Here is a 57,671-nt window from a genome sequence, read left to right as displayed (position 1 = left end):
ATAATGGATCGGCAAATACAGGTTCTACAAACAACGCAGCTACAAACGCTCCAGCTGACGAAACGGTAAAACTAGCAGGCGAAGTTAAAGTTGACGGATCAAGCACAGTGTTCCCACTTACGGAAGCTGCTGCTGAAGAATTCAACAAAGAGCACCCTGACGTACGTGTTCCTGTCGGCGTATCTGGCACAGGCGGCGGCTTCAAGCAATTTTGCGCAGGCGAGATCGCAATCGCAGATGCTTCCCGTCCGATCAAAGAAGAAGAAGCAGCAGCTTGTAAAACAGCTGGCATCGAATACACAGAGCTTTCTGTAGCATTTGACGGTTTGTCTGTAGTCGTTAGCAAAGACAATGACTTTATCGATCACTTGACGGTTGAAGAGCTTAACAAAATTTTCGTAACAGGCAGCACAGTGAAAACATGGAAAGATGTTCGCGACACATTCCCTGCAGAACCAATCGTTATGTTCTCGCCAGGCGCTGATTCCGGCACTTATGACTACTTTAACGAAGCTATTCTTGAAAAAGCGGGCATCCGCAACGATAAAGCAATCAGCTTCTCCGAAGATGACAACGCGCTTGTTCAAGGCGTAGCAGGCAGCAAATACGGCATTGGCTACTTCGGTTTTGCATACTTTGAAGAAAACCAAGACAAGTTGAAAGTCGTTCCGGTTGATGGCGGCAGCGGCGCTATCACTCCAACACATGACACGATCAAAGATGGCACTTACGCTCCATTGTCCCGTCCGCTCTTCATCTATGCGAACAACAAAGAGCTTGAGCGTCCAGAAGTAAAAGAATTCGTTAAATTTTACATCAACAATATCGGAACATTTGCTAATGAAGTTGGATATGTAGCTCTTCCAGACGAGCAATACGCTACGGAAGCTGCAAAAATTCAATAAACAGTAAATTTGGTAGATGATAAAATGTGGTGTCTTGCGGGACATCACATTTTTCACGAAACATATGTAAACGAATTGTAAAGGCAAGAAGGAGGACGCCGCAATGCCAAGGCAAGGGCTGCAAACGGCCACTAAAGCTCAAATAGCAAGCAAGGAATTATATAATTTCAAAAATAACCGCGTTAGCATCATGAATAAATTGATGCCGATCCTATTGTTTCTATGCGCATCCGTATCCGTTCTTACAACAATCGGGATTGTCGTCACACTCATCTCAGAAACCTATCAGTTCTTTCAAAAAATACCGATTTTTGATTTCTTGTTTGGGACAAAATGGTCACCGTTAATCCCTCCCAAAAGCTTTGGCGTTCTACCTCTCTTGTCAGGTACGCTTATGATTACGCTTATTGCCTGCTTAGTTGCAATACCACTAGGCTTGGCAAGCGCCATTTATTTGTCGGAATATGCGCCGAAGCGGGTCCGCAAAATCATTAAACCGATTCTTGAGGTTCTCGCAGGAGTACCAACAATCGTTTATGGTTATTTTGCACTAAGCCTTGTAACACCGCTTATTCAGAGTATTTTCCACAGCGCCGGCGTGTTCAACGCGCTGAGTGCCGGTATCGTAGTCGGCATTATGATTATTCCGATGGTTTGCTCGCTAAGTGAGGATGCGATGTCATCCGTGCCGCGCACCTTGCGCGACGGCGCTTATGCGCTGGGCGCTACAAGATTTGAGGTTGCGCTAAAAATCGTAGTGCCTGCTGCCTTCTCCGGTATCGTGGCATCGGCCGTGCTCGCTTTCTCGCGCGCGATCGGTGAGACGATGATCGTTACGGTTGCGGCAGGTTCCACGCCAAATATGACCGCTAATCCGCTCGAGAGTATCCAGACAATGACCGCCTATATCGTTCAGGTCAGCCTCGGAGATACGCCGCACGGGACGGTTGAGTATGGATCGATCTTCGCGGTCGGCATGACGCTGTTCGTCATTACGTTCCTGCTCAATATTCTTGCCCAGTATATCGCAAGAAAATTCAGAGAGGAGTACTAAGATGAACATATTTCAAGACGCGAACCGTAAGCAAATCGCTAATCGGCGGAAGACGGATTGGATGCTGCATATCCTGTTTGTCGTAGCCACTTCAATCGGCGTTCTCGCGCTTTGCGCGTTAATCGTAGATATTTTAATCGATGGCATTTCCCGGCTCCAGCCAGACCTATTCACGAACTTTCCGTCTCGTAAAGCGGATGGTTCCGGCATGAAGTCTGCGCTCGTCGGCACGATTTACATGCTGCTTCTTATGGCGCCGATTTCCTTTATCTTCGGCGTTGGAGCAGCGATTTATCTAGAGGAATATGCGAAGAAGGGCAAGATTACCCGGATGATTCAGCTAAATATCAGTACGCTAGCAGGTGTTCCTTCTATTGTATACGGTATTTTGGGGTTAACCTTGTTCGTCCGTCTTCTAGCGCTTGATCGCAGTCTCATTGCCGGCGCGCTAACAATGACGCTGCTTGTTCTTCCGATTATTATCGTTTCCGCCCAGGAAGCCATTCGCGCCGTTCCCAAATCGCGCCGTGACGCTTCGTTCGCGCTTGGAGCTACCAAATGGCAAACAGTTTCACGTTCCGTTATGCCATCTGCGCTTCCTGGCGTATTAACAGGCGTCATTCTAGCGATGTCGCGGGCAATCGGAGAGACGGCACCGCTCGTTATGATCGGAGCATTGACTTACGTCGCATTTTTACCAAATGGCCTTAAGGATTCGTTTACCGTTATTCCGATTCAAGTGTACAACTGGTTGTCCAAGCCTCAGCTAGAATTCAAGGAGCTTGCGGCCAGCGGTATTATCGTTTTACTCGTATTACTGTTGCTAATGAACTTCTCAGCTATTTTGCTTCGCAACAAGTATCAGAAAAACGTTTAAAGAGTTTAGAAAGCTGTGAACACAATTAGGAGGAGAACGATATGGAAGCACTTATTAATATTAACAAACTGAATTTGTTTTACGGCGCTTTCCACGCTTTGAAGGATGTAACGCTAACGATACCGGAGAAAGCGATCACTGCTTTTATCGGGCCATCGGGCTGCGGCAAGTCAACGCTGCTTCGTACGTTAAACCGGATGAACGATATGATTCCCGGCACTCGGATCGAGGGCGGCATCGCAATCGGCGGTACGGAAATTTACTCCAATGAAGTAGACGTCGAGACGCTTCGCAAAAAAGTGGGCATGGTGTTCCAACAGCCGAACCCGTTCCCGAAATCAATCTATGACAATGTTGCATACGGACCGCGCCTGCACGGCATTACTAGCAAGCGCGAGCTTGATGAAATCGTAGAAACAAGCTTGAAATCCGCTGTGCTTTGGGATGAGGTTAAGGATCATTTGAAGCGCTCCGCTTTCGGTTTATCCGGCGGTCAACAGCAGCGTCTTTGTATTGCTCGCGCACTTGCTGTGAATCCAAACATTTTGCTCATGGATGAAGCGACTTCAGCACTAGACCCGATCTCCACGCTTAAGATTGAAGAGCTGGCACAAGAGCTTAAGGACAAATACACGATTGTAATGGTTACTCACAACATGCATCAGGCAGCACGCGTATCCAACCAAACCGTGTTTTTCTTAAATGGCGAAGTCATTGAGTATTCGGACACAGAGAAGCTTTTCTCCAATCCGACGGATCAGCGCACGGAAGATTATATTAGCGGACGCTTCGGCTAAGCGAAACGATCTAATGAATGGAGCCTGTATACCACAGGCTGGAGCGTGCTTCACCTTACTTAAAGCCTTGACCTTCGAGGCAGGCTTGTTTCATGAACCTTTAGGAGGAATGCCGTTGTGATGACTACGCGTAAAGAGTTTGACCAAGGACTTGAGCATCTTCATAACCTGCTTATCGATATGGGTACTTTCGTAGAAAAAGCGCTCGCAGAATCGATAGAAGCGCTGAAGCTGGTTGATGTTAACCGTGCGAAGCAAGTGATTGCCAACGATCCTGTCTTGAATCAGATGGAAGAAAAAATTACGGAAATCGGATCGAAGCTGATTGCGACGCAGCAGCCGGTTGCTAAGGATTTGCGCCGCATTTTGTCCGCATTCAAAATCGCGAGCGACTTGGAGCGCATGGGCGATAATTCCGTCGATATCGCTAAAGTTGTTTTGCGCATGGAAGGGCAAGAGCTAATTAAGCCTTTGATCGATTTGCCGCGGATGGCAGAGATCGTTCAATTGATGACTTATGAGGCGATTCAATCCTTTATTCAAGAAAATGTAGACTTGGCTTACAAAATGGCGAAGGACGATGATCAGGTCGATGCGCTTTATGGCCAGATCTCGCGTGAGCTTTACTCGCTAATGATGGAAAATCCTCGCAACATTACGCAAGCGTCACTGCTTAGCTTCGTAGGCCGTTATTTGGAAAGATTCGGCGATCATGCGACAAACATCGGTGAGAGCGTCGTTTACCTCGTTACGGGCAACAGGCCGGATTTGAACGTTTAGAATGAATTAAATGATACGAAAGACCGTCTAAGCCATAACGCTTGGACGGTTTTTTTTGCGTATACAGGTCTAAAGCGCTAATCTTTTGTCGAATTTTACCTGAAGTTAATTCTTTTATGCATCTCCAATCACAATTGGCTGTTAAAGTCAGTTATATCATACAACTGAAATAGACAATGATCGATCGAGGGGATACGGATGGATGAGGTTGGGGTTGGTTTATTCAATCGAGATATGATCCGCAGCATTAAAGAGCGCTGGCATGACGGTGGTATCGGCGTGATTTATGTCCGCTTCCGAATTGGGAACGCGGCTTCTGAATCGGCATTGCAGCACTTTGAAAGCGGGGAGCCGAGACTTTTTTGGCGTCAGCGGCTGGAATGGGATTATTATTATTTATTTTATCGCAAGCCCCAGGACGAGCCGATTGATAAGCTAACGGGTAAACTGGCGGAGCGTCTAATTGAGGGACTTCGGAAGGCATGGGCCAAAGGCGGAGATGAGTATGAGGGAGGCAAAGGGTTCGATGCAAGCATCGGCGTGGCGACTGCTTTTCCGCCGGCGACAGGCAGATCCTCCGAAGCGGTCATTTATCGGATGCTGCTGGATGCAATGGAGCAAACCACGCTATTGGATTCAGAGAATACGGCGCGAGATAAAGAAATTGACGAGAGCAGTCATGATAGCGTAGTCAAGCCTCAGCTCGCTGCAGCGAGCGAGACGGAAAGGAAGCGCTCACCGCTATGGCTCCAAAGCAAAACCGTCCGAATTGGCGAATTGGCAGTCCCCTTTCCGAGTGTCTCTGCCCGTGCCAGAGTATCGGAGGTTGCGTATTTATTCGATACGAATGCAAAAGCGCAAGGAGCGGTAATCATTGATCAAGGCCGGCCAATCGGCATCTTGATGAAAGAGAAGCTTCATCAAATGCTCGCCGGACAATTTGGTCTTCCGCTTTATTGGAATAGACCGGTGGAGCGAATCATGAACAATCAACCGCTTATCGTAGACGAACAGCTGCCTGTAGAGCAGGTTTCCCAGTTGGCGATGGCCAGAGATTTTTCGCAGCTCTATGATGTAGTGCTCATCACAAAGGACGGAAGGATGGCTGGAGCAGCCTCGATCCGGTCAATTCTGGAGTGCATCACGACGCTTCGGACGGAAGCTGCACGAGGTGCTAATCCACTTACGGGGCTACCGGGAAACGAGGAGATTCAGCTCGAGCTGCGCCGCCGCATTGGACAAGGTGCGCCCTTTGCGGTCATCTATGCGGATCTGGACTATTTTAAGTGGTATAACGATTGTTTTGGCTTTGGCTTGGGGGATGACCTTATCCGGTATTTGGCTGAGATCCTGCGCGAGAAGCAGAGCCTGCTCGGCAGTGAAGGAGATTTTATCGGACATATAGGCGGAGATGACTTTATCGCGGTTACGAACGCAAATGTTGCAGAACGGCTATGCCAAGCGTTGATCAAGCGTTTCGATGACGGAATCAAGCCGTTTTATGGCGGTATCGAGGTGACAACGGTGGAGGACCGACATGGCAATCTCATCGAGCAGAAGGGTGTAACGCTCTCATTATCGCTCATGATATGGGACGGCATGGTGCCGCTGACGAGCGAGGAAATTCCGAGGCTGGCTGCAAAGCTGAAGAAGCAGGCAAAGGCAATGAAGGGCAGCGTCTATGTAAAGGATCAAATAAAAGGAATGCAACATGGAGAGGATCGACAGTGAAATTGAGACAACTTCGAGAGCTAGGGCAGCTAAGCAGCGTGGAAAACGAGAGCTCAGACTATCTCGGAATCATTTATTTATCATGGCAGATTGGGTCTGACGAACCATGCTGCAGCGCATCTTCCTTGCAGGAGAGATGGCGTGTTTTCGCTAATCGCGAGGTGGAAGCCGTGTTTAAAGGTTTTTTGCTTTACGAGGGCATGCAATGGATGAGGGAGGATTTGTTTATACAATTGCGAATCCCTGTCGGACAGCAATCTATTTTAGAGGGATGGCTGCTTGAGCTGGCACATAAGTATACGACGGAATGGGAGCAGCAATTCGCAGAAGAGCTCAGCGATTCACTTATCAGCTGTTTAGACGGAAAGCTGCTAGGCGGAATCGCGGTTGTTGCATCCGATTCGTTAACGGATGGCTTGACTTGGTATGAGGCTATGAAAAAAGCGATTTTGCATGGTCAATCGGCCGGTGCAATGGAGCATAGCCTGAAACGGAGAGCCATCGAACGTTTAATACGGGAGCGTCTTATTCATACGGTTTATCAGCCCATCGTTTCGTTGAAGCGGGAGGGGGAGATTTTTGGGTACGAGGCGCTTACGCGTACCGATGAGCGAGCTTGGTTCCCGGGACCGATGGAGCTGTTTCTTTTTGCCGATCAGGAGGGGCTGAGCTACCCGCTCGATCGACTTGCGAGGGAGAAGGCAATCGAAGGCTGCAAGCCGCTTAAGCAGGAGCAGAAGCTATTCATTAACATGATGGCGCAAATTATGGAGGACCCTAGCTTCTCTCCCGGAAAGACGCTGAACCTGCTGGAGCAGCACCGGATATCGCCGCATAATGTTGTTTTCGAAATTACGGAGCGAAGCTCGATCGCTGATTTTGGCTCCGTGAAGAAGGCTTTGGAGCATTACCGCAGCCAAGGCTACCAAATTGCAATCGATGACGTGGGAGCAGGCTACTCGTCGCTGCAATCGATTGTAGAGCTGAGGCCGGACTATTTGAAGATAGATCGGTCCATTATCCAAAATATCCATCTGGATGAGATGAAGGAGCATATTTTGTATACGCTCATTCAGCTGGCTGACAAAATGGGCATTTCGATCATCGCCGAAGGCATCGAGCTTGGAGAGGAGCTGGAGAAGGTGCGCGAAATGGGCATCGCGTACGCCCAGGGGTATTTGCTTGGAAGGCCAGCCGCCTTCGTAAGCAGCATGCAATAACAAGTAGAAAGGGCTTTCCTCTGGCAGCGATGCTTGGGAAATGCCCTTTTTGTGGTATACTTAGGGGTATGAATGATACATAAAGAAGGTGTTGATCCCATATGGAAAAATGGATGCTAATTGACGGCAATAGTATAGCTTACCGCGCGTTCTTCGCGATGCCGCCGCTCACGAATTCGGCTGGTCAGCATACGAATGCGATATTTGGTTTTACGACGATGCTGCTAAAGCTGCTTGAACAAGAAAATCCGACACATGTGCTGGTTGCTTTTGATGCCGGCAAAATAACGTTCCGCCACGAAGGCTATACCGAATATAAAGGCGGAAGGCAGAAGACGCCGCCTGAGCTGTCCGAGCAATTCCCTGTGCTTAAGGAGCTGTTGCATGCGTTCAGCATCGCGCAGTTCGAGCTTTCAGGCTACGAAGCTGATGATATAATTGGCACGCTTACGAAAGCGGCTGACGAGAAGGGCGTGCCTACCGTCGTTGTTACGGGCGATAAGGATATGCTGCAGCTTGCTTCGGACAAGGTCACGATCGCAGTTACGCGTAAAGGGGTCAGCGAGGTTGATCTGTATACGCCGGAAGCGATTCAAGAGAAATACGGTCTCGTACCGATGCAAATTATCGATCTAAAAGGGCTAATGGGCGATACCTCCGATAACATTCCGGGCGTGCCGGGCGTTGGCGAGAAGACGGCGCTGAAGCTTCTGCATGAGCATGGCTCGGTCGAGAGCGTGCTGGAAAACCTGGACAAGCTCAAAGGCAAGCTGAAGGAAAATATCGAGAACCACAAGGACGATGCCACAATGAGCAAAAGGCTGGCAACGATTTTCCGCGAGGTACCTATTGAGCAGGGCATTGATGAAATTCGTTATGCAGGTTATGACGGCTTGAAGCTGGCAGAGGCATTCCGCAAGCTCGAATTCAAGTCGCTTATCGAGCGTCTGGGGTTGGGCGCGAATGCGGGCGATATGGAAGAGGAAGCTCAGGCTGCTGCCGCTGACTTAACTATTTTTGTGATTGAGTCGGAAAAGGATGCGGATGCGCTGGATAAACTGGTTCAGCTGCTGGGCCAAACCGATAAAAATGGGCTGTATGTAGAAGCAATTGGCGAAAACCCTCATCATGCGGAGCTGATCGGCCTGGCCATTGCTACGGAGGAGGCGGTGTTTTCCCTTCCGTTCTCCGCTTTGAAGGCTCCTTTCGCAGGCAAGCTGCGCGAGTGGCTCGAGCAGGCGGACAAGCCAAAATACGGCTTCGATCTGCATAAGGTAGAGCTTGCTCTCAAATGGAGCGGGATCAACTTTGAAGGTGCGGCATTCGATGTGCAGTTAGCCGCTTATTTGCTTGATCCTACCGAGGCTAGTCAGACGCTAAGCGGGATCAATGAAAAGCAGGGACTTTCCGTCTTGCCATCCGACGAGTCCGTTTATGGGAAAGGCGCGAAGTTCAAAGTGCCGGACGCGGAGACGCTCTATCGGCATTTGGCGCTGAAGGCTGAAGCTATCCGCCAGCTGGTGCCGCTGCTGACCGAAGAGCTTGCCCGCACGGGGATGAGCAAGCTTTATTTTGACATTGAGCAGCCGTTGTCCCGCATTCTTGCAGGCATGGAGCATCTCGGCATAAAGGTGGAGAAGGAAGAGCTTGAAGCGCTTGGACGCGATCTGGAACGCCAGCTGACTACGATTATTAGCAGCGTTTATAAGCTTGCCGGAACTGAATTTAATATCGGTTCGCCGAAGCAGCTTGGCGAGATTTTGTTCGAAAAGCTGGGACTTCCTGCTAAGAAAAAAACGAAAACCGGCTATTCGACTGATGCTGAGGTGCTGGAGGAATTAGCTCCGTACCATGAGATCATTCCGCTGATTCTGCATTACCGCCAGCTCTCGAAGCTGCAGTCCACTTACGTGGAGGGCTTGCTGAAGGAGGTTCGCAAGGACACGGGCAAGGTGCATACTTACTATCGGCAGACGATTGCGGCAACCGGCCGTCTTAGCAGCCAGTTCCCTAACTTGCAGAACATTCCGATCAGGCTGGAGGAAGGCCGCCAAATCCGAAAAGCTTTCGTTCCATCACAGCCGGGCTGGTTCATTGTCGCAGCCGACTACTCGCAGATCGAGCTGCGCGTGCTCGCCCATATTTCGGGTGACGAGAATCTGAAGGAAGCGTTCATTAATGATATGGACATCCATACAAAAACGGCGATGGACGTATTCGGCGTTTCGGCCGATCAAGTCGATTCCAATATGCGGCGCTCCGCGAAGGCGGTTAACTTCGGCATCGTGTACGGCATCAGCGATTTTGGATTATCGCAAAACCTTGGCATTACCCGTAAAGAAGCGGCCCATTTTATCGAGCAATATTTTGAGGTGTTCAAAGGCGTGCGCAAGTTCATGGACGATGTTGTGAAGGATGCCCGCCGTGACGGTTTCGTGACAACGCTGCTTGAACGCAGACGTTATTTGAATGATATCAAGGCATCCAACTTCAATCTTCGCTCCTTCGCTGAGCGGACCGCGATGAATACGCCGATTCAAGGTACGGCGGCAGATATTATTAAGCTGGCAATGGTGCATATGGATGCTACGCTGCGTGAGCGCAAGCTAAAAAGCCGTATGCTGCTGCAAGTACATGATGAGCTCGTATTCGAGGTGCCGCAGGATGAGCTTGAGCTAATGAAGACGCTTGTGCCTGAGGTCATGGCTGGCGCGCTTAAGCTTGATGTTCCGCTTAAGGCGGACATGAGTTTCGGTGACAATTGGTATGAAGCAAAGTAGCCCATTGGCGGGCAGTTTCGGGTATAATGGTTGTTGAGGTGAGGAGAAATGCCTGAATTGCCAGAGGTAGAAACCGTAAGACGAACATTAATTGAACTTGTAGCGGGAAAACGAATCCAATCCGTAACCGTAAGACTCCCGCGTATTATACAACGCCCTGCCGAGCCTGAACAGTTCGCGGATGCGCTTGCCGGGCATACGATCGAGACGGTCGAGCGGCGCGGTAAGTTTTTAAGAATTATTTTGGACGGGCTGGTGCTGGTGTCGCATCTTCGCATGGAAGGACGTTACGGCGTATTTCCTTCCGGGGAGCCTATTGAGCTTCATACGCATGTGATTTTTCATTTTGACGATGGAACGGATCTGCGTTATAAGGATGTGCGCCAGTTCGGCACGATGCATCTGTTCCAAGCGGGCTCTGAGCTCGAGCTGCCGCCGCTTAATAAGCTTGGCATCGAACCGCTTGAGCCGTCCTTCACGCTTGAAGCGCTGCGCGGGAAGCTGGAGAAACGTGCGACGAAAATCAAGCCGCTGCTTCTCAATCAAGAGCATATCGTTGGCCTAGGCAATATTTATGTAGATGAAGCGTTGTTCCAAGCGAGAATTCATCCGGAGCGAACGCCAAATACGCTGAAGCCAGCCGAATGGAAAAGGTTATACGAAGCGATTCGCTCGACGCTTGCGCATGCGGTTGAAGCAGGCGGATCATCGATCAAATCTTATGTGAACGGACAGGGCGAGATGGGCATGTTCCAGCACCAGCTCCTTGTCTACGGCAAGAAAGACGAGCCATGCCCGACCTGTGCAAGACCTATCGAGAAATTCACCGTAGGTGGCAGAGGCACGCATATTTGCAGCAAATGCCAGCAGCTGAACATGCCTTCCAAAGTAAAGGCATAGCAGCAATTCCTAATCGACAAGCACAGACAAATACTCCCCGCATATGATAGATGTGTTACGAACAATGGGCGGATGACTACTCACAGCCATTAAGGTGAGCTGGCAGCCGCTGTGCGGGGAGGGACTAAAGTATTGTTCGCGCATGTTGTTTCACTATTAGTGCTTGCTTTTGCCGTTAGTTTGGACGGATTTGGTGTTGGTGTGACGTATGGATTGCGGAGAATTCGCATCCCGTTACTGTCGGTGTTGATAATAGCTTGCTGCTCTGGCATCATCATTTTTTTGTCGATGCAGGTCGGAGGCTGGCTTACCGGATTTTTGTCAGAGTTTGTCGCGCGCCTGATCGGTGCTTGCGTGCTCATTCTAATTGGGGGCTGGGCGCTGTTTCAGCTAAAGCGCGGCAGGCAAAACGATGAAGCGGGCGAATCCGCTGAGGCTGCAAGCCAGAGCAGTGCGGAAGCTGCTGGAGGCGGAGTAAAGACGCATGCAGGAGAAATTGCAAGTGCCGCACTTGTTGTCATGGTGGAGCTGAAACGGCTTGGCCTTGTGATCCAAATCTTGCGGACGCCGCAAGCGGCCGACGTAGATAAATCGGGTACGATCTCCGCATCGGAAGCGATCATGCTTGGCTTTGCGTTATCGCTTGATGCATTTGGGGCAGGCTTAGGAGCCGCAATGATCGGATTGCCATCCTTGATTACGGCACTCACGATAGCTGCTGCAAGCGCGATTTTTCTAGTAAGCGGCATCCGCTTCGGCTTTCGTTTCTCCGCGTGGAAAGGCATGCAAACATTATCTTTGCTGCCAGGCTTATTATTAATCATGATTGGAATCATGAAGCTGTTATAATCTGAGGTGAAATGGATGAAAATCGGATTAACCGGCGGTATTGCCAGCGGCAAAAGCACCATCGCTAAAATGCTCGTTGAGCGCGGTGCGCTGCTGGTCGATGCCGATCAAGTTGCAAGGGAGGTTGTCCTTCCCGGTGAGTCAGCATTAGAGGCAATCGCCTCTACGTTCGGACAAGCCGTGCTTGCAGCAGACGGCTCGCTTGACCGCAAAGCGCTCGGCGAGATCGTATTTCAAGATAAAGCCTCGCTGGCGAAGCTCGAAGCGATTACACACCCTGCTATACGCTCGAGAATGCAGCAGCGCATACATACGTATGAGGAGCAATTTCCTGAGCGGTTGGTCGTAGCGGATATCCCGCTCTTGTATGAAACGAAGCAGGAGCATTTGTACGACGGCATTATGGTTGTATATGTCCCGGCTGAAATGCAGAAATTGCGCTTAATGGAAAGGAATCATTTGCCTGAGGAAGAAGCCAGCCGCCGCGTAGCGCTGCAAATGGACATCGAGCAGAAGCGGGAAAAAGCGGATTGGGTTATCGACAACAGCGGAACGCTTGCGGAGACGGAGCGTCAGCTAGAACAATTTTGGAAAAGTAAGTGTCTGCCATGAGAGTACTACTGAAGAAAAGAGTGATATTGGTTTTGCTGCTCGGGCTGATTACGATTTTGTTTCTTAAGTCGGATTGGCTGGCCGCTATGATGTATCCGGTTCATTTTAAGGATGACATTCGTGCAAGTGCTTCAAATTACGGGGTTGAGCCACATTTGGTAGCTGCGATTATTCGCAGTGAAACCAATTATCGGACAGGCCAGGAATCCAGGAAGGGCGCTTTGGGCTTGATGCAAATTATGCCGGATACGGCTAACTGGGTTATTCAAAAGGCGGGTTTTGAAGAGGTTACCGAAGATATGCTCAGGCATCGAGCGGATGTCAGCATCGAGGTTGGCGCGTGGTATTTAAAATCATTGGATCAGCAATTTAATCACAATAAGATCGCCGCTATAGCCGCATACAACGCAGGGCCTGGAAATGTAAGGAAATGGCTTGACTCTGGCGTATGGGACGGTAAAATAGACTCGGTGAAGGAAATCCCTTTTGGCGAAACTAGGCACTATGTACAGAGGGTTGTATACTATTATAATAAATACAAGGATTTATATCCGACCTTCTGATGAACGATTATACCGAATATGCAAATACAACGAAGCCTTGGAGGCCCGTCACTTCTTGGACGGGCCCTGCCAAAGCATCCTTTATTCATACAACATGTAATGAATCATTATTTGTATTGGCCAGCAAGGGATTGCTCGGCAATTTGCACTAGGCGACGGGTAATGTAACCCCCGATGGAGCCAGCGTCTTTTGTAGCCATGTTGCCGTAGTATCCGTCTTGCGGAATAGCGATGCCTAGCTCTTGAGCAACTTCATATTTCATTTGGTCAAGTGCAGCTGTCGCTTGTGGTACTACTAGTTGGTTACTGCTGCGGGATGCGCTCATGTATGTTCACCTCCTTGCGGTTGGTAAAAGTATTATGTGCAAAAATCAAAACTTCATTACAGGAATTACATGGAAATTAAATTAATTTGAGAAGAGCCCATTTCAAAGGCTCTTGCTGACTAAGAAAGGAGGCAATACGCAGCATGAAATGTCCATATTGCGACTATGCCGGAACAAAAGTATTGGACTCGAGGCCGGCTAACGAAAACAAATCTATTCGTCGCCGCCGTGAATGCGAAAAGTGCAGCCGCCGCTTCACGACCTTCGAAATGATTGAAGAAACGCCTCTAATCGTCATCAAAAAAGACGGAAGCCGCGAAGAGTTCAGCCGAGACAAAATACTACGAGGTCTTATCCGCGCCTGCGAGAAGCGTCCCGTACCGGTAGAACGCCTCGAAGTTATTGTATCCGAGGTTGAGAAGGAGCTTCGCACAACGGCACATGCCGAAGTTGACAGCAGCGATATCGGCGGCATTGTCATGAACGAGCTTTACCCCGTTGACGAGGTAGCCTATGTCCGCTTCGCGTCTGTTTACCGCCAATTCAAGGACATCGATATGTTCATGAAGGAGCTCAACAACCTGCTGTCCAAACATCCGCTCAACGGCATGATAGATAAAGATTGACAATTTTGGCGACGCTGTGCTAAGATCAATCTTGTCGTCATTTGGGGCCTTAGCTCAGCTGGGAGAGCAACTCGTAATGCAGCGATAATTAACAATTCTATCTAAAGTAGCATTTTTATCCCAGTTTCGTAGTTGTGGGGCTTTAGCTCAGTCTGGGAGAGCGCTTCGCTGGCAGCGAAGAGGTCAGGGGTTCGAGCCCCCTAAGCTCCACCATAACCATAAATAATACCTGCCTTTGGCAGGTTTTTTTATTTGACCGCCATAGATATTTTGATTTTTTACATTATAATTATTTTATTGAGCATGAGCAGATTCGAAAGGGTTGTGGGAAGTTGTGGCATTCAAGACCGAAAACGAGCTTGTCATGAAGTTGATACAACATTTCAGTAATCGATTACTTTTTCAGGAAGTCGGTGCAGGATACGGTATCTCGGATATAGTTATGATTAGAAATCAATCAGAATTTCAAAAATTCATTAATGAAAGATCAGGTGTGTACCTAAAAACATTAGATGAAGTTAAGGTACTTCATTATTTGAAAAAGAAAAAAAGTGCCAGCTTTAAAGTCATCGAAGCTGAACACTTTTTTTCAAAATCCAAATTAAAAAATATCCTAAAAAATTTAATGTCTTGTGGAGCAATTATAGAAAACGACTTGAAATATTTTTATACTAACAATGTTTCTTTATTTTCACCTAGAGTGTATGCTTTCGAAGCAAAGTTAGAGGACTGGCAAAAAGGCCTTGCACAAGCTTTAAGGTACCAACGATTCGCCTCCAAAACTTACTTGGTATTAGACGAAGACTTTGTGCATAGAGTGGACCATAATGAGCTCATTAAACATAGTGTTGGTTTAATATCTGTTGGAAATAAAGTAAGGGAAATTATTAAGCCAACCATTTCAAAACCTACTGATTTAATAATGAATTACAAAATTGCAGAAGAGTTATTGAAAAAATTAGAGTTGAGTAGCCTTTAACATATCAATTTTATTAATTTCTATAATTACTTCTTTCCAAACTTCTAAATGGGAATGAGTAAAATTCTTAATTCTTTTTTCACGATTGATATCTTTAATTAATTGTACAGCTGTTCCAACATCATCCAAGAACTTTCCAACTCTTTCATTTTTATTAAGTTTGGTATATTGAAGGAATTGATTATTTTTAATAGTAATATGATGATTGATTGTATTATAAAACTCTGTCAAATAGTCTGTGTTTATTGAATTATTGCAAAACATGCAATTGCAAATGCATTGACTTCCTATTTCAGTTGATAGTATATCTTGAAGAATGTTTTGGTTGTATAGTCCCATGATTTTTTCTATATAGTATCTTCGTGCTGCTGATCCACTCTCTTCACGATTAAGAAAATCCTTTTTAAAAGTATCACTTTGTCCAAGACCAGAGGCAATGGTGTTTGCGCCTACTGATAACAATCCTAATGAGAAGTCATTAATTCTTGAAAGTATTATTTCCCGTTTTGTTTCAGATAGAAGTTTTACTAAGTATGCATATGAGTAATAATGATTTCGGTTTGTGGAATCAAAACTACCAGCGATTTGAAGGTAATAGCCGTCCGGATTAGCTGAAGTCACAAAATTCACTAGATCAGTTATTGACTCTATATCTTCGAACTGCTCAATATCAAGTGATATCCCATAATAAAGAGGAATGCTAATTTGTTTAGCTATTAGATAGGACTTTGCTTCTTTGTATGTATTATAATCTACATTTAACCACCCGCTCGAATCATTCTCTAAAAAATGATACGGAGATAACAATATTCGAGGGTTATAATTAAGTTGGAATTCCATAGTACCAATAACTCTTTCTTGTATAGCCTTAACACTTTGGAAATCCTTGGGGGTTTCCTTTTTCATATCAGAAATTAAATACGGGAGTTTCTTATAAGTTGCTTTAGTTGTGAATGCAGAATAGGCTAAAGTTTGTGTAAAAGGGTCGATTATCAGCTTTAGATTATGATTTTCGCGTGAAAGTTCCATGTAGTTCTTATCTGAAAAAATTAGTTGTGGAGCATTGAATACTGCACCGTTAATTTTAAAGGAGTCATTGTACGCCACTACTGCCTTGGAATCATTATTAATTGGCATCGGCAAAAACTGTAATTCATTACTAAAATAAACTGGTGTTATTTTTGTTGAGTTTTTTGCATTTATATTTGAATGTTTTTCTAAACGAGAAATAATTTCTTCGAAGTGTATTGCTCGTTCGAATGGTTGCTTCTTTAAAAGTGTTTCAACAAGTTCTGAGATGTCAATTGGTACAGTAGAGATTTTTGAAGCAAGCGGGACTGGTGTCTCCCCAAGAATTTTGCGGATTGCCTCAAGTTGATTACTCATGGTAAATGGTCTTTCTCCTGAAATAAGTTCATATAAAATTACAGCTGCAGAGTAGAAGTCTGCCCTGTAATCAATATCCTTAGCATTAAGCTGTTCAGGAGGCATATAAGCAAATGTGCCCATAGCTTGTCCTGTAGTTGTTAAAGTACTGGCATCTACCAGTTTAGAGATACCAAAGTCGAGTAATTTAATTTGCAATTGATCATTAACCATAATATTCGCAGGTTTTAAATCTCGGTGTATCACACTTTGATTATGGATTGCATTTATTCCTTGGAATATATTTTTAGTAATAGAGCATGCTGTTGCAAGCGAAACCTTATTATTTATGAGGTAATTTTCGAGAGTTATTCCTTGAATATACTCCATAACGATGTAACGATATCGTTGGTTCCCGTCGCTTATAAAACCATCGTCATAATACTTTACAACATATGGGTTATTAACAGTTCTTAGTATTCTGATTTCTCTTTCTATACGACGATTATCAGTCACGTCTTTGTGCAGAATATTTTCACGAATTAATTTTAATGCATAATCCTGCCCATCTTTTTGTACCTGGTAGGTTGTCCCAAAACTACCTTCTCCAAGGTTTCTAATTATGTTATATCCATTGATACTTTCCAAGAAGACCCCTCCAAAATAGGTTTATTTTACTAATCTCTATACTTCCATTGAACCATAAATCATAAAGAATATGAATACCTTTTTGTACTGAATTCAATTTCCAGAAAAGAGACCTCATCGAGTATGCTGAGCTAGTTCAATCGAACGGGAATTCGTATCCATTGGACGCTTTGAGAAATACAGATATTTTCGCGTACCTTTACATTCAGGAAAATATTTCAATTTGGCGAATGTATATGAGGAGGTGATATTATGCTTAATGAGGAGAAAGTGCCTCTCTAACGAGGGAATTCATAAACAGATTACATAAAATAGATGATCCCGCGGCTATTGTTGTAACAATCCATTTATTTTGCGAAAATGCTTTAAATCAATTGATGAAACAAAAAAAGAAAACACCTGACGAATACATAACAGAGCAATCTGCATTTTTAGTTAAACTTGATTTATACTATAGTATTGGCTTGGTGGATGAACCAATGTTCAATAACTTGGTAAAACTCAAAGCACTCAGAAATAAATGTGCTCATAAGGTAGATGTTGATTTTGACAAAATCGATCATAACTATTGGATGGGAAATGTTGAAGATTAGATTCGCAGTAATGAAAAGTCCATTAAAGATAATTTAGTCCTTATTGGTGTTAGCTGGTATAGGAATCAAATTGTAATATGAAGTGACCGTTCACTTACTAGAAAAAGTCGCGAGACTTGGTAGTGCAAGTAGCTCAGCTGGGAGAGCGCATCGCTGGCAGCGATGAGGTCAGGGTTCGATCCCCCTAGGCTCCACCAAACACAAATTTTAACACGCCAAATTTTGGCGTGTTTTTTTGTGTTTGGTGGAGCCCTTACAGGGGGCGAACCCAGGGGTTCAGTCCGCGCGGACGAAATGGGCGAGTAAGCTTCGTCAGCCATTTGATCAAGATTCGGGCATCCCATGATGGAAAGACGAGTAGCCGAGTCGTATCCCCCAGGCTCCACCAAATAAACAATTCACACCACGTCCTCTGGACGTGATTTTCTGTTTACTATGGTGGATGCGCTAAATGGGGCAGACGGCGCGTACGAAGCGTGAACGTAGTAGCATGGCATCGAAATTTACCGCTTTGCTTTGCTTCATTTGGATAAGAGCAGGGGAAGGTTATAAACAGATATTTCACCATCTGCAAATTAGTGAATTATTGAAGTATTTTACCAAGGTTCAACTTGTGAAAAAAACCAGTGCGACAATCTGATGTTCAGAATGTTGCACTGGTTATTTAACTATCGTTCTCCGATTGCCCATTTGTTGCCCTACGGCGCTGCGAAAGCAGTTGATAACCTCCAGTCGTTCAGCTCATTCACAGAAAAGGATTAATATTCATGATAGCTCCAGTGGATCGGTCCAAAGATACATGAAACCTGCCATCGCTAGTAAGATTGCCTGCGGAAGAAGGTTTAATTTCAAGTAAAATAAGAGAGTCATTGGCGTAGCTATGCTCGATTGTTGTGATTTGTACTTCTTGAACACTAACGTCCAGGAATGGTTGAGCCAACTGAATCGCTTTCTCTTTACTTTGGTCTATTGAAATCCACTGTTCTTTTTGTGTTCAATTTCTTTTTTTTAATTCTTTCCATGCCATCATATTGTTGAGACCGATTATTTTATTATTCTGACCAACCCATACACGCATACTGTCATCTGTGGTTACATATGATGCAGTGGCTACTTCTCTCTCATCTGGTATAAGTGAAAATCCAGTCAGGTTAAAATACTTCTGCAATACCAGAGTAGCTTCTTCCGCAGTATTGACTGTCAGGCTTTGGATTTGGCCGCCTCCAGGCTGCGATAGCTTTACCACTTCAACTGTTTCTTTTAATTGGGCATTCCCTTGAGCATTTACTAATGAGAATGAGCAGACAGTTAATAGCGTTACAATTCCTAATACAGATAAGCGAATAGAATTTTTCTTAAAATGTTTAATCATGAGAATTCTCCTCTTGAGATGCTTGTAATTTCCCGATAATCCGACCAAACCTGGATATCTCCGGGCTCCTGCATAATGCTCCAATAAATTAATGATCGTCTGACCGTACGCTGCTTTTTGTTCAGCATGGATGTAGGACAGGGCTAATGCATCACAGGCTATTTCTTGATCTGCCCGCATTCGTGCGTAGACAACCCACATAATCGGATTAAACCAGTGTAAAATAACCAGTACATGCATGAGCCAATTCATCGCAACATCCCTGCGCTTGATATGTGCCAGTTCATGATTGAAAATATAACGGAATTGATCGGCATCCATCGAACGAATCAACGAACGGGATAATAAAATCCTTGGTTTCATAAACCCATAAACCGCAGGACTCGGCACTGCATCTGTTTCGGTCAGAAGAATCGATTGTTTGACCGACATTTGGCGTTTGCATTGCTCGAATACTTGTAAGACCGCCGGATTGGTTACATGGGGCTGTTTTTTAATTCGTCTATACACGTTGATATTGGCTATAAGGGTTATAAGACTTAACACTATGACCCCTAGCAACCAAACAAACAACAGCATGTCTCGCAGCGTTATTTTGGATAATAGATTCACAAACGATTGCATGGCAGGGATTTCTTGCTCAGGAACGTTTGCAGCGGAATGAACTGTGACGTCGGATGAACCTTTGAGTGTCCATCCGCTCGGAGAATCCTCGTTATTCTTCAACTGATTTCTTTGTTCATAACGATTGGAAATATCATAGAGCGATCCTGAAAGGAATTCATTAGACAACGGCTGCTTAATTGGAAGTAGATTGTACACGCTGTACGAGCTCTCGGGTGCCCAAGGCAATACGAGCCGAATGACAACAGGAAACCATAGGAAATAATGCCACTTCGGCTGCAACTTGTTTCTGAGCATCCATTTGATCATAACAATGAGAATAACCAGCACACTTGCCATCAGCGAAGCCCGAATCACCCAGTCGAAAAAAACCTGCATATACACATATGTCATGGCTATATGCCTGTCTTCGATTTGTTATCATCGTTTTTGTTATCATCGAATAATTGTTTCAGCTCATTGATTTCCTGTTCCGTCAGTTTTTTCTCCTGCAGGAAGTTCGCAAGCATCGGTTTAATGGCTCCACCGTACAATTTTTGCAGAAAAGTTTTGGTTTCACTTTGCAAATACTCATTTTCTGAAACCAATGGATAAAACATTTGGGCTCGTCGCGATTCGTCTTTGTTGATTCCAACCGCTTCTTTCTGCACCAGGCGGTTAAGTAGCGTACGAATCGTCTTCGGACTCCAGTCCATTGTTTCCGTTAGTTGTTTAACAATTTCGCTGGATGGGCATTCCTCCTTCGCCCAGAGGATTTTCATAACTTCCCATTCTGCATCTGTGATTTGTGGTAATTTAATCATTCTTGAAACCTCCTGTTACATGTAAAAGGATCACAACTGTAGGCCTGAAATCCATATACTACACGTGTAGTCCTATTATGTCAACGAACGTCTCATACCATTCACTTCCTATAACGACGAAAATAATAATTATTATAATGTGTATTACCCCTAGGTGGGAGAGCGCATCGCTGGCAACGAAGAGGTCATCTAGTGAAAATAGTGTTAGTATAAACGGATATGGGGGATCTTTTAAACCAAAGATGAAGTCGAAAAGCCGCATCAACAGTCATACTGTACATGTGGCTTTTATCGTTTGAAATTCAAGCAAGAAGGAGTATGGGGAATTAAGCTCAATTTCGCGAAATCTTTATTGGACTGTCAGATTTAAAGCGCAGTGCAGCGAAAAATGCGCTCAGGCCGTCTAATAGGTGGAGGTGATAATTCAGTGATGCCGGCCGGCTCGAATAACAAGGAAAATTTCCCGAAAGATCCCTCTCAAGCTCTAGAGCAGCTGATGGAAAGCTTTGGCTCGACGATCATGCGCACCGCTTATTTTTATACCGGCGATCGGCATTTTGCCGAGGATATCAGTCAGGAGGTATTTCTTCGCGCTTATCGCAACTGGAACTTGTTTCGTGGAGATAGCGCGGTTAAAACCTGGTTGACGACGATCGCTATCAACGTTTGCCGGGACAAGATAGGCGTGAGGATGTTTACGGAACAGCCGACCGATCCCAGCCTGATGGAGCGGGGACGGATATTCAACGTGGAAGAAGAAGCGCTTAAAAGATTGCAGAAAAGCGAGATTTTGCGGCATATGCTGCGTCTGCCTCTGCCGTATCAGGAGGCTTTGTATTTATATTATTATCTGGACTTGGACACACGGGAAATTGCGAAAGCGACGTCGTCGCCCGAGGGTACCGTGAGAAACAGACTGCACCGGGCGCGCGAGGCGTTGGCTCGGGAAATGCGCAAGGAGGAGACAACCGATGACGGACATTGAGCGTAATTTACGTCAACATTTGCAAAAGGAGTCGGATGATATGTTGTTTTCTAGAATGGAATTGAGCGATAGCGTTAAACAGAAGATCAGGAAACAAGCCGCCGCGGAGCAGAGAGGCCGCGCCCGATTCGTTCTTCCGAAAGCCTGGCTTGCAGGAGCGGCAGCGCTGGTCGCGGCAGTCGTCATAGTGACGGGATTGCCGATGCTGCAAGAGCCCGCCGCAGTCCCGACGCCAACGGATAATTCGTCGGGAATCGTGCTGCCCGGAAACGGAGGAGCCACGGGTTCGGAGTTGTCCCAATTGATTACGACTCCGTTAGGAACGGCGGAGGCAGCGAAAGCAGCTTTCGGTTCCGGTGTGCTTGTTCCTCAAGTCGCCCCGGAAGGCTTCAAGCTGGCTGAGATCGTCGGCGTGGGAATGAAGGACCAACCGCTCAGAGATTTAAACTTCACATACGGCTCGGGTGATAAGACGGTGACGTTCAGCGCGAGCCGCATGCCGACGGTGTTCCCGACGGACCTGTTCACACAGACCAAAGTGGGCGGAGCGGACGGCTTAATTTTCGAGCAAGCCGAGTTCACGGAGCTGTTCTGGGTGGCTGACGGCATTCAGTATGGCGTGTCCGGTCCGATTTCGGGCGACGAGGCCATGAAGTTAGCCGAATCGGTGGAGCCTTAATGAGTTGATGAGTGTTTATTGTAAATGAATTGAACGCTCCACCCGTCGAATGCTAGATAAATTGGGGTAGTGTAATATCCCCATACGGGAGAGCGCATCACTGGCTGCGATGAAGTCAGGGGTGAGGTCCCCCTTGGCACCTCCAAACAATTAATTCAAACCACTTCATCTGAAGTGGTTTTTTTGGTGTAGCCTATTTGCTTCAGAAGATTACAGGAGGAATTAAAATTTAGGATTGGAACCAAGATTGAATTCAATCTACGGTTGAGCCAGTTCATTGGAACGATGGGGTAGGGGTTGACGAACTGGTAGATTCGAAAATGACAAGTTGAATTGTGATTGGGGACGATACCACATTATCTGTACAAGCGTTACCTTATTACAGCTTTTTGCAGCTTGTTCTTGGCACTCTGGCATGCATATAGGTTTTCCAATTCCAGAAGTCGAGATGCCGCCAAGTTTTCCGTTCAACATCGTAGACCTTGCTTGTCGACCCGCAATTCGGACACGCAAATTCGGTTCTGCGTTCAAAGTCGATAAATAAGTGCCATGCCTCGTCTTGACCGTCGTACTCGGTATGTGTTAACTGCCAGTATAGCGAGACAGCATTGCGTATTCATCAAATTAATATTGCCCCCGTAAAGGATAAGACTACCTCATTGGAACTTTATTGCAACACTCGTATGATAAGATAAGTCCCCAATATACAAATCGTGTTCCGGGAACTTATTACAGGGTTAAAAGAAGTAGTGAGATTACGTTATTTGCACGTACGCTTATCGCTCTTTGAATCCTGTTATTTTTTTGAACTTGTGAAAACGCTAACATCGAGTCGATTATGGACGGATGCGCTTTTACAAGATTGGACATATGGAATAGGAGAGGTGATGCGGCGGCTAGCATAAAAGCGGGAAAGTGTTGTCAGGCGACACAGGAGGGATTCAGATCGGGTAGTAAAGGATCACTTTTTTTGTGCACTACATAAAATCATAGATAGTTTTGAATTTGGTATTTAAGGGAAGAAGATTATAGAGTTATGGGATCTCTTCAAAACCTAAAACCATGATATATGGAGGAAATTCGAGAATGATAAAAAGACGGTTATTAGCATCTTTACTTGTGACAGCGATGCTACTTACTTTGTTTTCTCCGCCTATGGCAGTCAGTGCGGCATGGGGAGATGACGTATCTCTTTTGACTGTAAATGCAGGTACAGATGGTAATACGGCGACATCCGCCGATGCGCCGGACGGACAGAAAGCGTGGAGTTTAAATACCGGAACCTCAAAGGGCGGGGGCCCTTGGGATAACCTCTTCACGCCGAGCGTGGCGCCTCTTAGAGATGTATCCGCTTACAAAGACGGCTACTTCGTTTTCGAGATGTATGTTCCAAATGCGAGCTTTAAAAATATGCAAGGAAATAACTGGCTCGTCATCGTAAGCGACAGCAATCCCGCTGCGGATAAGTTTAACGCCGATTCTCGTCTCCAACTTGATGTAAGCGGGGTCACAAATGCAGCGGTGGGCACATGGGCGACGGTCTATACGAAGTTATCGACGTCAAGTGCCGTAGCCGGGAATTTCAATGACGCCTGGCTAGACAAAGTAACTAGGCTTGCCATGCATCTGCAATGGGATATTAATGTCCCTAGCACCGATGTTTTCATAAAAAACCCTCGTTTCCAGAAAAGTACGTTAAGCGTTCCGCTTTCGCCGTCAACGGCTCCCGCACTTGACGTAGCAACAAAAACAGTAACTGCGAACGCACCGGCTAGCGGGCAAGCTGTGGAATTCGCAATAAGCGAAGATGGGATCGCTCCAGCAGCCGGCTGGGTGGATGGAAGCAAAAATGATAATGTTTATTCTCATCAATTTGCCACATTGCCTTCAGCACAGACCTACTATGTATTTGCGCGCGCGAAAGCAGACAACAGTTACAACTTCATCGGCGCATCTTCAAGAATTACTGTAACGTCTATTGACGAACAAACATTGGTAAATGAGGCGGCGGCGTCTCTGACATGGGATACGATTAAAGGTAGCAATACTTCGAATAACGATGTAAAATCACAACTCAGTCTTCCGGCAACAATAGGAACAACTAACGTAGCATGGTCTTCGGACAATGCGGCAATAAGCAACACCGGAGGCGTAAATCGTTTATGGAATAGAGAAGTAGACAAAACCGTAGTACTCACGGCGACAATAACGAAGGGTAATGCAAGTGCTACGCAAACTTTTACCGTGACGGTGAGAGCCGTGCCTGCGGAGGTCAACGCTCGGGCTGCGGCGTATTTTCCTAATATAGAAGAGGGAACGAACAACGCTATTGCGCCGGACGGAAATAACGCGGTTAAGTTGGGAGCTGGAAAAATAGGCGCCGGCGCTGAACGGCTTTGGGATGCCCGCTTTGTTAGCAGCAGCGGCAATCAGGATTTATCAGCTTACGCGAATCAATATTTTGTTTTTGATATGTATGTTATGCATACGGACCTTTTAAAACTCAGTGGCAATAACTGGATCGCCATGGCAAGTGGCGGTAACAATCTTGACACCAATTCGCGTCTTAACCTTAATGTTAACGAAATCAAAAATGGCCATGTTAATGAATGGATTACTGTTTATGCGCAATTATCAGCAGCCAATTCTCCGAATGGTTTCAATCCCGTTAATTTGGACACGGTTCAGGCAGGGAGATTGCAAATGCAATGGTCTTCCGTGCCCCAAGGCGACATCTATATCAAGAACCCGCGTTTTCAGAATACCGTGGATTCGCCGAAGCCTATTCCCACGGCTGTTGAGACAACCGACAACATTACGCTATCTTCAGCAGCGCCGACAAACGGTCAGGCTGTGCAGTTCGCGATCAACACCACCGGTAACGCTCCTGCGGTCGCCGATTGGACGACGGGTACTCTAGGTACAGGCGTTTATACTGCGGCATTTACAAAACCAACAGGCAACATATATTATACATTCGCACGCACGGCTCAAAATACGCAATATCCTTTCGCAGGAACACATACAAGAGTTAAAGTGGAGCATCTTGACGACAATCAAGCAATATCGGACGCAGCAAATAAGCTGACATGGGACACGATCAGAAATTCGAATGTTATTCAATCCGAAGTAAGAACGGGGTTGACTCTTAAGGCAACGGGTGCGAACGATACTGCTATAGTATGGTCGGCTGAACCGGCAGGTATCATAAATACCTCAACTGGCAGTGTAACTCGCGACCCTGACGTAGGAAAAGCCGTAACCCTTACGGCGAAAATAACCAAAGGTAATGCAGCACCTGTTAATAAAATTTTCAATTTGACAGTAGCCAGTACGACTAACGAACTTGCTGAAGTGTTCATTGACTTCAACGATCCTGAATCATTTGATGCAGTCGATACAATTGGAAGCGGTTTAGGCGACGGTGGAGATCCGGCTGGACCTTACAAAGGACTACAAGGCAGCGGCATAGGCATCAGCCTCATCGGAGACGGCGGTACCGAAGTGGATGTAGTCACTCAAAGCGGCGTAGATGCTGTGAAAGTTGGCAACTTTATGTATGTAATTGTAGACGACCTTAAACTTAAGCAAGCAAACAAGGTCGAATTAGCGGTCACATACTGGAGACCAAGCGCAACGGGCGGTATTTCGTTACAGTATAACACCATATATCCCGGCAGTTTCTCTGGATTTGAAGCGTATAGATCAGCGAGCATTCCGGCGACAGGAAGCGGAAACGCTTGGGTGACTTCAAAGGTTGTACTTAACGGAGCTAATTTTGCGATAGGAGCACAAAATCAAGGAGCACACTTCCGTATCGGTGCAGCCGGAGCGATCATACAGAGCATACGAATAACCGAAATTCCTCCAACGGATGAAGAAGCGGTAAAGCTTGTTTCGGACGCGCTGACTTGGGACGCTATCAAGGGCACGAATACCAGACAGGATCTGGTTGAAACCAATTTGAATCTTGCTAAGGTGGGTTCAGCGAGTACGAGCATTGTGTGGACATCTACCCATAACACGGTGATAAACAGCAACACCGGCGCAGTAGATCGTCAAGGAGTGAGTACAGTCGTAACTCTTACGGCGACAGTAAGCAAAGGAACGGCAACACCGGTTGTTAAAACATTTAATATCGTCGTTCGTGGAACAGGGACCGGAACCGACGAGGATGCGGTAAACGATATGTTGAATAAACTGACATGGGATTTAATCAAAGGCGTGAATGCTTCTGAGGCTAATGTGACAACGAACTTAGTTCTCCCGACAATGGGTGAAAATATGACGGATATTACATGGACGACATCCGCTGCTACCCTCATAACCGCTGCAGGCGTGATACCGACAAACCGTCCGGACGGCGGCGGTGAGGTAACGCTCACGGCGACGGTAAAAAGAGGTCCGGTAGCCGCTCCTGTAATCAAGACTAAAACATTTGTGCTCACAGTTCCGGATAGATATGATTACGCAAAACATATGAGAACGGCAATTGTTCAGGAACTCGACGCGAAAGATTGGGCGATATCGGACTTTAACGTACTCGCTTTCGGCGCGAAAACAGCAGAGATGGCAGAAGCGGAAGGCTTAGTTGATTTCGATAACAGAGAGGCTTTCCAAGCGGCGATTGATGCGGCTTATAATGACGGCGGCGGCGTAGTCTATATTCCGGCGGGAACCTATGCATTCCATACGGAAACTACCGGCACAATAAGCGTTCAAAGCAAGACAGGCAGTACAACCTACGAATATAAACAAGTTTTAAATTTACGGGCAGGCGTACAGCTCCGCGGGGAATGGGATAATCCGGATGCGGACTATTACGACGGTAAAATCGACGGAACCATTCTCGCAGTCTATGCCGGACATAATTCCGCCAATTATGACACGTATGTTGACTCTGACGAGAGAGAAAATCAGACAGGAGGCAAAAAAGTAGCTAACGTGTCCGATAGATTCATAGACATGGAACAAGGAACAGGTGTAACGAACCTTTCAGTATGGTATCCGAATCAAGATATTAATGCTACAACCACTGTTGAAAAGAGGAACGCAGATGGCCAGAAGACAGGGGAATTTGAGGACATAAAAGGAATTCCGTACCCGTGGACGTTCTATCAGAGAACCGGAAACAGCGTGACGCTTGACAACGTTACTCTTGTAAACGCTTGGGGAGGATTCATTTCCCTGCCGAGCGAAATGCATTATGTTGTGAACAGCAATATGACGGCACTCTACAAGGGCATCGTGGTTCACACCTGTACAGACATCGGACGTATCGAGAACGTTGACATTGACCCGAAATACTGGACGAATTCAGGTCTTGACGGCGCACCGTCTCGTTCGGACGCGGCAGCGTACACAAGAGCGAACGCTACCGGATTCATGATGCACCGATCAGATTGGGAATATGTCTCGGGATTGAATATTTCCGGGTATAAGACGGGTATGTGGATCGGTAGGGAACCTGGCGGCGACGAAGCTCCGAACGCACAGTTCTACGGATTGAAAATCGAAGACAGTCAAACGGGCATATACATTGACAACGTTAACGGTTTCGGTCTGCTTTTCTCGAACTCGGAAATCGGAGGCGACACGGCAGTATATTTCAACGAACGTTTCGACACTTCTGTTCAATTCAACGGAGTTGCATTCAAAGGTCCGATTGTAAGCAACGCCAGAGGCGGAGTTATATCCTTTGAGGATAGCACGTTCGACGAATATGACAATTACGCGCTGAACTTCCTGGGCCGAGGCAACGCATTAGTCAGTCAGAGTAACTTCAAACAGGCAGACAAACATGCACATTTCGGAGCAAACTTCGGAACATTCAAATCGGTAAATTCCGGTTATAACCTTAACATCGAGAGCGCTAACCTTGCCGCTCACATCGATAACCTTGAACTTGACGTTAAGGCTGACGGTAATAACACCGCTGTACAAATCGTTAATGATGTTGATTATCTGTTTGAACCTATTCCGAAAGACGTAAAAACAGATATTGACGTACACCCGAGACCTACATCAAGCGCAGTGCTTAGACTTGACTTCCCGCGCTCGTTAACAGGCAACGCGCCGACCGTGGATATATCTGCAAAGCTGCAGGAAGCTCTTGACTATATTAAAGCTAATCACGGCGGCGGCACGATATATTTACCGGGCGGAAGATATAGACTGAATAGCCCCGTCATCGTTCCCGAGGGTGTTGAACTCAGAGGAACATGGGACGTACAGCACCATACACAAGGCGGCGGCACGGCGATATTTACCGCTTACACCGGTGGCGCTCAGGGGGAAAACGGAAATTCTTTAATTCAGCTTAAGGCAAACGCAGGTCTCAGAGGACTTAACATCGCGCAAACGAATATAACCAGCGTCAATCTCGACAACCCCAACCAAACTTTAAAAACACCGTTTTTGGTACAGGGACAAGGAGCAGGCGTATATGCAATCAACTTAACGATCCCGATAGGGGATAAAGGCATAGACCTGGCTTCATATAAAACCGATGGGCACTATGTTGATTATTTAGGAGGCACGCTCCTCAGAGCAGGCATTTGGGTCGGAGGAGGCGCGGAAGGCGGATTTATCAGAAATATGCAATTCAATCCGCATTACGCTTTGAGACTTCCGGGAGGTCAAGGATATTCGGCACCTACCGGCGATTTGTACGGATTCGTGCAAAGATACATGAGTGCGCTCAAATTCGCCGATGTGGAAGACCAGACGATTTTCAACAATTTCGTTTTCGGTTCGGTATACGGCATACACTTCCTGAAAAGAGACTTGGGGAACGGCGAATTCGCATACCCCGGAAAAATGACGATGATTGGTCACGGTTCGGACGGAACCACGTACGCTCTCTATGTGGAAGACGCGGATGAACACACCAAAATAATCGCGATCAACTCGGAATTGGTTAATACGAACATCACGACGGAGCCGAATAGAGCGTATGTCAGAATGGGAGATGCAGCTAATACTGCGAAAATCCACCAAGACGCTGAACTTGTCCTGTACAACAGCGCGTTCTGGGGAAGCCCGACCGTAGCGGGAGCGATCGTAAATAACGGTATTGTTCGCTTACAGCAAGCAAACTTCACTCAACTGCCCGGCAATAATCCGGGTATAGATGTCCATGGCGGTAAGGCGCATGTATACACTTCTTACTTCCAGCCGTCCAAGAACGGCCAGAATAATAATGTGTATGCCATGCTGCGCGAGAGCGGCACATCGATAGAACTTAGCAACAATCATTACGCATCCGGTTTGAGAAACAGCACCCCGGCGGGCAATCCTTACGGCATTTACGGCTCGGATTTAATTGCGGAACCGTTTGTATTTAACCTAACCAAAAACGGGGATAAACAACAATTCAACGTTAAGTATAATGTCGGAGGAAGAGCCTCTGCACCCGGAACATTGACGATTGTTTCCCCGGCTGCCTATGCTAAAGATCTCACTCCTATTAAATTTAACGCGCTTGCGGCAGGCGAATCCGTAACCGTAGATTTACCGTATTATGTTGCAGGTCTGATCACATTTGAGCTTCATCTCGAAGACGGAAAATCATACACCTATACGGCAAAACTTGACTCGGCTTACGCTGAAAAGGCAAGTTCTGCAGGCGCGGAAAATCCGGCAAAGAGTGCCGCAACTCCGGCATTTGTAATGGACACCAAAGATTATGCCACTTCGGGAACGTGGGATGGTCCGCAAGACCTCAGCGTAGGATCGCATTTCGCATGGGACGACAGCAATTTATACGCGTACATTGTCGTTACTGACGACGTGCACTTCAATAGCCAGACCGGAGGCAATATATGGAGAGAGGATAATTTGCAGTTAGGCATTGATTTACGCAATCCTGCAACGAACAGTACTACGCGGAATGAATTGGGATTCGCGCTCACCAATGACAACAAAGATGTAATATGGGCTTGGACTCGTCCCACAGGCGCCAATGCACCGACTGCTCCGATAACTGATATCGCGGCAAAAATTACGAGAGATGAAGATACTAAAACGACTATTTACGATTTAAAGATTCCGTTTAATACTGTTCATAATAGTCCTGCATCGGAGCTCGCGAACGGCAGAATCGGAATATCAATCATGCTCAATGAATCTGACGGCTCGCATGAATCTGACAGTACCAGAACCACCTTTGAAGTTGAAAGCGGACAATTAAAAAATTCAAATTCATTTACAGACGTATATCTGTTAGGCGCAGGCAAATACAACGAAATGCTTGAAGCATCGGCAAGGGCTGCCGTATCAAAGGCTCTCGCGTCTGGATCAGCTGCCGATATCGCTATGGCCCGCAACTTTGTCACTATTATGGCAGACGGCGAAGTTAAGACGGATCTTCTTAACAAAATCAAAGATACCGATCAGGATAGCGAAATCAGCCCAGCTGCTGCTGAATTTGATTTGAACCCTAGCAAGCAGCAAGCAGCTACAATAAAGCTGAAGCTTAAAGGGAATACACTGACAGCCATTAAGAACGGCAGTACTCAGCTGCAGGCCGGAACTGATTATGTTGTGAATAGCGATCAGATAACGATTACGACGGCTTACTTGGCGAAATTACAAAAAGGTACTGCGAAGCTAACGTTTGAGTTTAGCGCAGGACAGCCGCAGGTGTTGACGATTACAGTAGTTGATACAACGCCTGACAACAACAACGGCGAAAACAACAACGGTAACAACAACGGTGGCAACAACGGAGGCAACACCGGCGGAAATCAAGAGAACCAGATTGAATTGAAGGATATTGCTGGACACTGGGCAGAAACTGCGATTCGTAAGGCAGTGGCTAAAGGTTTTGTGGTTGGCTACAAGGATCAAACCTTCAAGCCAAATGCGGCGGTAACCCGTGCGGAATTTGCAGTGATGTTATCCCGCGCATTGACTGTACAAAGTGATGGAAAGCAGCATGCTTTTAATGATGGGGCTGACATTGCTCCATGGGCAAAAGAAGCGCTTGAGCAGGCAGTATCAGCGGGAATTTTAAGCGGCTATGCGGATGGGACGCTGCGTCCAAATAGCGGTTTGACGCGCGCTGAGCTTGCGGTTATGATTGCTCGTACTTTGAAGCTGGAAGACCAAAAGGACAAAGCAGCAAACTTTACCGACCATGCAAAACTGCCAGAGTGGGCAAAGGGCGCGATTGGCGCAGTAGCTTCAAAAGGGATAATGCAGGGCAAGGAAGGCGGCAAGTTTGACTTCAACGCAGTGGCAACCAGAGCGGAAGTAATTACAATTCTGCTCCGTATTTTGGAGCTGGATGAGAATTAAGAAGATCATTCAGCAGAATTGTTGCCAGCGGATCGTAGAGTCTTAATCAGTGAGGATGTCAGCGGCGATTAGCCAAGGCTGACATCCTTTTTATTTGCCTTTGTATGGTTAGGCATTGAAGCGCCATTACAATGGCTGCGCGTACTTGTCCTGAACACTTAATCACCGTAAAACGCAGCTAATAAAGACCGCCCTCGGGTTGTCTTTTTTAATTGTGGATCATGGTTAAATCCAGCAAGCAGGTATAATTATAGGGTACCCCGGGGTTCAGTCCACGCGGACGGAATGGGCGAGTAAGCATCGAAGGATATTCTGATGCATGCGGACCGAGGCTCCGTTATTTGTCCGAATTTTTCATTTTGAGTGTGTAAGAGGACAGGAGAGACGCTATTACCCATCAAACGAGTGAATTCCGTGTGTTTATGAGTGAATAGCGGAATCTCAGTCCACAATCGTCATATTAAATAGATGATTCCCATTAATAACGGAATCTCTGTCCTCCCAATATCCTCCCGTGTTTCCGCTGCACGACTCTTTATTATGGTTTTAGGTGCAGGTTTGGTGGTGACAGCATGCGATATCGAGTATGTGCAGACTCCCCAGTTAATGCAAAAGATGTGCCCCATCTCATCTACCGATCGATTACCTAAGAGGGCTGGCCGGTTCCTAAAGCGCTATTGGACGCACAACTCGGTTAAAATGCAACATCTACCTAATTTGTATTACTGGCATAAGGTGAATTAGTAGTGGCGCTTAGGCTAGTTCGGAATGAAAGATGAATGATACTTTGAGAACTGCTCGTCGTGAAAACCCAACAGTCCGCATTATTGTTCAGTATGGCCGTAGGATGGTGCGTCATATTTAATAACAGGCTGGCATGACGCTTATTATGAATCCAAATCTCCCAATGTAGAAGTTTCCACCCTAAATATCATAATAATTGCTTTACAGGACACGTAATGGTGTTATATTATGAAATAGGACACTGATTGGTGTCGGATATTAATAAATGATTAAGGAAGTGGATGAAAATGCATATACTAACCATCGTTCTTCAAAGTTGGCTTCTTTTTTCCATGGCCTTCTTTGGCGGAAGCAAGCTTGCAGGAGCCAAGCATCAGGTCGAACTGTTTGATTCGATTAAACTTCCTCAATGGTTCCGCGTCATTACGGGCTACGTTCAAATTGTTGGATGCATAGGACTCATTGTCGGCTACTGGTATCCGGGGATTGCAGCATGGACCGGAATATTAATTGTCATTATGATGCTATTGGCGTGCTTCTCGCATTTCAGAGTCAAACATCCGATCGGAAAAGTGATACCGGCATTATTGAATCTCGTAATAGCTATTGCTGTAGTATTATTATATGCAGACGAACTGCCCCACCTTTTGGGGTAAGGATGTCCAGTACGGCGCGGACGGAATGGTTGAGTGGGCTTTGGAAGTGATACTTCTAATGTAGGAGCACGGTGTCTGAATTTATCGCTAAAAGTCTGCTTCGATTTATTTTCGTCAGTTCGTCAGCTATTTGATCAAAGATTCGGTCATCCTATGCTAGATAAGCGAGTTAGTAAGAGCAGGACCCCTCTTGGCTCCACCAAACTTCAACCCTTGCGTAGCAAGGGTTTTTGTGAGCTATTGACGATGAAGTGCGAAAAATATCGCGAGATGTGGGAAGCACAGGCACAGTACTACGTATAATAAAGGAGCATGAACATGTTAGAGATATACGTACTGCAAGTTCCTGACCAAATAGATCCTGAGCTGTTTGCAAAGCTATTGAATGCTGTTTCGGAGGACAAAAAGCTGCGGATTAGTCGGTTTAAGCAGAGAGCTGATGCAAATAGAGCGTTGTTGGCTGATCTATTAATTCGTTCAATCATTATGGAGAAGTACCGAATGGAGAATCAAGAGATAACCTTTGTATACAATCCGTATGGCAAGCCAACCTTGGCTTTGGATCAGAGCTTTTCTTTCAATCTTTCTCATTCAGGAACGTGGGTTGCTGCCATTGTAGGGGACGGAGGGCTGGTCGGAATAGATATTGAAGAAGTTCGTCCAATTGAGAACGACGTAGCCAAACGATTTTTTGCCCCTGAAGAATACGTTGATTTGGTTGCAAAAGGAGAAGAGGGAGGGCTGTCATACTTTTACGACCTTTGGACATTAAAGGAAAGCTTCATAAAGGCAGTTGGCAAAGGTCTGTCAATCCCTTTAGATTCATTTGTAATTCGGTGGGATGAATTAGCAGGACGTTATACGGTTAATCAAAATGTTGAAGATCAAGCTTTTAGTTTTCAGCAATATCAAATGGATCCCCATTTCAAGCTGTCTGTTTGCGCTGATCGAGATGACTTTCCAGATTCGGTAAGCATATACGAATGGTCGGAGCTTTATAAAAAGACGGTTCTCTGAGCCTAATCATTAAAAAAATAATCCCGCAAGGAACATCATCTCGAATAGATGAGTCCTGCGGGATTTTTGTTGCGGCTCTAGTTGATCAGGATGTTAAGCGATTACCATTCAATTGTAACGGTAGCAACTCCGCTTGCTGGAGTGACGAATGTCTTATTCGCTCCGCCTTGGAAAGTGACTGTCGAACCATTTTTCTTGAAGTACTTGTATTCTAAAGTCGTATTTGCTGGCACACTCACATCAAAGTACCAAGTTGGGTAAGAATAGATGACTTGATTGTACATAGGGCCAATCGCTTTATTCGTATCCCATCCGCCAAGTTCTGCTACATTTCCAGCAAGATAAATGGCTTCGCCAGGGACAGTTGTAGCGTTGTTTACTACGAAACGAACGGTTACCTGTGTGCCTGTAAGCACGTTGTAGCTAGCAACAGCATTGCTGTCTACAGACGCTGCTGTACGGATCATCACATTGTATTTGCCCGCTGCTACGCTTGGAACGATAACTCTAATTTGTGTATCTTCCCATGAAGTGATATTAGCGCCAGTTACAGCAGTTGTTCCGAAGAATACGGTTCCTTTTGTTGCGCCAAAGCCTGTTCCGTCGATTGTTACAGTGTTTCCTGCTTTGCCCATTTCTGGACCGAAGTTTCCGATTTGAGCAGCAGATGCTGCTGTGTATTCCCATACACCAACTGCGCCTGCAGCAAGTGAGAAGGTATTAACTGCACCACCGCTTGCAGCTGTTATGCTGTTGCCGTTCAGCGTTCCGCCAAGAACATCGGCATACGTGCCTGCTGCCAAAGAAGTAAGCAATCCGTTGATGGAAACACTTGAGCCGCCACGGTTAATAGCAACCACAGCAACATTGTTGCCGAATTTGCGCTCATAAACATATACATCGTTGTTGATCCAGCGCTGCTGCGTCGAACCGTAAGCCATTGCTGGGTTCGATTTGCGAAGCGGCGCCAGCTTCTTAATGACATTGTATGCCGTTGTTGTTTTGCTGAAGGAATTCATCATGCCGCGATTGTTAGGGTCGCCATTGCCTGTCAAATATTGTTCTGTACCGTAGTAGATACCAGGAACGCCGCGTGAAGTTAGAGTGAATGCAAGCGCTTGTTCCAGCTTGCGGCCGGATGCACCTGTTACTTGGAAGCGGTCTAAATCATGATTGTCGATAAAAGTAACTTGATCGGCTACTTGCGTATAAGCAGAAGCAGTGCCAGAGATCATAGTGTCCAAATTATACATATTTGCTGTATTGTCGCGGAACACTTGGCGTACCTTCTGACCGAACTCAAAGTCCAGCAAGCTCATCCCTGAATTATTTGCGAAACTGTAATTCTCTTGGCTAATTTCGTTAGTTCCAAGGAACCATTCCCCGAAAGTAAAAACAGGCTTGTAATTATGAATATAAGACATCCAGCTCTTCTGCCAGCCGAAAGGCATATGTTTTACTGCATCAACACGAATGCCGTCAATGCCCATATCCAGCCAAAGCTTAATGGAATCTTTAAAGTAAGTATCGATTGTGTTGCTGTTATGGCTAATATCGGCAAGATCGTACAAATTGCGGTAAATGCCATCTTCTGTGGACGAGAAGTTTGTTCCTAAATTGTGATGGAAGATGCCGTTAGTATCGCCTGTGTAGCCTGCAACTAATGTTCCATTATTGTAAAGCCTGCCGTTATCGGCAAACGAAGGATCATCTTCTGATGCAGGCGAGGTATGATTTGGTGCAAAATCGATGACGATTTTGATGTTTTTGGCATGCGCTGCATTGATCAGATTTTGAAAATCCGTCATGCTGCCAAAAGCAGGATTCGTCTTTTTAAAATCGCGTGCCCAATATCCATGATATGGAGTATTGTGAACGCCAGAGTTTGTGATAACAGAAAAAATATTTTCAACCGGCTGTGAAATCCAAAGTGCTGTAATACCCATATCGGTAAAATAGTTGTCGTTAATTTTGTTTACGATACCAGCCCAGTCTCCGCCGCAATAGACACGCATGTTGGCACATCCTGCAGAGAAAGCGTTTCCTGTCGGATTGTTAGCTGCGTTGCCGTCAGAGAAACGGTCGGTTACGATCTGATAAATGACATCCGTAGAGAAGTTTTGTTTGTTTTGAACAGATGTAGCTGGTGCTGATTCAACAATAGATTTACTGCCGATAGGCGTAAGCAGGGCAAGTGATAGCAATAGAGCAAATAGTAGATAAATGACGGGTCTCGAAATTTTTTGAGCCACTAAGAACACACCTTTCTTTTTTGTATTCGCTTACAATTTTGATGGTTGTTGCTTGGAGCCGTTATTATTCCCCCCTTATTTGACTTTGTTCCCAAAACAAAAACAACCCCGGAGCGTTCTCTTAAAAAAAAGAGATCCGGGGTTGTTCTTAAACCGCATATCGGTTCAAAAAGGCATAGCCCTTATTTTTGGAAACTTTCGTGGTTATGACTAATATTTTATGAGTGAAATGCGTTGATTGTCAATAGCCCGTTTGATTTTTTTTTTAGTAAATAACATATTGAATTTACAATTTTTTGATGCTATACTCAATCTCAAATGCAGGCAATGCTACTGAAAAGTACAACCTCGGCTAGTCGAGGTTGTGCTTTTTTTTTGTTTCAAGAAAGAGGTGAACGGATTGAACGTAGAGGCGCTGTACCATAGACACAAGCAAAATTGGGCATTTATTTATGAACAAAATGTCGTTTATTTAAGGCTGCGGACGATGAAAAATGATGTCGAAAGTGTTCAGGTTTGTTATGGGGACAAGTATAACTGGTACAAGACAGAACAAAAGGCTGATATGTACAAGCTGCTGTCTGATGCACTTTATGATTATTGGGAAGTACAAGTACAGCCAATATTCGGCAGGCTTAGCTACCGGTTTCTGCTGCATGCAGGAGATCAATCGCTGTATTACGCGGAGCGTTGGTGCAAGGAATATGCGGCAGAATATGATTTTGGTAATTTTGAATACCCCTATGCACATGAGAGTGACAGAATCACTCCACCGGCTTGGGTGAAGGATGCTGTATTGTATCAAATTTTCCCTGATCGATTTGCTAATGGTGATCATGCTAACGATCCAGTGCAGACCGAGCAATGGGAAGCGACATCTACGAAACTTAATTTTTTCGGCGGTGATTTGCGAGGCGTGCTTGATCGGTTGGATTACTTGACGAGGCTTGGCATTACATGTATTTACTTTACTCCATTGTTCCAGGCGGAGACGAATCATAAGTATGATACAGCAGATTATTACAACATAGATCGTCAGTTTGGCGATAATGAATTGTTAAAAAAGCTGGTGGATGAGTGCCATCAACGAGGCATTCGAGTGCTGCTTGATATTGTGTTCAATCACAGTGGACATGCGTTTCCGCCATTTGTCGATGTGATGAAAAATAAGCGGCTATCACCATATGCGGACTGGTTTATATGGAGGGATGAATGGAATAAGCAGAGCGACGCACCGGCGTATGAAACGTTCGGTTACGAAGCTAACTTGCCAAAGTTCAACACATCAAATTCAGAATTGATTGAATATTTAGTTAATATAGCAGTGTTTTGGCTAAAAACATGTGATATTGACGGATTCAGGCTCGATGTTGCGAACGAAATTGATCATCGGTTTTGGAGAACGTTTCGAGATTCGGTAAAAGCGATTAAGCCGGATGTGTATTTGGTTGGTGAAATGATGCATGATGCGATGGCTTGGCTGCAAGGGGACCAGCTGGATGCGGTGATGGATTACCCTGTTCGTTATAGCGCTATTCAGTTCTTTGCTGCTCGTCGAATCGATGGCAAGGAATTTGCTGATACCGTAAGCGCCCAAATGGTTGCTTATCCGCTGCAAGTAGTGGAGGCGTCCTTCCAGTTGCTAGGGAGTCATGATACAGCGCGAATGCTGACTCTGTGTCAAGGCAATACGGAGCAGCTAAAGCAGGCCGTATTGTTTCAATTCACGTACTACGGTGCGCCGTGTATTTATTATGGTGATGAGATTGGGATGAGCGGGGGAGATGACCCAGATAATCGGCGCTGCATGATTTGGGATGAGGATCGTCAAGACAGCCAATTATTTGAGTTCTATCAACAAATGATCGTTTTGCGCAAGCAATATTCAGCACTTCGTTATGGTGGATATCGGTTTTTGCATGCGGAAGCGGGAGATCATAAAATCGCTTATGAGCGATGGGATGACAGCGAGCATTTTATCGTAGCGATGAATGTATCCGAGCAAGCCGCAGCATTGCCCGTATCGGTAAAGGATACGAATGCTGATGGGCATTGGGTGGATGTGTGGTCAGGCGAGGTGCTGATTGCGAAAGCGGGGATGCTTGCGATGGAACTGCCTGCATTTGGTTATCGGCTGCTCCGGCGTCACACGACCCATAACACTGTGCACAACTCTAGAAAAGGAGCGTAATCGAATGGAAGCAATTGTGTGGTCACGCAGTAATAGGCTGGAGCTTATCACTGCTCTGGAGCCTCAGATCGGATCACCTTGGCAAGTAAAGGTTGAAATTGCGATGACTGGAATATGTGGAACAGATCTCGCTGTGGCAGCAGGCAAGGAGAGGGGAGACTATGACGTCATTAGAGGGCATGAAGCGGCAGGTGTTGTCGTTGAAGTCGGGAGGGAGGTTTCTAGCATACGCGTAGGCGACCGGGTAGTCATTGACCCGAACAAAAACTGCGGACGATGCCGATTTTGCAGAAGGGACAAACCACATTTATGCTCTGGGGTAAATGGAGATGGAATGGCTATATCCGGCATCACAGAGTCAGGAACGTTTGCGCGTTTTTTCGTAACGGATGAGCAGTTTGTACATCTTATACCGGATCATATGACCTGGGAACAAGCGGTATTCATTGAGCCTTTGGCATGCGTTCTGCACAATTACAATGAGGCGCAAGTGCGTACTGACGATGCTGTACTCGTGCTTGGCTCTGGTCCAATGGGACTGCTATGTCAAATTGTAGGCAAAAGAAGGGCTGGCTTCGTAGCAGCTACAGAGGTGAATCCCCACCGTCTTCAGCAAGCAGCTTCTGTCGCAGACGTTGCGATTCACCCGGAGCTGTTGAATGAAGCGATTGTCAGCAAATGGTTAGGTGAGCGTAAATTCGACGTTGTTATTGATGCTGTAGGCAATCAATTTCATACCGCAGAACGTTTTGTTGACAGGGGTGGCCGAATTGTTCCGTTTGGCATTCATGCTGGCTTCCAGCATACGTTCAAGCCGACGAGCTATTTGCAGCAAGGGATTAAGGTGATTGGAGCAGGTGAATATCTGAATACGTTTCAAGACGCGCTTAAGCTTGCTTCGGAATTGAATGAGCTAGACGGCATGGTTACGAAGAGGTACCGACTTGATGAGCATGAAATAGCAATTGCGGAGCTGCTGAACGTAAGCAAAGCGCAAGAGAGCGGGCAAGTGAAGGAAACGATGAAAACCGTATTTATTCCTTGAGATACAAATGGATGAAAGATAAGGGGATGATGAATTGACGGAGCTTGTTATTTGGCATGAATTTGATGGGCAAGGAGATACGTCTATTGAAGTGCTTGAGCAGCTATGTGAAAAATTCGAGGAGCAGCATGGCGTACATATTAGGCTGGAGTCAATGAGCATTACGGAGCTGGGGGAGCGAATAAAGCATATTCATCGGACAGGAGAAGGGCCTCATATGGCAATCGTCCCTTCAGACATGGCGTCATACAAGGAAAGTGCTTTGTTGTCTGCGGTTCCGCTTGCTTGGTATGAGGGGATTATTGGTGAGCATGTTTTACAATCGATGCTGGTGGACGGCTATCAAGCAGGATTGCCTATTCTGACAGGCAACCATCTAGCTTTATATTATAATCGCGGGTTGTACAAGAATCCGCCACTGGATTGGCAGGAGTGGAGCGAGCGTTCTGCGGAGCTGAATGACAAAGGAATTACACCTGTTGGAATAGATATCAAGCAGTCGTACAGCTTCATCCCGTTGCTGACAGCGTTTGGCGGCTGGCCGATGCATAACAATAAACCGAGCCTAGGCACCCCTGAGATGGAGGCGGCTATCGCCTACGTTCATAATCAACGAGAAAAAGGCGTATTAAAAAGCTTTGACGGTGCGACCGAGCTGCTGGAGCAGTTTTTAGCTGGACAAATCAGTGCAATTATTACGGGCGAGTGGATTTACAACTACTTGCAGCGCGAGATGGGCGATGAGCTGGGAGTTGCACATTTGCCTGCGATTGCTGGCAAAGCTTCCTTTTCGATGTCCTCTTCAATTGGACTTATTTTCCCCAACGATTCCATTAACACAAGTCTTGGCGACGATATTCGCAAGTTTGCTGCGTTCCTGCTGGAGGATGAGAGCCAGCTTGCTTGGGCAGAGCGGGCACAGCGAATTCCTGTACGGACGGGAGCGATGGAGAAGCTTCAAGCGACCGCAGACCCGAACAGACAAAACTTAATTGCGATGGCGAACGCGAGTAGACCGATTCCGGTCAGCCCGTTCATGATTGCAGCTTGGGTAGGTATGGAAGCAGGTCTAGCGGAGCTAGAGCAGGGGAATGCTGAGGGCGCTTGTCGCAAGATGGTGGGTGTGTCGGAGGAAGTTGTGGCGCAGATCGAGCAGTTTTTGCTTGAAAAAAAAGAGGAGGATGAAAGGAATGAAAGTAACCGTGTTCAGCCAAGTGTCCATTGATGGCAAATTAACGTTCGGAAGCGGGTATTCAAGCAAGGAATTGTTTCAATTGTTTACGCAGGAGGATATGGAGTTCATTCATCGCTTTCGTGGGCAAGTGGACGGGATAATGGTCGGCAAAAATACGATTTGTACAGACAATCCCTTTCTAACGAATCGTTATGAAACGGGAAAAAATCCGGTTCGTCTCGTGCCGACTAGAACGATGGATTTGCCGCTCGACAGCAATATATTTATGGACGATGAACGTACCATTATGATAACGACAGAGCAAGGAGCAGACGAAGAGAAGAAGGAATGGATTCGGAGCCGGGGCAAAGAGGTGATCGTATGCGGTCAAGAGCTTGTCGATTTCGGAAAACTATTCCCTTTGCTAGAAAAGAATTATGGATTCCGTCATTTGATGGTAGAAGGGGGAGGCATGCTGAACTGGCATGTGTTTGATCTTGATTTAGTTGATGAAATTATTTTGATGCAGCTTCCAATCATTATCGGCGGTGCCTCGAACATTTCGCTCGTAGACGGCCAAGGCTACAATGATTTGTCGTATACGAAAAAATTTGAAGTAGCAGATATTCAAATTAAAAGAAATTATACGTTAATGCGTTATGTAAGATCAGAAGCAGCGAATGAATTGATAAGCTGATAAGTTATTGCTAGGAAAGAGGCACAGACATGGCTAAAGCCGAAAATAATAGTTTTTATAAAACACTTCTCCAACTGGCTGTTCCGATTACGCTTCAAAGCTTAGTGATGTCATTGCTGTTTATGACGGATCAAGTGATGGTCGGACAGCTTGGCGATACCGCTATTGCAACGGTAGGTATTGCGAGCAAAATTAACAGCGTTGTATCGGTTGTATTAGCTGGCCTTGCTGGTGCGCTTTCGATTTATGTGGCGCAATATTGGGGCAGCAAGGATCGGAAAAGCATCTCGCAGCTGCTTGGCCTTGGACTCGCTATTGGTCTCGCTTTATCGCTAGTGTTCGCGGCAATAATCATTGCCAAACCAGACTTGTTATTGTCCTTGTTTACGAAGGATAGCAGCATTCTTAGCGATGGGCGCATTTATTTGCAAATTATTGCAATTAGCTTCGTTCCAGCCATGCTGACGATGTTGTACTCTGCAATGCTGCGGAGTACAGGGCATGTGAAGTTTCCTATGTATATTAGTTTATTTACGGTCATTTTGAATATTGTGTTGAATTATTTGCTCATCTTTGGTCATTTTGGCTTGCCGAAATTAGGGCTGGCAGGGTCGGCTTATGCCACCTTAATCTCACGTGCAGTTGAAAGCATGCTTATTATTGGGTCCGTCTACAAATATCGTCTGCCTGGCGGCACGTCACTTAAAGAGCTGGGTAGCATTTCAAGGCCGCTCGCAAACAAGTTTCTCATTACGATGTATCCGCTTGTACTGACTGAATTGGTATGGGTTTTAAGTGAGGCGGTTTATGCGATTATTTACAGCCGCATGGGCACGGTTGAAATGACAGCGATGACGATTACGTTCCCGTTGCAAGGATTAATGATTGGCTTATTGACCGGTATTAGCGGGGCTGCTGCTGTTATGGTTGGCAATAAGCTCGGAGCTGGCGAACCTGTAATTGCGCAACAATATGCTAAGCGGCTTATTCGGTTTGGTATTGCTGCCGCATTTGTATTAGGTGTGGTGATTGCTCTAATTGCGCCGCTTTACACGAAATTGTTCCAGGTATCCGCAGAAGCAGATCAGCTTTCCGTTTATATTTTGTGGGTGTTCGCAGCGTTTATTTGGGTGAAGGTTGCCAATATGATTATGGCTGGAGGCGTGTTGCAAAGTGGAGGAGACAGCAAATTCGTCTTTGCAATGGAATCGGCCGCTACGTGGCTGGTCGGCGTACCGCTTGGCTTACTGCTGTCCGTTGTATGGAAGCAGCCGATTTTCTGGGTATATTTTTTCCTCTCATTGGAAGAATTAGTTCGGTTCGTCATTGGCTGGCAGCGGCTCCGCTCAGGTAAGTGGGTACGTAATTTAACGACTAGTGAGGAAAGCATATCTGCATAGATGTCGCTAACATGATGCGCAAAGGAGGGATTAAATATGGAATCTGTGTTAAATGAGGTGCAGCTAGTTCCTTTAACACATCCTCAGAAGCGGATTAGTTACGTGGAGCAACGGTATGAAGCAAGCCCTATTCATGTCGTGGGCTGTTTAAGCCGGATCGAGGGCGAAGTGGATTTTAAGCTGCTGGAGCATGCGATTCGTTTGGTTCTCCATCAGCATGAAGCGTTTCGGCTTCGATTCGTACAAGAGGACGGCGAGCTGAAGCAATTCGTACAGAGTGGACTTGCAGAAGACGTTACAGCATTTATGGATTTCTCAGTAGAAGATGATCCCGAGCAAGCCATGCAGCAATGGTTAAACCGTGAGGAGAATACGCCTATTCCCCTCATGGACGGCTGCTTATTTCGGATTACGATCTTCCGTATTAGTGAGCAGCATTGCGGTTTCTTGACGTTGTTTCATCATATGATCGGGGATGGCTGGTCTCTGCAATTATTTATTGATGGTATTGGCAAGAGCTATGAGCAGCTATTGATGCAGGGTGAGAATGTTCTTGATGAAGAGGCTACCGGATATTTGAGCTGGCGACATCAGGAGCAAACGTATTTGGCTTCCAGCCGCGCAGAGCGTGATCGATTATTTTGGCAAGAAAGTCTTCAGCATTTGCCAGAGCCGATGTTCCCAGAGGACAGCAGCAGCTGCATGGCAGGCGCGAGGCAATCATTCCGATTAGGGGAAGAAGATACGGGGACGCTCAGAAAGCTGGCGCAGAAGCTTGGCTGTACGGAAAATACGATGCTGACTGGGCTTGTCCTGCTTTATTTGCAACGAACGCTTATGCGGGATGATCTCGTCATCGGGACGCCAGTATTTAATCGCAGTGGGAAATTGGAGAAGAAAATATTTGGTGTATTCACCAGTACGATGCCATTGCGAGTACAGATGGATGCAACTGAGCAGGTATCTCTTTTTTTTGAGAGACTTAATCGTATCATTCGGCGGAGTCACTCTCATCAGAAGTATCCTTATGATCTGCTTGTTCAGCTGCTTGAGCTGCGCAAGATTGGTCTGGAGCAAGTATTTCAAGTTTCCGTTAACGTGTTTAATACAACTTTGTTGACAGAGCTGGATGGCATGGCTGTAAAACATCGCGAAGTATATAGCGGTAATCAGGGCAATGCGCTGCAATTTGTTATCAATGATTGGAATGGCGAGAATGACTATACCATCGATATCCAATATAAGACTAGCCTGTTTACAGATGAGTCAATTGGGAAAACGATTGCTGTGCTGCGTCATCTATTGAGGCAATTGCTTAATAACTCTGAGCAACGAATAAGTTCCTTATCTGTTGTTCTTGAGGATGAAAGGCGGCAGCAGCTCTATGCATTCAATGAGACAAAGCTTGAGCTGCCGCGTTACCAGTCAATTGTGGAATGGTTGAAGGAAGGGGCTGCGCAAAGGCCAGACGCCATTGCTCTGGCATTTAAGGATCAAGAGATGACGTACTCGGAGCTGAATCAAAGAGCGGATCAAATCGCTTGGCAATTGCGCGAGTCGGGTGCAGGTCCTAATCGTATCGTTGCTATAATGGCGAATCGTTCAATAGAGATGATCGTCGCTATTTATGGCGTCTTACTATTGGGTGGCGCTTATTTGCCGATTGATCCTGCATATCCACGTGATCGAATTGCTTATTTGCTGGAGGATAGCGGCGCACAGACGATGCTTGTTCAGCGAGGGCTTCGCCAGCAAAAGGAAATGGCAGAGCTAGGGATAAAATGTCTAGAGGTATCTATTGATGAGCCGTTGGATGAATCGATAGACGGCGGTGATCGCTATAATGACCAGTTGTCATTTGTTAATACACCAGACCATTTGGCCTATATGATCTATACGTCAGGATCTACCGGAAAGCCCAAAGGCGTAATGATTCAGCATCATTCCCTCATTAATTTCATAGCGGCGATGAAGGAACAGCTGCCGTTTGAAGAAGGGGCAATCATGCTGTGCGTGACGACGATATCGTTTGATATTTTTGTATTGGAAACGTTAGCCCCCCTTGCTTTTGGCATGAAAATTGTAATTGCAGACGAGGCTGAGCAAGTGGATGGCGCTTTGCTTAATAAGCTAATCGTTAACGAGCGGATACAATGGCTGCAAACGACCCCCTCCCGAATGCTGTTATTGCTTGCGGATGAGGGAGCGGCAGAGGCACTTGGCCGTTTGAACTATATTTTGCTCGGCGGAGAACCATTTCCGGCTGTGCTGCGCGAGCAGCTTACGCAGCTTACAAATGCAAGATTATTTAATATGTACGGACCAACAGAAACGACCGTTTGGTCTACGATGCAGGAGCTAACAAGCGAAGAAGCGATTACGATTGGGCGACCGATCGCCAATACCTCCGTTTATATTTTAGGTGAACATCAGGAGCTGCTGCCGATCGGCATGGCTGGTGAGCTCTGTATTTCGGGTTATGGCTTAGGAAGGGGATATTGGAATCGGCCGGAGCTGACGGATGAGAAGTTTGTGCCGCATCCGTTCGAGTCTGGGCAAAAGCTGTACCGAACAGGCGATCTGGCGAAATGGCTGCCAAACGGGCAATTGCAGCATTTGGGCCGGATGGATCAGCAGGTCAAAATTCGTGGATATCGGATTGAGCTTGGTGAGATTGAAAGCTGCCTGATGATGCTAGAAGCGGTTCATATGGCCGCTGTCGTTGTATGGATCAGCCCAAGTGGCATTCAGGAGTTGATTGCTTATGTGAAGGTGAATCGACCGCTTGAGTCTTCTGAGCTAAGAAGTCAATTGGCGGTACATTTGCCGGGATATATGCTTCCCTCCCGATATATTCAATTGGAGCAATTGCCGCTTACTCCAAATGGCAAAGTGGATCGCAAAGCGTTGCCAGACCCGCAAACGACGGGAGTATCGCAAGCTCAAGCAGCTTTGATGGCTGTATCGCAAACATCAAAAACCCAAGTAGTGAAGCTAGAAGCGGCAATGTCCGTAGAAGCTGCTAAGCGTTTAACAACGTCGCATGCGACTGTATCGCTGCCTGAAGCTGACGAAACGGATGAGGGAGCAGCAGATGTCGAATATTCGCTCGAGCGAACGATTGTAAATTGCTGGCTGTCCATCTTGGCTGGACATAATATTAGTCATTCCGACAGCTTCTTTGAAGTTGGCGGGCATTCGCTTCATGTATTAAAAGTTATTTCTGTTATGAAGGATCGCGGAATTCCGGTACAAGCATCGGATATGTATGCCGAGCCAACCGCGAGCGGACTAGCGGAACGGCTGCGAAAGCGGCATGGAGCTTTTGTATTCGAGCCATGGCAAGACACTTCGGTGAGCAAAGAGGTAGTTTCCGCCATTGCCATCAATGGCGCGATAACAACGAATCGAGACGCCTATCGCTGGGAGCAGGTTAACTGCTTTACGAAACCGATGGCGATACTGTTTGAATCGTTTCAACGCGGATATTTTGAGCTGTTCCTGTTCCGCTACAATTTTTATATGACCTTTTTTGCAGATAAATGGAAAGAAAGTCCGTTTGAACGTGAGGAAGAGCCGAATGCTGATTTTGTGGATTTATATGAGAAAAAGCTGAAAAAAGCTTTTCAATTGGATATAAGTAAAGTCACCTTCAACGATGCTAATGAGCTAAGAGCATTATTGCAGGAAGGGCTGAGGAACGGGCAGCGGATGTTAGTTCCCGGGGATTTGTATGGGCTTTATTATTCCAATCATTATTTAGGCGAGCCGCATACGCATTATTTTGTTATAAAAGGCTACGACGCGAAGCGTGACCTTGTTTATATGCTGGACAATATGCATATTGAAGGAGGGGCGCTGCCGGTTTATAAGGACTTCGTCATTCAGACGGAGCAATTAGTCGGCATGAGCCGCTTTTATGCACAGCATTGGTGCCCAGAAGGTTCGATTCCGTATTTGTTATCGCTGGAAGAACGGGCTGACGTGCAAGAAGCAATGGATAAGCGCTCATTATTATGTGAGCATTTGGAACTGCTGGAGCGTTGGACGCAGGACAGCTCACTTATCATTTATTTAGAAGAAGAGATGCTGAAGGAAATCGAGGTTCGCAGGGATACATCCAGAATTACAAAGCTTATACCATTGACTAACTATAAGTCAGTCTATTATGATCAATTATTTTCTTTCATGGAATCTTTGCAGGTGGAACAGTCGGGTATTGATGAATTACGCTTGCTCAGCATGGCCATCGGCGAGGAATGGGAACAATTCCGGCTGGCACTATTTGATCGGGTAGCTGATCGCAGGTATGAGGTGAAAGACCTTAAAATAGAAGCAACGCGGATAGCCCAGATGGAGACGATGTTTTTCCATACACTTCGGCAATTGCTGGCAGGAGCTAATTTGCGTGAACGGTCGTTAAACGAGGAAGCTTCTGCGGGAATCGGCCATTTTGCGGAATTCAATTTGAATGCACAAAACGGAGTATGGCAAGGGGACAGCCTCACCATGATTCATACGACAGCCCGAATCGACGATACGTGGATCGTGAAGGATGAAGCACCTCAGCTACTCGCAACACCGACGAAGGAGCAATTCCGCATGGAAGCAACTGTGGTAAATCGCAACAAATACGGCCCATGCTATCATAGTGGTCTAATCGTCAAGTTCAAGGATCATAGCAAAATAATGTTTGGCAATGCCCGGCGCAAGCTGCTAGGTGTATTTTACCCGGAGAGAACGGACAACTACGAATTGTTTGCAAGATTGGATGTGCAAGAAAAACATCGATTGTGCATCGAAGCAAGTGGTGACGAGCTGTATTTCCGAGTCAAGCATGAAAGTGAAGCGGACTGGGAGCTAGTTTGTTCATTTAAAATAAGCGAGCCGGTCATTAGTGTTGGTTTATTTTCGAAAACATGGGAGCCAACAGATCATCAAACAGAGTTTACCGAAATTATCTTTTACGATGGGGAAGGTGAAAGTGGAAATGAACACGAAACTGCATAATCATCCATCCGAGCAACAAGCAATGGTTCTAGAGGACATGTCCCCGCTGGCTCGTATTTCTTCATTTATACGTTCACGCATTAGTGAAAACACAACGCTGTTATGGCTGCCAGCTGTCTGGAACACTTGTGGCTATGCGGATATTTTGGAGATGAAGCAAGGTGAAATATTGGTTGCAGCCTATCCGTTTCTGGATGCTCATTTGGAGCAGTTGGGCAGAGACGCACATCGTTACCACTTGGAGGAAGCAACCAATCTGGATGAAAGTGTAATCTACTCCTCACTTGTTCGTTATTCTACTGCTTGGGACACTGATCATGACGGAAACATTGAGTCTGGAACTTTTCTAAAAATGATTCTGCTGCTTCCGCTGCTCAAGCAAATGGGCGTCAACATTTTGTACATGCTCCCGGTGACACGGTACAGCACAATTAACTTAAAAGGTGATATCGGATCACCGTACGCCGTACAATCGATGTTCGAACTCGATCCAAATCTTCATGATCCATTGTTGGATGATATGACTTCAATAACGCTTAATGATGAAATGTCTGCGCTTGTAGCAGCATGTCATCTCCTTGATATTAAAGTGACGGTGGACTTTATTCCTAGAGTCACTGCAAGAAACAGTGATTTGATTCGTAACCATCCTGAGTGGGTGTATTGGATTCACAACGAAGCGTTGGAGGGCTTCGCGCCGCCGCCAATTCCTGAGCTTGATTTCTTCGAGGAATGCAAACCGGACAAGCTTGAGACGGTGTATCGAAGTGGAGAAACGGCAGCTTTTTTAGCGAAATTTTCGTTGCCGCCTAATGATCTGAATGAGGAGCTTTGGTTGCAGTTGAAGCATCGTTCCCAAGAGACAGGCGAGGAGTTGCTTCATTTAATTGAAGAGGAGATGGGGATTACGACCGCCCCTGCTCATTCGGACTGGATCAATGATGTTCAGCCGATATGGACGGACATTACGTTCCTGCGCTTGTATGCGGATAACAATCCGCTTGTGGAGCATTTAATTAAACCGGATCAAGCACCTTATGTATTATTTGATACGATCAAATGCAACTATTACCCGGCAGAGAAGCCGAACCGTGAATTATGGGATTTGCTCATTGAAGGGCTGCGCTTCAATTTAAACACGTACGGCATTGACGGCTTCCGCATCGATATTGGGCATGTGCTGCCGGTTCCGCTCCTTGATGAGATGTTTGATGTGGTAAAATCAATCAAGCCGAAAGCGCTGCTCATTAGCGAGGATCTATTTAATCGTAATCACCAGAAAGCGGCTGCAGTGGGCTATAACATTATGCTCGGCAGTGGCTGGAACATTATGACTGACATTACCAAAGACAACTTAACCGAATACTTGCGGGAGCTTCCGCAGCTTGCCATTCATGTATTTGCCTGCGCAGAGACGGCGGACACCCCGCGTATTACGAGCAGGGGAGGCGTAGCGCTGGCGCGAATGATCGCTGTGTTTAATGGGTTTTTGCCGAATGCAATTCCATATATTACGACTGGTTTTGAAATGAACGAGGAGCTGCCGCTGAATTGCGGATTAGGCGATAATACAGATGGAGCTGACATTCCGCGGGCGTTCTTCAACCGGATGCAAATTGATTGGTCAAAGTCGGAATCGATGATTCCGTTGTTATCTGAGCTTCATGAATTCAAGAGCCTTAAGCGAAATCTGATGGATGCAGAAAAGTTTTTTGTCGCCGAATCTCCAGAACATGTTGTTGTGTATGGATATATGGACGAAGAGGAACGACTGATTTGCTGCTTTAATCTGTGTGGAGAACAGGCTGTGGAGCTGTCATTGGCGCCTTTACAGCATGTTGATGCGGCGTGGAAGGTGGGAATTGATAGCCATTTCGGGCAGGGACAGCTATCATCAGCCGCTCTATCAGCGAATAAGGTGAAGCTTCAGCCGTATCAGGCGATTATTTTTACTTGTTGAGTAGGATAGTTGGTTAGTTTTCGTGTTGAGAAAAAAAGGACGAGCCAGGGCTATCACCCCGATCTCGACCTTTTTTTCATTTTAAGACGATCCCTTCGTTACACGCTAGCTTTAACTTTAACCTTAGCTTTAAGAATCGAGTATCCGAAAGCTGGCAAGCTTAATTGCTTGGAACCGGATTTGATAGACTCACCGGAAAGCGCATCGATCCATTCATATTCGTTGCTCTCACTAAGTGAGTAAGCTGCTGCAGCATCCGAATTATTGATCGCGATAAGGAAGCGTTCATCGGCATTCTCTCTTTCGTAGGTCAGCAATTGCTTGTTGCTTTGAGCCAAGAATCGGATGCTGCCTGTACGAAGCGCTTCATGCTTCAGACGAAGATGGATCATGTTTTGGAAGAAAGCAAGCAAGTTCTGATCTTGCTTGTTGACATCCCACTCCATACATTTGCGATTATGAGGATCATGTTCGCCATCCATACCGATCTCGTCACCGTAGTAGATACAAGGAGCGCCAACAAACGTTAATTCAAACAAATACGCAAGCTTAAGCCGATCTTTATTGCCTTGGCACAACGTCAACAGCCTAGTCGTGTCATGGCTGCCGAGTAAATTAAAGGAGGTTTCATTGACTTGGCGCGGGTAGCTGGCAATCTGCCGCTGAATGGCATCAGCAAAGCCTTTTGCATCAATCCGAGAATGAGCAAAGAAATTTAAAAGTGCGTTTGTGAAAGGATAGTTCATTACGGCATCAAACTGATCGCCTTGCAGCCACGCCATGGAATCATGCATAATTTCTCCCAAAATATAAGCCTCAGGATTGATCTCCTTAACAGCTTTGCGGAACTCACGCCAGAAATGATGATCGACTTCATTAGCAACGTCAAGCCGCCAGCCGTCAATTCCAATTTCTTCGATCCAGTACCGAGCAATACTAAGCAAATAATCCCGTACTTCTGGATTCTCAGTATTCAGCTTCGGCATAATCGGTTCAAAGCCAAACGTATCGTAGGTCGGGATGCCGTCCTTCACATCCAGCGGCCATTCGCGAATGAAGAACCAATCGGCATATTTGGATTTAGGTCCATTTTTGACAACATCAACAAACGCAGGGAACGTATTGCCGCAATGATTGAATACCGCATCGAGCACGACGCGAATGCCTCTTTGGTGACAGGCTTCAACCAGCTCTTTGAGCTTCTCATTTGTACCGAAATGTGCATCAACCTTGAAATAGTCCTGCGTGTCGTATTTATGATTCGTAGTGGCTTGGAATAATGGGTTGAAATAGATGGCATTAACGCCAAGCTTGGATAAGTAATCCAAATGATCAAGTACGCCTTGCAAATCGCCGCCAAAATAGTTAGTAGGAGTTGGTGTTCCGCCCCAAGGCAATACACCCTCTGGGTCATTGCTTTTGTCCCCATTAGCGAAGCGCTCAGGGAAGATTTGATAAAATACCGCGTCTTTAACCCATGCTGGAGGAGAAATAATATCGATAGGATTCAAGAAAGGGAAATCGAACAATCCTTCATAAATGACATCAGGGGCCTCATCAAAAAATCCTTTTTCGAGCATATACACGACTTGCTCTTGGCTGCGAATTTCAAAATAATAGACGGTTCTGCGGTATCGCGGCTGAATAGCAGCTTCCCAGTAATCGAATCGTTCATCTGACGCAAATATCGCCATGGGAACGGAGGAATTCGTATGATCCCAGCCATACTTATCCCCACAATGTAGGACGACAGTATCAACATCATCCCTTTTTGTGCGCAGGCGAATATGAAGCGTTTTCTCATCGTAAGCATAGGACCAGTTTTGTTTCATTCTGTGATACATGACGTCTAATTGCATGGTTTGATCGCTCCTTTAAAATAGATAAAAGGCATGAAAAAAAGGGCCCAACCTCATTCTTGAACGAGGTTGAACCCTAGGTTTCATTGCCTTTTAATTTGATTAATTATAGCATATGCGATATCGCATATCAACAATAATTCACATTTCTACAAGTAAGGAACTGTGGCTTATACAGAGCTCCATCTACAGTGAACGGCAGAATAAATAATAAATGGATTTTTTTTATAGATGGCGTATGGGTAGCGGCAGAAGTACATTTTCGCCTGGTGATTCAAAGGTTTTTGCGGTGCTGGATGATGGTGATGAGGCGAGCTGCCTTTGAGAGATGTTCGACTTTTTCATTTCATTAGAATGGAAATTTATCGCCGACCTGCTTCCATTTCAATTATTAGGATTTATACCTACAGTTATATATATGGAGAAGCTTGAAACGAGTAACGTCATGATGATATTGGGAAAGGGCTGCATATGGATTTTATTATTATGGGGAGCGGTGAAGTTGCTTTGGCATAAAGCAATTAAAAGATTGGTTATACATGGTGGTTAATGTGGAGATGTTCATCAAAGGTGGGAAGTTATGAATATTCGATTGTTTCTACATTTTGTGAAACTGATCATTAAATCGCGAATGGAGTATAGAGGGGCATTTATCATAGGAGTAGTTGGTCAAATTGTCGGTTACGCAGCTAATTATTTGGTTATATGGCTATTGCTACAAAGGTTTGAAGTTATTAATGGCTAGAGTTATTTAACCAAACCAATTAAACCATTTTTATACTATTTAGCCAACTTGTTCAATATCGGATACATATATCAAGGAGCGGGTGGGTGAATGGGATTCCCCTAGGCTCCACCAAAAAAACAAAAACAACCACATCCTCAGGACGTGGTTGTCTGTTCATATCTGCATTTTCAATAAGCTTTCTTCAAAAGCTCAAAAACTTCTTCAATCGTAAGGCCAAAAGATTTGTAATACGAAGTGTCAATAACCATTTGCTTCAAGATCATTTCATTGCGTTTTTGAAGCATCTCGTCGGGCGAGAGTTCGGCTACAAAACATCCTTTGCCGGTAACGGTGTAAATCAAACCAAGTCGTTCGAGCTCTTCCCACGCTTTTTTTACGGTAATGATACTAACACGAAGTTCCGTGGCTGCATGACGTATGGGCGGCAAACTATACCCATTTTCTAATTCGCCCTTGAGAATTTGTGCGCTGATTTGTTCGAAAAGCTGCTGATAAATGGGTTTATCAGATGTGTTCGATATAGCTATATTCATTATATTTCCACTTTCTCAAACCGTTTGATGGCAATATGATAAGCGATAATCGTAAAGATCGCAAATATCAAGATGCCCGCGATCAGGATCGATAATTGAGTTGCCAAATGATCAGTACCCGCTCCTTTAAAAAGATCATACACGAACGAATTCTGGATGCCGAGCCATTCTGCGCCTCCAGCAAACAGCATAGCGGCTGTAATGGATGCAATCGCTGCTGCGCCGTATTTATATGCAGTCTTATAATACATGGATATAAAGATAATATTGAAGATCGCAATCATGACGAAACATAGTCCCCAAAAACCTAAGGATGGTTTGAAAAAATAGTAGATCATATTCGGATATAAACGAATGCTAATCATGCCATATATCATTGCAACAACAATATGCATTAATTCCAGGATGACAATAACGGATATCTTTGCTTTTACAATGTCTTTTTTTGTTACTGGCAGCATGCCCGTAAATATCAAATCATTCTGAGTTTTATATCCTGCGAACATATTCGGTATCGTGATAAAACAAAAGTAAAGGAGGACAAGGAAATATAACCATCCGGGTATTAGCATTAAGGCGCCTGTCAGAAAGGGCATCACATAAAAGAAAGGACTTACGCCCAACTTTAATTCTTTCATCAGTAAGTTATACATGATTAACCTCCTTTTTCGAAAAATAGATCATAATTTCCTCAAGATTAGGCAAGGTTGACTTCACATCCAAAGATGGATCAAAGTCTCTGGTATGAATCAAGCCTGTAAAGCCAAATGAATTCTTTTTGTAGGAAATTAACCGGTCTTTTATCAAATCCAATTGGTCAAACCGCCCTTTAACCAAACGATAGGTATCAATAAATTCTTCTTTCTCAGAGCTGTTGATGATTTGTCCGTTATCGATAAAAGTAATATAATCAGCGCATTTTTCCAAGTCGGATGTGATATGAGTCGAAAACAGGATGCTGATTTCGCCATCTTCCACCAGTTCCTGGAATATATCCAACAGATTATCTCTTGCTACCGGATCAAGTCCGCTTGTAGGTTCATCAAGAATAAGGAGCTTTGCGCCGTGTGATAAAGCAAGGGCCAAGCTGTATTTTACTTTCATTCCGGTCGATAATTCAGCTATTTTTTTGTCTTCATTCAAATTAAATTTTTTCAGGTAATTATAATAGGCTTCATCATTCCAATTATGATAGAACTTTTTGATTACGTTCGTTAACGTTTTGATTTTGCTTCGCGTATAGAAATCGATGTCTCCGAAGGCGGAGCCAATTTCTTGCTTCAATTCGAGTTCGTGTTCGACCATCTCCTTGCCCAAAATACGGATTTCGCCGCTATCCAAATGAAGCAAATTCAAAATTGATTTTATAGTGGTTGTTTTTCCCGCGCCGTTGGCTCCGATAAATCCCATAATATAGCCCTTTTCCAGTTGAAAAGTGATGTTTTTTAGATGAAAATGTTCATATTTTTTATTTAAATTTTTAATATCTAATGCAAGCATATATCCAACCTCCATCTAAATTGTGTATATCGTGCATGCACAATATAACATCGAGGCAGTTCTGATGTCAATTGTTTTTATCAAGGCGCATATTGGGTTTGGCTTAATAGAGCGAATCTGTGACCGCTCGCGCGGACGGAATGAGGGGAGAAGGCTTGAAGGCAAAAGCTTCTAATGGAGAAGCACGGGGTCTGAATCTACCGCTAAAAGTCCGCGCAGGGTAATGATCCTCAGCTATATCAGCTAGACTTGGATATCCCAAGATGGATATGCGAAATTGATGAGATTAATAGCCGCAATGGCTTAATTTCTATCGTAAACACTCTTTTCTGATGCGAGCGGACTGAGTATCCGCTATTTGTCCGAATCATTCATTTTGAGTGTGTATGCGGACAGGAGAGACGCTATTACCCATCAAACGAGTGAATTTTGTGTTTTTATGAGTGAATAACGGAACCTCAGTCCGCAAGTATCATAATACTTAGTTGATTATCATAAATAACGGATTCTCTGTCCTCCAGATATCAGATGTTCCTGCTTCGAGGCATTTTTTAAAGTAAGAATCGAAGTTTGTAGGTGCGAGCTTGGTGTTGAGCGCTCAGGGTGCCCGGTATGTGCAGATAAACCAGTTGGTGTAAGAGTGCCTCGTCTGCCGATCGCTCACCTTAAGATGGCTGTCGAGTTCCAAAGGCGCAATTGGACGCAAAAGTAACGTGCATACCGGACCGTTTTGACTTCTAACGAAGAAAAGATGGATGGTACGTTGACTGCAAATGTGCTAATTTACGAGGTTAGTGCTGTAGCACCCCGTAGCGGGAAACCGCAGCGATGAGGTCAGAGGTTCGATCCCCTGAAGCTACACCAAACCATTACCTCAAATCACGGATTGTAGAGGGAAATACGTCATTTTCAAAGGCATCTTGTTTCTCGTTTGTTTTATGGCGCTGATCATACACTTCATCGACTCTATTTCTCGCATTATTTTGCCAAGCTGCCAGCTGATTGTTTTTCTTTCCACATCATTGTAATGACAAGACCAATAAACATAATGACAGCAGCAAAGAGATACGGATAGTTAATGTTTACATCAAATAATATACCGCCTAATGCGGGTCCGACGATATTGCCCAAGCTTGTATAGGTAGAGTTCATTCCAGCGATAAATCCTTGTTCTTTTTCGGCAGTTTTTGATAAATAGGTCGTTAATGCCGGTCGTAGCAAGTCAAATGCGAGAAAGATGAAGCATGTTATTATTAAAATGGCTAAATAGCCTGAGATCATAGTGGATGCTACCGCCAATAGAACGCCAGCGATTAAGCAAATCTGGATGAGCTTCTTTTCACCGAGTTTATCTACCATTTTACCAAACATAAAGACCTGAACGACTACGCCGAAAATTGCACTTATTGTAATAATGGCAGCAATATCTCGTGGAGTGAAGCCAAATTTATGATCAGAATACAGACTGAATACAGTCTCATATGCGGATAAACCAAAGGCGAGTACAAACACAATAATAAAGGCAATAATGTATAGTGGATGAAGTGATCGTTTGAGATCATTTACAAAGTTGGTATCTTTTTTAAGCTGAGCGGTTTCCAGAAGCTGCTGTTTGGTTAGTGGCTCTTTTAAAATAAATAGGGATGAAATACATGTTAGTAATGCGAAGCCGGCAGCAAAGTAGAACGGGGCACGCACGCCCATCTCAGCAATAAAGCCTCCGATGCCTGGGCCAATGATAAATCCGATGCTAATGGCGGCAGAAATATAGCCCATTGCTTTGGGCCTCTCCTCCACTGACGTAATATCAGCAACAAAAGCAGTTACAGCCGGCATAATAAATGCACCGCTAATGCCTCCTAAAATTCTGGATAAATAAAGAACGGATACATGTGTACCTAAACCAAAGATCAGCTCTGATACACTGAAGAGGAATAAGCCGATTACGATCATTTTTTTTCTGCCATAGGTGTCAATCCATCGTCCAGCGAGGGGAGACATGAGTAATTGTGCAAACGCAAAGGCCGCCATTAGATAACCCATCGTTTGGCCGGATAAATGCATAATATTCATAAAGGATGGCATAACGGGAACAATTAATCCGACGCCTAGAAAAACTATGAATATATTACTGAGTAGAATGAGTAAGACTGTTTTTTGTTCTTTCAATGGTTTCTTCATGAAGAAATACCTCTCTCTGTAAAATCATAGCTGTGAAATACCTCTCCAAAATACAGTCCAGGAGGCATGTAATTTATCAGTCAATCGTTTTTCATTATTCCCATATGCAAGCTCTAACATGATGGAATCAACTACACCTAAGAAAGCAAGCGTAGGGATGAAGGCTGCATCTGACATGATGGCTTTAGCATCAATCCAAGCTTGAAATTTGCTTTCTAGCACGGATTGAATCTTTAATTCCGTATCCATTACTTCCTCATTAATCGCTGTTGCCAGATGTTGAGGCGGAAAAAAAGACATACGCAGCCAAAACTTTAACTGCTCGCTCTGTTGAAACAAATCAATGACCAATTGCAGGTATCCAAATAAATCGGCTTTCGGATTTTGGGTATCTACTTTACTCAAATATTCTAGTTTCGATGAGATTTCTGTCTCTTTGGCATCTTGTAAAACCTGTAAAAACAGATCGTCTTTCCCTTTGAAATGGGCATAGAGAGACTGCTTCTTCATGCCGACATTGTCGGCAATTTGAGACAGAGATGCTCCCTCATACCCATGGATTGCGAAAAATTTTAAAGCGATGTCTTTAATTTCTTTACTTTTCAATAAAATCACCTCGATATTAACGAACGTTCGTCAGTTATATTATCAAATTTACTTTTTTAACGCAAATGTAATTTCCTTTCAGTGGTTAAGGTCGAGCGATTATTGTATATTCATGGCCCCTTTAATGTACGGATCAGAAGTTCTCTTGCTCTTGCCAAGGGAGCAATTGAACATTCCGTTATTGGAGGATGGGTATTGAAGCATGATTGTGTCCACAGGTAACACGTGGCAGATAGCTACTGTGGAGCCATTATGAGGGGGGGACCGAAAGCGGCTGGAATCAGGATTCGGGCATGCGATTTTGATGAGATTATTATTCACAATGGCTTGATTTCTATAAGGCGTTATTGGACGCAAAAGCCGGCGTGCAAACCGTACCGTTTAAAAATTCGGTTGTGCGCGGACTGAGGTTCCGCTATTTGTCCGAATTTTTGATTTTGAGTGTGTATGCGGACAAGAGARACGTTATTACCCATCAAACGAGTGAATTTAGCGTCTTAATGAGTAAATAAAGGAATCTCAGTCCGCAAGTATCATAATACATAGCTGATTTCCATAAATAACGGCTTCTCTGTCCGCTAGGCTTTCTGTGTATCCGCGTCGTCCCGACAATGTTTTTTCGTTAAAATCGAAGCTTGTAGGTGCGAGCTCGTTGTTGACCGCTTGCGATGTCGAGTATGTGCAGATTAACCAGCTCATGCAAGATGCGCCTCGTCTGCCGATCGCTCAC

40 protein-coding genes and 1 tRNA gene (1 of these 41 only partly in view) are annotated in these 57,671 nt (G+C 45.4%); 29 read left to right on the top strand and 12 right to left on the bottom strand.

Translation table 11 applies throughout. The features are described from left to right. From ADU23_RS30745 to ADU23_RS30690, 12 genes are all read left to right on the top strand, one after another. Positions 1–905 carry the 3' portion of a PstS family phosphate ABC transporter substrate-binding protein gene (locus ADU23_RS30745; RefSeq protein ID WP_053377245.1) on the top strand. It extends 97 nt beyond the left edge of the window, so the window shows 905 of its 1,002 coding nt (coding positions 98–1,002); the start codon falls outside the window, past its left edge; it ends in the stop codon at positions 903–905. Between the two features lie 190 nt (positions 906–1,095). Then, a complete protein-coding gene (gene pstC, locus ADU23_RS30740) occupies positions 1,096–1,959 on the top strand; it encodes a phosphate ABC transporter permease subunit PstC (protein ID WP_442950666.1) in 864 nt (287 codons plus the stop codon). Position 1,960: 1 nt separating this feature from the next. Continuing rightward, positions 1,961–2,836: a phosphate ABC transporter permease PstA gene (gene pstA, locus ADU23_RS30735; protein WP_053377243.1), complete on the top strand. Its 876-nt coding sequence runs from the start codon at positions 1,961–1,963 to the stop codon at positions 2,834–2,836. A 41-nt stretch (positions 2,837–2,877) separates the two neighbouring features. Continuing rightward, positions 2,878–3,633, top strand: a complete 756-nt coding sequence (pstB, locus tag ADU23_RS30730) for a phosphate ABC transporter ATP-binding protein PstB (protein ID WP_053377242.1) — start codon at positions 2,878–2,880, stop codon at positions 3,631–3,633. A 120-nt stretch (positions 3,634–3,753) separates the two neighbouring features. Next, a complete protein-coding gene (gene phoU, locus ADU23_RS30725; RefSeq protein WP_053377241.1) occupies positions 3,754–4,413 on the top strand; it encodes a phosphate signaling complex protein PhoU in 660 nt (219 codons plus the stop codon). Positions 4,414–4,611: 198 nt separating this feature from the next. Then, positions 4,612–6,144 (top strand): GGDEF domain-containing protein, encoded by a 1,533-nt coding sequence (locus ADU23_RS30720; protein WP_053377240.1) that lies wholly within the window; start codon positions 4,612–4,614, stop codon positions 6,142–6,144. Then, positions 6,141–7,364, top strand: coding sequence for an EAL domain-containing protein (locus ADU23_RS30715; RefSeq protein ID WP_053377239.1), 1,224 nt, complete (start codon positions 6,141–6,143; stop codon positions 7,362–7,364). The genes ADU23_RS30720 and ADU23_RS30715 overlap by 4 nt, the downstream gene beginning before the upstream one ends. A gap of 101 nt (positions 7,365–7,465) precedes the next feature. Beyond that, positions 7,466–10,144: a DNA polymerase I gene (gene polA / locus ADU23_RS30710; protein ID WP_053377238.1), complete on the top strand. Its 2,679-nt coding sequence runs from the start codon at positions 7,466–7,468 to the stop codon at positions 10,142–10,144. A gap of 48 nt (positions 10,145–10,192) precedes the next feature. After that, entirely contained in the window at positions 10,193–11,044 is an 852-nt protein-coding gene (gene mutM, locus ADU23_RS30705) for a DNA-formamidopyrimidine glycosylase (RefSeq protein WP_053377237.1), read from the top strand. A gap of 132 nt (positions 11,045–11,176) precedes the next feature. Next, positions 11,177–11,893, top strand: coding sequence for a sporulation membrane protein YtaF (gene ytaF / locus ADU23_RS30700; protein ID WP_053377236.1), 717 nt, complete (start codon positions 11,177–11,179; stop codon positions 11,891–11,893). A 15-nt stretch (positions 11,894–11,908) separates the two neighbouring features. Next, positions 11,909–12,505: a dephospho-CoA kinase gene (gene coaE / locus ADU23_RS30695; RefSeq protein ID WP_053377235.1), complete on the top strand. Its 597-nt coding sequence runs from the start codon at positions 11,909–11,911 to the stop codon at positions 12,503–12,505. Next, entirely contained in the window at positions 12,502–13,068 is a 567-nt protein-coding gene (locus tag ADU23_RS30690; RefSeq protein WP_053377234.1) for a lytic transglycosylase domain-containing protein, read from the top strand. Before coaE ends, ADU23_RS30690 begins: the two co-directional genes overlap by 4 nt. 107 nt (positions 13,069–13,175) lie before the next feature. Here the strand turns inward: ADU23_RS30690 and ADU23_RS30685 are convergent, their stop codons facing one another. After that, a complete protein-coding gene (locus ADU23_RS30685) occupies positions 13,176–13,394 on the bottom strand; it encodes an alpha/beta-type small acid-soluble spore protein (protein ID WP_053377233.1) in 219 nt (72 codons plus the stop codon). Positions 13,395–13,537: 143 nt separating this feature from the next. Here ADU23_RS30685 and nrdR point away from each other — a divergent pair, with 143 nt between their 5' ends. The 3 genes from nrdR (at position 13,538) to ADU23_RS30670 (ending at position 14,999) form a co-directional block, all read left to right on the top strand. Beyond that, positions 13,538–14,020, top strand: a complete 483-nt coding sequence (gene nrdR, locus ADU23_RS30680; protein ID WP_053377232.1) for a transcriptional regulator NrdR — start codon at positions 13,538–13,540, stop codon at positions 14,018–14,020. Between the two features lie 136 nt (positions 14,021–14,156). Then, positions 14,157–14,233: transfer RNA gene (locus ADU23_RS30675), tRNA-Ala, on the top strand. Between the two features lie 151 nt (positions 14,234–14,384). After that, a complete protein-coding gene (locus ADU23_RS30670; protein WP_157266031.1) occupies positions 14,385–14,999 on the top strand; it encodes a hypothetical protein in 615 nt (204 codons plus the stop codon). On the opposite strand, the gene ADU23_RS30665 is transcribed toward ADU23_RS30670, so the two are convergent. Then, positions 14,979–17,012: a serine/threonine-protein kinase gene (locus ADU23_RS30665; RefSeq protein WP_053377230.1), complete on the bottom strand. Its 2,034-nt coding sequence runs from the start codon at positions 17,010–17,012 to the stop codon at positions 14,979–14,981. The two genes, ADU23_RS30670 and ADU23_RS30665, sit on opposite strands and share 21 nt — an antisense overlap. A gap of 374 nt (positions 17,013–17,386) precedes the next feature. Between ADU23_RS30665 and ADU23_RS30660 the strand changes: the two genes are divergently transcribed. Next, entirely contained in the window at positions 17,387–17,605 is a 219-nt protein-coding gene (locus ADU23_RS30660; protein ID WP_053377229.1) for a hypothetical protein, read from the top strand. A 994-nt stretch (positions 17,606–18,599) separates the two neighbouring features. Here ADU23_RS30660 and ADU23_RS30645 read toward each other — a convergent pair. Together ADU23_RS30645 and ADU23_RS30640 are read right to left on the bottom strand one after the other, a co-directional pair. Continuing rightward, positions 18,600–19,979 (bottom strand): M56 family metallopeptidase, encoded by a 1,380-nt coding sequence (locus ADU23_RS30645; RefSeq protein ID WP_269433182.1) that lies wholly within the window; start codon positions 19,977–19,979, stop codon positions 18,600–18,602. A gap of 17 nt (positions 19,980–19,996) precedes the next feature. Next, the gene (locus tag ADU23_RS30640; protein WP_053377226.1) at positions 19,997–20,404 is read right to left on the bottom strand and encodes a BlaI/MecI/CopY family transcriptional regulator; all 408 of its coding nucleotides are present in this window, start codon (positions 20,402–20,404) and stop codon (positions 19,997–19,999) included. A gap of 430 nt (positions 20,405–20,834) precedes the next feature. Here ADU23_RS30640 and ADU23_RS30635 point away from each other — a divergent pair, with 430 nt between their 5' ends. Together ADU23_RS30635 and ADU23_RS30630 are read left to right on the top strand one after the other, a co-directional pair. After that, a complete protein-coding gene (locus ADU23_RS30635; RefSeq protein ID WP_053377923.1) occupies positions 20,835–21,389 on the top strand; it encodes a sigma-70 family RNA polymerase sigma factor in 555 nt (184 codons plus the stop codon). Then, positions 21,376–22,068 (top strand): DUF4367 domain-containing protein, encoded by a 693-nt coding sequence (locus ADU23_RS30630; protein WP_053377225.1) that lies wholly within the window; start codon positions 21,376–21,378, stop codon positions 22,066–22,068. Before ADU23_RS30635 ends, ADU23_RS30630 begins: the two co-directional genes overlap by 14 nt. 379 nt (positions 22,069–22,447) lie before the next feature. On the opposite strand, the gene ADU23_RS34435 is transcribed toward ADU23_RS30630, so the two are convergent. Continuing rightward, a complete protein-coding gene (locus ADU23_RS34435) occupies positions 22,448–22,606 on the bottom strand; it encodes a transposase family protein (protein ID WP_442950665.1) in 159 nt (52 codons plus the stop codon). Positions 22,607–23,154: 548 nt separating this feature from the next. On the opposite strand from ADU23_RS34435, the gene ADU23_RS30625 reads away from it, so the two are divergent. From ADU23_RS30625 to ADU23_RS30615, 3 genes are all read left to right on the top strand, one after another. Beyond that, positions 23,155–31,368 carry an immunoglobulin-like domain-containing protein gene (locus ADU23_RS30625; RefSeq protein WP_053377224.1) on the top strand — a complete coding sequence of 2,738 codons (8,214 nt, stop codon included), beginning with the start codon at positions 23,155–23,157 and terminating at the stop codon, positions 31,366–31,368. 1,031 nt (positions 31,369–32,399) lie between these two features. Continuing rightward, positions 32,400–32,768, top strand: a complete 369-nt coding sequence (locus tag ADU23_RS30620; RefSeq protein ID WP_053377223.1) for a DoxX family protein — start codon at positions 32,400–32,402, stop codon at positions 32,766–32,768. A gap of 318 nt (positions 32,769–33,086) precedes the next feature. Next, entirely contained in the window at positions 33,087–33,785 is a 699-nt protein-coding gene (locus ADU23_RS30615; RefSeq protein WP_063846122.1) for a 4'-phosphopantetheinyl transferase family protein, read from the top strand. Between the two features lie 101 nt (positions 33,786–33,886). Here the strand turns inward: ADU23_RS30615 and ADU23_RS30610 are convergent, their stop codons facing one another. Then, entirely contained in the window at positions 33,887–36,037 is a 2,151-nt protein-coding gene (locus ADU23_RS30610; RefSeq protein ID WP_442950638.1) for an alpha-amylase family glycosyl hydrolase, read from the bottom strand. A gap of 400 nt (positions 36,038–36,437) precedes the next feature. Between ADU23_RS30610 and ADU23_RS30605 the strand changes: the two genes are divergently transcribed. Genes ADU23_RS30605 through ADU23_RS30575 form a run of 7 tightly spaced genes read left to right on the top strand, consistent with a single transcriptional unit; the run spans position 36,438 to position 49,514 of the window. Further along, on the top strand, positions 36,438–38,228 hold the full coding sequence (locus tag ADU23_RS30605) for an alpha-glycosidase (protein WP_053377222.1): 1,791 nt from the start codon (positions 36,438–36,440) through the stop codon (positions 38,226–38,228). Between the two features lie 4 nt (positions 38,229–38,232). After that, positions 38,233–39,273: a zinc-dependent alcohol dehydrogenase gene (locus ADU23_RS30600; RefSeq protein WP_053377221.1), complete on the top strand. Its 1,041-nt coding sequence runs from the start codon at positions 38,233–38,235 to the stop codon at positions 39,271–39,273. A gap of 34 nt (positions 39,274–39,307) precedes the next feature. Further along, a complete protein-coding gene (locus ADU23_RS30595) occupies positions 39,308–40,498 on the top strand; it encodes a sugar ABC transporter substrate-binding protein (RefSeq protein ID WP_053377220.1) in 1,191 nt (396 codons plus the stop codon). Continuing rightward, positions 40,464–41,144, top strand: coding sequence for a dihydrofolate reductase family protein (locus ADU23_RS30590; RefSeq protein ID WP_053377219.1), 681 nt, complete (start codon positions 40,464–40,466; stop codon positions 41,142–41,144). Before ADU23_RS30595 ends, ADU23_RS30590 begins: the two co-directional genes overlap by 35 nt. A 29-nt stretch (positions 41,145–41,173) precedes the next feature. Continuing rightward, positions 41,174–42,544, top strand: coding sequence for an MATE family efflux transporter (locus tag ADU23_RS30585; protein ID WP_053377218.1), 1,371 nt, complete (start codon positions 41,174–41,176; stop codon positions 42,542–42,544). 36 nt (positions 42,545–42,580) lie between these two features. Continuing rightward, positions 42,581–47,554, top strand: coding sequence for a non-ribosomal peptide synthetase (locus ADU23_RS30580; RefSeq protein WP_053377217.1), 4,974 nt, complete (start codon positions 42,581–42,583; stop codon positions 47,552–47,554). Continuing rightward, positions 47,535–49,514, top strand: a complete 1,980-nt coding sequence (locus tag ADU23_RS30575) for an alpha-amylase (protein WP_053377216.1) — start codon at positions 47,535–47,537, stop codon at positions 49,512–49,514. Before ADU23_RS30580 ends, ADU23_RS30575 begins: the two co-directional genes overlap by 20 nt. Positions 49,515–49,612: 98 nt before the next feature. On the opposite strand, the gene ADU23_RS30570 is transcribed toward ADU23_RS30575, so the two are convergent. Continuing rightward, positions 49,613–51,373 (bottom strand): alpha-glycosidase, encoded by a 1,761-nt coding sequence (locus ADU23_RS30570; RefSeq protein ID WP_053377215.1) that lies wholly within the window; start codon positions 51,371–51,373, stop codon positions 49,613–49,615. 328 nt (positions 51,374–51,701) lie between these two features. On the opposite strand from ADU23_RS30570, the gene ADU23_RS34430 reads away from it, so the two are divergent. Beyond that, a complete protein-coding gene (locus ADU23_RS34430; protein WP_053377214.1) occupies positions 51,702–51,923 on the top strand; it encodes an ABC-2 family transporter protein in 222 nt (73 codons plus the stop codon). Between the two features lie 365 nt (positions 51,924–52,288). On the opposite strand, the gene ADU23_RS30560 is transcribed toward ADU23_RS34430, so the two are convergent. From ADU23_RS30560 to ADU23_RS30540, 5 genes are all read right to left on the bottom strand, one after another. Further along, a complete protein-coding gene (locus ADU23_RS30560) occupies positions 52,289–52,654 on the bottom strand; it encodes a GntR family transcriptional regulator (RefSeq protein WP_053377213.1) in 366 nt (121 codons plus the stop codon). Beyond that, the gene (locus ADU23_RS30555; protein ID WP_053377212.1) at positions 52,654–53,307 is read right to left on the bottom strand and encodes an ABC-2 transporter permease; all 654 of its coding nucleotides are present in this window, start codon (positions 53,305–53,307) and stop codon (positions 52,654–52,656) included. The genes ADU23_RS30560 and ADU23_RS30555 overlap by 1 nt, the downstream gene beginning before the upstream one ends. Continuing rightward, positions 53,300–54,154: an ABC transporter ATP-binding protein gene (locus tag ADU23_RS30550; protein WP_053377211.1), complete on the bottom strand. Its 855-nt coding sequence runs from the start codon at positions 54,152–54,154 to the stop codon at positions 53,300–53,302. The genes ADU23_RS30555 and ADU23_RS30550 overlap by 8 nt, the downstream gene beginning before the upstream one ends. Positions 54,155–55,132: 978 nt before the next feature. Further along, the gene (locus ADU23_RS30545) at positions 55,133–56,335 is read right to left on the bottom strand and encodes an MFS transporter (RefSeq protein ID WP_053377210.1); all 1,203 of its coding nucleotides are present in this window, start codon (positions 56,333–56,335) and stop codon (positions 55,133–55,135) included. 24 nt (positions 56,336–56,359) lie between these two features. Continuing rightward, on the bottom strand, positions 56,360–56,950 hold the full coding sequence (locus ADU23_RS30540) for a TetR/AcrR family transcriptional regulator (RefSeq protein WP_269433152.1): 591 nt from the start codon (positions 56,948–56,950) through the stop codon (positions 56,360–56,362). Positions 56,951–57,671 lie beyond the last annotated feature (721 nt).

The sequence above is a fragment of the Paenibacillus sp. FJAT-27812 genome, assembly GCF_001273905.1.
Taxonomy (GTDB): domain Bacteria; phylum Bacillota; class Bacilli; order Paenibacillales; family Paenibacillaceae; genus Pristimantibacillus.
The sequence above is the reverse complement of the archived record's forward strand: the minus strand, read 5'-3'. Positions and strand labels throughout refer to the sequence as shown.

Coding starts and splice junctions, on each gene's coding strand:
- pstC (WP_442950666.1), top strand. CDS start 1,096: ATGAATAAATTGATGCCGATCCTATTGTTTCTATGCGCATCCGTATCC.
- pstA (WP_053377243.1), top strand. CDS start 1,961: ATGAACATATTTCAAGACGCGAACCGTAAGCAAATCGCTAATCGGCGG.
- pstB (WP_053377242.1), top strand. CDS start 2,878: ATGGAAGCACTTATTAATATTAACAAACTGAATTTGTTTTACGGCGCT.
- phoU (WP_053377241.1), top strand. CDS start 3,754: ATGACTACGCGTAAAGAGTTTGACCAAGGACTTGAGCATCTTCATAAC.
- ADU23_RS30720 (WP_053377240.1), top strand. CDS start 4,612: ATGGATGAGGTTGGGGTTGGTTTATTCAATCGAGATATGATCCGCAGC.
- polA (WP_053377238.1), top strand. CDS start 7,466: ATGGAAAAATGGATGCTAATTGACGGCAATAGTATAGCTTACCGCGCG.
- mutM (WP_053377237.1), top strand. CDS start 10,193: ATGCCTGAATTGCCAGAGGTAGAAACCGTAAGACGAACATTAATTGAA.
- coaE (WP_053377235.1), top strand. CDS start 11,909: ATGAAAATCGGATTAACCGGCGGTATTGCCAGCGGCAAAAGCACCATC.
- ADU23_RS30690 (WP_053377234.1), top strand. CDS start 12,502: ATGAGAGTACTACTGAAGAAAAGAGTGATATTGGTTTTGCTGCTCGGG.
- ADU23_RS30685 (WP_053377233.1), bottom strand. CDS start 13,394: ATGAGCGCATCCCGCAGCAGTAACCAACTAGTAGTACCACAAGCGACA.
- nrdR (WP_053377232.1), top strand. CDS start 13,538: ATGAAATGTCCATATTGCGACTATGCCGGAACAAAAGTATTGGACTCG.
- ADU23_RS30670 (WP_157266031.1), top strand. CDS start 14,385: ATGAAGTTGATACAACATTTCAGTAATCGATTACTTTTTCAGGAAGTC.
- ADU23_RS30645 (WP_269433182.1), bottom strand. CDS start 19,979: ATGCAGGTTTTTTTCGACTGGGTGATTCGGGCTTCGCTGATGGCAAGT.
- ADU23_RS30640 (WP_053377226.1), bottom strand. CDS start 20,404: ATGATTAAATTACCACAAATCACAGATGCAGAATGGGAAGTTATGAAA.
- ADU23_RS30635 (WP_053377923.1), top strand. CDS start 20,835: ATGCCGGCCGGCTCGAATAACAAGGAAAATTTCCCGAAAGATCCCTCT.
- ADU23_RS30630 (WP_053377225.1), top strand. CDS start 21,376: ATGACGGACATTGAGCGTAATTTACGTCAACATTTGCAAAAGGAGTCG.
- ADU23_RS30625 (WP_053377224.1), top strand. CDS start 23,155: ATGATAAAAAGACGGTTATTAGCATCTTTACTTGTGACAGCGATGCTA.
- ADU23_RS30620 (WP_053377223.1), top strand. CDS start 32,400: ATGCATATACTAACCATCGTTCTTCAAAGTTGGCTTCTTTTTTCCATG.
- ADU23_RS30615 (WP_063846122.1), top strand. CDS start 33,087: ATGTTAGAGATATACGTACTGCAAGTTCCTGACCAAATAGATCCTGAG.
- ADU23_RS30600 (WP_053377221.1), top strand. CDS start 38,233: ATGGAAGCAATTGTGTGGTCACGCAGTAATAGGCTGGAGCTTATCACT.
- ADU23_RS30590 (WP_053377219.1), top strand. CDS start 40,464: ATGAAAGTAACCGTGTTCAGCCAAGTGTCCATTGATGGCAAATTAACG.
- ADU23_RS30585 (WP_053377218.1), top strand. CDS start 41,174: ATGGCTAAAGCCGAAAATAATAGTTTTTATAAAACACTTCTCCAACTG.
- ADU23_RS30580 (WP_053377217.1), top strand. CDS start 42,581: ATGGAATCTGTGTTAAATGAGGTGCAGCTAGTTCCTTTAACACATCCT.
- ADU23_RS30575 (WP_053377216.1), top strand. CDS start 47,535: ATGAACACGAAACTGCATAATCATCCATCCGAGCAACAAGCAATGGTT.
- ADU23_RS30570 (WP_053377215.1), bottom strand. CDS start 51,373: ATGCAATTAGACGTCATGTATCACAGAATGAAACAAAACTGGTCCTAT.
- ADU23_RS34430 (WP_053377214.1), top strand. CDS start 51,702: ATGTTCGACTTTTTCATTTCATTAGAATGGAAATTTATCGCCGACCTG.
- ADU23_RS30560 (WP_053377213.1), bottom strand. CDS start 52,654: ATGAATATAGCTATATCGAACACATCTGATAAACCCATTTATCAGCAG.
- ADU23_RS30555 (WP_053377212.1), bottom strand. CDS start 53,307: ATGTATAACTTACTGATGAAAGAATTAAAGTTGGGCGTAAGTCCTTTC.
- ADU23_RS30550 (WP_053377211.1), bottom strand. CDS start 54,154: ATGCTTGCATTAGATATTAAAAATTTAAATAAAAAATATGAACATTTT.
- ADU23_RS30545 (WP_053377210.1), bottom strand. CDS start 56,335: ATGAAGAAACCATTGAAAGAACAAAAAACAGTCTTACTCATTCTACTC.